The 57,671-nt window shown below is 57.2% G+C and carries 46 protein-coding genes and 1 riboswitch (1 of these 47 running past the window's edge); of the genes, 12 read left to right on the forward strand and 34 right to left on the reverse strand.

Annotated elements, in window-relative coordinates; all coding sequences use genetic code 11:
- Positions 1-1,424: 1,424 nt before the first annotated feature.
- Both ELR57_RS12440 and melA read right to left on the reverse strand, forming a co-directional pair.
- Positions 1,425-2,171 (reverse strand): HTH domain-containing protein, encoded by a 747-nt coding sequence (locus ELR57_RS12440; protein ID WP_126959409.1) that lies wholly within the window; start codon positions 2,169-2,171, stop codon positions 1,425-1,427.
- A 218-nt stretch (positions 2,172-2,389) separates the two neighbouring features.
- Complete coding sequence (gene melA, locus ELR57_RS12445; protein ID WP_126959410.1) at positions 2,390-3,691, reverse strand: alpha-glucosidase/alpha-galactosidase; 1,302 nt, start codon at positions 3,689-3,691, stop codon at positions 2,390-2,392.
- A gap of 135 nt (positions 3,692-3,826) precedes the next feature.
- On the opposite strand from melA, the gene ELR57_RS12450 reads away from it, so the two are divergent.
- On the forward strand, positions 3,827-4,666 hold the full coding sequence (locus tag ELR57_RS12450; protein ID WP_126959411.1) for an AraC family transcriptional regulator: 840 nt from the start codon (positions 3,827-3,829) through the stop codon (positions 4,664-4,666).
- A gap of 52 nt (positions 4,667-4,718) precedes the next feature.
- Positions 4,719-5,303 (forward strand): hypothetical protein, encoded by a 585-nt coding sequence (locus ELR57_RS12455; RefSeq protein ID WP_126959412.1) that lies wholly within the window; start codon positions 4,719-4,721, stop codon positions 5,301-5,303.
- A 52-nt stretch (positions 5,304-5,355) separates the two neighbouring features.
- On the opposite strand, the gene ELR57_RS12460 is transcribed toward ELR57_RS12455, so the two are convergent.
- Positions 5,356-6,657, reverse strand: a complete 1,302-nt coding sequence (locus tag ELR57_RS12460) for a DUF3048 domain-containing protein (RefSeq protein WP_370452260.1) — start codon at positions 6,655-6,657, stop codon at positions 5,356-5,358.
- A 359-nt stretch (positions 6,658-7,016) separates the two neighbouring features.
- Here ELR57_RS12460 and ELR57_RS12465 point away from each other — a divergent pair, with 359 nt between their 5' ends.
- Positions 7,017-8,759, forward strand: a complete 1,743-nt coding sequence (locus ELR57_RS12465; RefSeq protein ID WP_126959413.1) for an alpha-glycosidase — start codon at positions 7,017-7,019, stop codon at positions 8,757-8,759.
- 228 nt (positions 8,760-8,987) lie between these two features.
- Here the strand turns inward: ELR57_RS12465 and ELR57_RS12470 are convergent, their stop codons facing one another.
- Entirely contained in the window at positions 8,988-10,274 is a 1,287-nt protein-coding gene (locus ELR57_RS12470) for an MFS transporter (protein ID WP_238162508.1), read from the reverse strand.
- Between the two features lie 185 nt (positions 10,275-10,459).
- Between ELR57_RS12470 and ELR57_RS12475 the strand changes: the two genes are divergently transcribed.
- Positions 10,460-11,377 (forward strand): LacI family DNA-binding transcriptional regulator, encoded by a 918-nt coding sequence (locus ELR57_RS12475; protein ID WP_126959414.1) that lies wholly within the window; start codon positions 10,460-10,462, stop codon positions 11,375-11,377.
- Positions 11,378-11,432: 55 nt separating this feature from the next.
- Here ELR57_RS12475 and ELR57_RS12480 read toward each other — a convergent pair whose 3' ends face one another.
- Positions 11,433-12,227, reverse strand: a complete 795-nt coding sequence (locus ELR57_RS12480; RefSeq protein ID WP_126959415.1) for a Cof-type HAD-IIB family hydrolase — start codon at positions 12,225-12,227, stop codon at positions 11,433-11,435.
- Between the two features lie 145 nt (positions 12,228-12,372).
- On the opposite strand from ELR57_RS12480, the gene ELR57_RS12485 reads away from it, so the two are divergent.
- From ELR57_RS12485 to ELR57_RS12495, 3 genes are read left to right on the forward strand one after another with little or no spacing between them, the layout of a single operon-like run.
- Positions 12,373-13,383: an ABC transporter ATP-binding protein gene (locus ELR57_RS12485; protein WP_238162509.1), complete on the forward strand. Its 1,011-nt coding sequence runs from the start codon at positions 12,373-12,375 to the stop codon at positions 13,381-13,383.
- Positions 13,384-13,394: 11 nt separating this feature from the next.
- Entirely contained in the window at positions 13,395-14,183 is a 789-nt protein-coding gene (locus ELR57_RS12490) for an ABC transporter permease (RefSeq protein WP_158630012.1), read from the forward strand.
- A gap of 18 nt (positions 14,184-14,201) precedes the next feature.
- A complete protein-coding gene (locus ELR57_RS12495) occupies positions 14,202-14,996 on the forward strand; it encodes an ABC transporter permease (RefSeq protein ID WP_158630013.1) in 795 nt (264 codons plus the stop codon).
- 82 nt (positions 14,997-15,078) lie between these two features.
- On the opposite strand, the gene ELR57_RS12500 is transcribed toward ELR57_RS12495, so the two are convergent.
- Complete coding sequence (locus ELR57_RS12500; protein WP_126959419.1) at positions 15,079-15,876, reverse strand: alpha/beta fold hydrolase; 798 nt, start codon at positions 15,874-15,876, stop codon at positions 15,079-15,081.
- 1 nt (position 15,877) lies between these two features.
- Positions 15,878-16,402 (reverse strand): PadR family transcriptional regulator, encoded by a 525-nt coding sequence (locus ELR57_RS12505; RefSeq protein ID WP_158630014.1) that lies wholly within the window; start codon positions 16,400-16,402, stop codon positions 15,878-15,880.
- Between the two features lie 231 nt (positions 16,403-16,633).
- Here ELR57_RS12505 and ELR57_RS12510 point away from each other — a divergent pair, with 231 nt between their 5' ends.
- Together ELR57_RS12510 and ELR57_RS12515 are read left to right on the forward strand one after the other, a co-directional pair.
- Positions 16,634-17,191 carry an RNA polymerase sigma factor gene (locus tag ELR57_RS12510; RefSeq protein ID WP_126959421.1) on the forward strand — a complete coding sequence of 186 codons (558 nt, stop codon included), beginning with the start codon at positions 16,634-16,636 and terminating at the stop codon, positions 17,189-17,191.
- On the forward strand, positions 17,188-18,564 hold the full coding sequence (locus ELR57_RS12515; protein ID WP_126959422.1) for a serpin family protein: 1,377 nt from the start codon (positions 17,188-17,190) through the stop codon (positions 18,562-18,564). The genes ELR57_RS12510 and ELR57_RS12515 overlap by 4 nt, the downstream gene beginning before the upstream one ends.
- A gap of 367 nt (positions 18,565-18,931) precedes the next feature.
- On the opposite strand, the gene ELR57_RS12520 is transcribed toward ELR57_RS12515, so the two are convergent.
- The 6 genes from ELR57_RS12520 to ELR57_RS12545 form a co-directional block, all read right to left on the reverse strand.
- Complete coding sequence (locus ELR57_RS12520) at positions 18,932-19,264, reverse strand: antibiotic biosynthesis monooxygenase (protein WP_126959423.1); 333 nt, start codon at positions 19,262-19,264, stop codon at positions 18,932-18,934.
- Between the two features lie 22 nt (positions 19,265-19,286).
- A complete protein-coding gene (locus tag ELR57_RS12525; RefSeq protein ID WP_126959424.1) occupies positions 19,287-20,312 on the reverse strand; it encodes a siderophore ABC transporter substrate-binding protein in 1,026 nt (341 codons plus the stop codon).
- A 96-nt stretch (positions 20,313-20,408) separates the two neighbouring features.
- The gene (locus tag ELR57_RS12530) at positions 20,409-21,167 is read right to left on the reverse strand and encodes an iron ABC transporter ATP-binding protein (protein WP_126959425.1); all 759 of its coding nucleotides are present in this window, start codon (positions 21,165-21,167) and stop codon (positions 20,409-20,411) included.
- Complete coding sequence (locus tag ELR57_RS12535) at positions 21,164-22,114, reverse strand: iron chelate uptake ABC transporter family permease subunit (protein WP_126959426.1); 951 nt, start codon at positions 22,112-22,114, stop codon at positions 21,164-21,166. Before ELR57_RS12535 ends, ELR57_RS12530 begins: the two co-directional genes overlap by 4 nt.
- Complete coding sequence (locus ELR57_RS12540; RefSeq protein WP_126959427.1) at positions 22,107-23,060, reverse strand: ABC transporter permease; 954 nt, start codon at positions 23,058-23,060, stop codon at positions 22,107-22,109. Before ELR57_RS12540 ends, ELR57_RS12535 begins: the two co-directional genes overlap by 8 nt.
- A 108-nt stretch (positions 23,061-23,168) precedes the next feature.
- Positions 23,169-24,707 carry a helix-turn-helix domain-containing protein gene (locus ELR57_RS12545; protein ID WP_158630015.1) on the reverse strand — a complete coding sequence of 513 codons (1,539 nt, stop codon included), beginning with the start codon at positions 24,705-24,707 and terminating at the stop codon, positions 23,169-23,171.
- Between the two features lie 174 nt (positions 24,708-24,881).
- Between ELR57_RS12545 and ELR57_RS12550 the strand changes: the two genes are divergently transcribed.
- Complete coding sequence (locus ELR57_RS12550; protein WP_158630016.1) at positions 24,882-26,999, forward strand: LTA synthase family protein; 2,118 nt, start codon at positions 24,882-24,884, stop codon at positions 26,997-26,999.
- Positions 27,000-27,122: 123 nt separating this feature from the next.
- Here the strand turns inward: ELR57_RS12550 and ELR57_RS12555 are convergent, their stop codons facing one another.
- The 6 genes from ELR57_RS12555 to ELR57_RS12580 all read right to left on the reverse strand — a co-directional run bounded on the left by ELR57_RS12555 (position 27,123) and on the right by ELR57_RS12580 (position 36,145).
- Positions 27,123-28,553, reverse strand: coding sequence for a multicopper oxidase family protein (locus ELR57_RS12555; RefSeq protein ID WP_126959430.1), 1,431 nt, complete (start codon positions 28,551-28,553; stop codon positions 27,123-27,125).
- Positions 28,554-28,603: 50 nt separating this feature from the next.
- Positions 28,604-30,754 carry an alkaline phosphatase PhoX gene (locus ELR57_RS12560; protein WP_126959431.1) on the reverse strand — a complete coding sequence of 717 codons (2,151 nt, stop codon included), beginning with the start codon at positions 30,752-30,754 and terminating at the stop codon, positions 28,604-28,606.
- Positions 30,755-30,925: 171 nt separating this feature from the next.
- Entirely contained in the window at positions 30,926-32,515 is a 1,590-nt protein-coding gene (locus ELR57_RS12565; protein WP_238162510.1) for an alpha-amylase family glycosyl hydrolase, read from the reverse strand.
- A complete protein-coding gene (locus ELR57_RS12570) occupies positions 32,512-33,345 on the reverse strand; it encodes a sugar ABC transporter permease (RefSeq protein WP_126959432.1) in 834 nt (277 codons plus the stop codon). Before ELR57_RS12570 ends, ELR57_RS12565 begins: the two co-directional genes overlap by 4 nt.
- On the reverse strand, positions 33,342-34,655 hold the full coding sequence (locus tag ELR57_RS12575) for a carbohydrate ABC transporter permease (RefSeq protein ID WP_126959433.1): 1,314 nt from the start codon (positions 34,653-34,655) through the stop codon (positions 33,342-33,344). The genes ELR57_RS12570 and ELR57_RS12575 overlap by 4 nt, the downstream gene beginning before the upstream one ends.
- A gap of 164 nt (positions 34,656-34,819) precedes the next feature.
- Positions 34,820-36,145, reverse strand: a complete 1,326-nt coding sequence (locus ELR57_RS12580) for a sugar ABC transporter substrate-binding protein (RefSeq protein ID WP_126959434.1) — start codon at positions 36,143-36,145, stop codon at positions 34,820-34,822.
- A 451-nt stretch (positions 36,146-36,596) separates the two neighbouring features.
- On the opposite strand from ELR57_RS12580, the gene ELR57_RS12585 reads away from it, so the two are divergent.
- Both ELR57_RS12585 and ELR57_RS12590 read left to right on the forward strand, forming a co-directional pair.
- Positions 36,597-37,628 carry a LacI family DNA-binding transcriptional regulator gene (locus tag ELR57_RS12585; RefSeq protein WP_126959435.1) on the forward strand — a complete coding sequence of 344 codons (1,032 nt, stop codon included), beginning with the start codon at positions 36,597-36,599 and terminating at the stop codon, positions 37,626-37,628.
- Positions 37,629-37,633: 5 nt separating this feature from the next.
- On the forward strand, positions 37,634-39,631 hold the full coding sequence (locus tag ELR57_RS12590; protein WP_126959436.1) for a glycoside hydrolase family 15 protein: 1,998 nt from the start codon (positions 37,634-37,636) through the stop codon (positions 39,629-39,631).
- Between the two features lie 395 nt (positions 39,632-40,026).
- Here ELR57_RS12590 and ELR57_RS12595 read toward each other — a convergent pair whose 3' ends face one another.
- The 15 genes from ELR57_RS12595 to ELR57_RS12665 all read right to left on the reverse strand — a co-directional run.
- A complete protein-coding gene (locus ELR57_RS12595; protein ID WP_126959437.1) occupies positions 40,027-40,851 on the reverse strand; it encodes an alpha/beta hydrolase family protein in 825 nt (274 codons plus the stop codon).
- A 368-nt stretch (positions 40,852-41,219) separates the two neighbouring features.
- Entirely contained in the window at positions 41,220-42,485 is a 1,266-nt protein-coding gene (gene purD / locus ELR57_RS12600) for a phosphoribosylamine--glycine ligase (protein ID WP_126959438.1), read from the reverse strand.
- Positions 42,486-42,525: 40 nt separating this feature from the next.
- Positions 42,526-44,073 (reverse strand): bifunctional phosphoribosylaminoimidazolecarboxamide formyltransferase/IMP cyclohydrolase, encoded by a 1,548-nt coding sequence (gene purH, locus ELR57_RS12605; protein ID WP_126959439.1) that lies wholly within the window; start codon positions 44,071-44,073, stop codon positions 42,526-42,528.
- A gap of 74 nt (positions 44,074-44,147) precedes the next feature.
- The gene (gene purN / locus ELR57_RS12610) at positions 44,148-44,780 is read right to left on the reverse strand and encodes a phosphoribosylglycinamide formyltransferase (protein ID WP_126959440.1); all 633 of its coding nucleotides are present in this window, start codon (positions 44,778-44,780) and stop codon (positions 44,148-44,150) included.
- On the reverse strand, positions 44,777-45,823 hold the full coding sequence (gene purM / locus ELR57_RS12615) for a phosphoribosylformylglycinamidine cyclo-ligase (RefSeq protein ID WP_126959441.1): 1,047 nt from the start codon (positions 45,821-45,823) through the stop codon (positions 44,777-44,779). The genes purN and purM overlap by 4 nt, the downstream gene beginning before the upstream one ends.
- Before the next feature lie 58 nt (positions 45,824-45,881).
- Entirely contained in the window at positions 45,882-47,435 is a 1,554-nt protein-coding gene (purF, locus tag ELR57_RS12620) for an amidophosphoribosyltransferase (RefSeq protein WP_126959442.1), read from the reverse strand.
- The gene (gene purL, locus ELR57_RS12625) at positions 47,420-49,663 is read right to left on the reverse strand and encodes a phosphoribosylformylglycinamidine synthase subunit PurL (protein ID WP_126959443.1); all 2,244 of its coding nucleotides are present in this window, start codon (positions 49,661-49,663) and stop codon (positions 47,420-47,422) included. Before purL ends, purF begins: the two co-directional genes overlap by 16 nt.
- Positions 49,641-50,333: a phosphoribosylformylglycinamidine synthase subunit PurQ gene (purQ, locus tag ELR57_RS12630; RefSeq protein WP_126959444.1), complete on the reverse strand. Its 693-nt coding sequence runs from the start codon at positions 50,331-50,333 to the stop codon at positions 49,641-49,643. The genes purL and purQ overlap by 23 nt, the downstream gene beginning before the upstream one ends.
- A gap of 6 nt (positions 50,334-50,339) precedes the next feature.
- Positions 50,340-50,585 (reverse strand): phosphoribosylformylglycinamidine synthase subunit PurS, encoded by a 246-nt coding sequence (gene purS / locus ELR57_RS12635; RefSeq protein ID WP_238162523.1) that lies wholly within the window; start codon positions 50,583-50,585, stop codon positions 50,340-50,342.
- Between the two features lie 71 nt (positions 50,586-50,656).
- Complete coding sequence (locus tag ELR57_RS12640) at positions 50,657-51,553, reverse strand: phosphoribosylaminoimidazolesuccinocarboxamide synthase (protein WP_126959446.1); 897 nt, start codon at positions 51,551-51,553, stop codon at positions 50,657-50,659.
- A gap of 160 nt (positions 51,554-51,713) precedes the next feature.
- A complete protein-coding gene (purB, locus tag ELR57_RS12645; RefSeq protein ID WP_126959447.1) occupies positions 51,714-53,012 on the reverse strand; it encodes an adenylosuccinate lyase in 1,299 nt (432 codons plus the stop codon).
- A gap of 7 nt (positions 53,013-53,019) precedes the next feature.
- A complete protein-coding gene (purK, locus tag ELR57_RS12650) occupies positions 53,020-54,285 on the reverse strand; it encodes a 5-(carboxyamino)imidazole ribonucleotide synthase (protein WP_238162511.1) in 1,266 nt (421 codons plus the stop codon).
- Positions 54,282-54,767, reverse strand: a complete 486-nt coding sequence (purE, locus tag ELR57_RS12655) for a 5-(carboxyamino)imidazole ribonucleotide mutase (protein ID WP_126959448.1) — start codon at positions 54,765-54,767, stop codon at positions 54,282-54,284. Before purE ends, purK begins: the two co-directional genes overlap by 4 nt.
- Positions 54,768-54,962: 195 nt before the next feature.
- Positions 54,963-55,064, reverse strand: a riboswitch (purine riboswitch).
- A gap of 419 nt (positions 55,065-55,483) precedes the next feature.
- On the reverse strand, positions 55,484-56,833 hold the full coding sequence (locus ELR57_RS12660) for a GH1 family beta-glucosidase (protein WP_126959449.1): 1,350 nt from the start codon (positions 56,831-56,833) through the stop codon (positions 55,484-55,486).
- Between the two features lie 102 nt (positions 56,834-56,935).
- Positions 56,936-57,671: the end of an ABC transporter substrate-binding protein gene (locus tag ELR57_RS12665; protein WP_126959450.1), read on the reverse strand. The gene runs 995 nt beyond the window's last position; the window shows 736 of its 1,731 coding nt (coding positions 996-1,731); its start codon lies beyond the right edge, outside the window; it ends in the stop codon at positions 56,936-56,938.

Genomic DNA, 57,671 nt, shown 5'->3' on the forward strand with positions numbered 1-57,671 from the left:
CTTGCTCCTATGGTCGCTCTATTTGACTCGTATTTACTCACCTGCACCAACTATGTGTCTGTGCACGCACCCTCCTGTGTATTTTCTACTCGTCTAAGTTCCTCCTCGCGCCATTGTCGCTCTAGTTGAGTCGTTGTTACTCACCTGCACTCACCATGCGTCCTCGCACGCACCCCCCTGAGTAATTTCTACTCGCGTAAGTTCCTCCTCGCGCCCATGGTCGCTCYAGTTGGGTCGTGGTTACTCACCTGCACCCACCATGCGTCCTCGCACGCACCCACCTGATTAATTTCTACTCGCGTAAGTTCCTCCTCGCGCCCATGGTCGCTCTAGTTGGGTCGTGGTTACTCACCTGCACCCACCATGCGTCCTCGCACGCACCCACCTGAGTAATTTCTACTCGCGTAAGTTCCTCCTTGCGCCTATGGTCGCTCTAGTTGAGTCGTAGTTACTCACCTGCACCCACCATGCGTCCTCGCACGCACCCACCTGAGTAATTTCTACTCGCGTAAGTTCCTCCTTGCGCCTATGGTCGCTCTAGTTGAGTCGTAGTTACTCACCTGCACCCACCATGTGTCTGTGCACGCACCCACCTGAGTAATTTCTACTCGTCTAAGTTCCTCCTCGCGCCATGGTCGCTCTAGTTGAGTCGTGGTTACTCACCTGCACTCACCATGCGTCCTCGCACGCACCCACCTGAGTAATTTCTACTCGCGTAAGTTCCTCCTCGCGCCCATGGTCGCTCTAGTTGAGTCGTGGTTACTCACCTGCACCCACCATGCGTCCTCGCACGCACCCACCTGAGTAAATTCTACTCGCGTAAGTTCCTCCTCGCGCCTATGGTCGCTCTAGTTGAGTCGTGGTTACTCACCTGCACCCACCATGCGTCCTCGCACGCACCCACCTGAGTAATTTCTACTCGCGTAAGTTCCTCCTCGCGCCTATGGTCGCTCTAGTTGAGTCGTGGTTACTCACCTGCACCCACCATGCGTCCGCGCACGCACCCACCTGAGTAAATTCTACTCACCTAAGTTCCTCCTCGCGCCTATGGTCGCTCTAGTTGGGTCTGGTTACTCAYCTGCACCCACCATGCGTCCTCGCACGCACCCACCTGAGTAAATTCTACTCACCTAAGTTCCTCCTCGCGCCTATGGTCGCTCTAGTTGGGTCGTGGTTACTCACCTGCACCCACCATGCGTCCTCGCACGCACCCACCTGAGTAATTTCTACTCGCGTAAGTTCCTCCTTGCGCCAATGGTCGCTCCAGTTGGGTCGTGGTTACTCACCTGCACCCACCATGCGTCCTCGCACGCACCCACCTGAGTAATTTCTACTCGCGTAAGTTCCTCCTCGCGCCCATGGTCGCTCTAGTTGGGTCGTGGTTACTCAACAGTCTTCACCAAACGCAGAATTACGCAATTGTTTCAACAATAGGTACTCGTTCTGCGCTCCTTGTATCCGGTTCGTAAACCCTTCTTGGAAATTATCGCGGTTAATAAGCTCTTTTCTACTAAGGAGTTAAGATGAGGGGCAATCGTCTTTCGTGTGACATCAAGAGCTCTAGCAATTTGACTGGTTGTGAATTTCTCTCCTCCTATGGAGCGGCTATAATGCATGACCGCCCGCTCATAAACATTTAGCTTAACCTGCTCCCCGTCGATTGGCCGTCCCCACCTCGCAAGCGCCATCAGAATCGTCTGTTTGCAGCGGGCCGTCTTCTCGTTTAATCCGTCATACGAGAAGCGAAGCAGCTTCCACTCGTCAATGAGCAGCAGATTCTGGCGTTCGTCGTTGTCGTCGAAGCGCCAGCGGCTGATATCGCGCCAATGCGGACCGAAGCCATCGACTTCCAGAACCAGGCGAAAGCCAGGCGAAGGAAGAAACGCATAGTCGGGATACCGGGGAGTCCCTCGCAAATCCACAATCTCGAACTCGGGATGCAGGTTCTTCAGATTGCCGACGGCCTGCCACCAGATATAAGCAAGAAGCTTCTCGGCGTGAGAATGCTCTTCCTGAAGCCGGCGCTTCCTCTCCCCGCGGCTTCTCTTGATCGCATCGGCCATCATCTGAGCATATTCCCGCTGGAACGCCGCATCAAACTTGATCTGCGTGCTATCTACCCGCTGCTCCACAACCCGCTTCTCCTGTCCCCTTCGCGTTTCCGTTCCCATACGATTAATCCTCCTGTTCGGAATTCACCCCAAACCCAAACAAAAAGCCGCTCACCACGGAGTTCCCTCCGGAATGAGCGGCCTGTGCTTCAGGTCCGTTTATGAGAATACCTTATCGGATTATAGGAGGCTTGGCAATAGCTCCTCACCTTTTACTCCGTTTATTAGAATGAATACCTTGGTGAATTATCTTTAGCTTGGCATTAGCCCTCTTACTTTCACTTATACCTCGGAAGCCAGTCCCCGTGAGCCTCGATCAAGTCGTCGCACAGGGAGACGATGTCGTCGAGCGACAGCTCCGCGGACGTGTGCGGGTCGAGCATCGCGGCGTGGTAGATGTGCTCCTTCTTGCCGGTGATCGCCGCTTCGATCGTGAGCAGCTGCGTGTTGATGTTGGTCCGGTTCAACGCGGCCAGCTGCGGCGGCAGGTCGCCCACGTACGTCGGGGTCACGCCGGACGAGTCCACGAGGCACGGCACCTCGACGCAAGCCTCGCGCGGCAAATTAGCAATAAGCCCGCCCGTGTTCATGACGTTGCCGCCGATCTTGAACGGCGTGTTCGTCTCCATCGCGTCGAAAATATACGATGCATACTCATGAGAACGCTCGTGACTGAGCTCCACGTCGCTCAGCATGTCGTCCCGCATCTTCGCCCAGCCCGCGATCTGGTTCACGCAGCGGCGCGGATACTCATCCAGCGGGATGTTGAAGCGCTCGATCAGCTCCGGATACTGCCGCTTGATGAAGTACGGGTGGTACTCCGCGTTGTGCTCGGACGACTCGGTTACATAGTAGCCGAATCGGTTCATGAGCTCGTAACGGACCATATCCCCGTGCTTCTCCTTCTGCCTCTCCGCCGCGCGGCGTTTGATCTCCGGATACAGATCCACGCCGTCCTTCGTCACCTCGAGCAGCCACGCCATATGGTTGATGCCCGCGATTTTCGATTGAACCCCGGTGTCATCGATCCCCAGGTCCTTAAACAGATGAGAGACGCACACCTGCACGCTGTGGCACAGACCGACCGTCTTCACTCCGCCGTAGGTGTTCATCACGTTCGTCAGCACCGCCATCGGATTCGTGTAGTTGAGGAACCACGCGTCCGGGCACACCTCGCGAATGTCGCGGGCGAAGTCGAGCATAACCGGGATCGTGCGCAGATTGCGGAAAATCCCCCCGATGCCGATCGTATCCGCGATCGTCTGGCGAAGGCCGTACTTCTTAGGCACTTCGAAGTCGATGACCGTGGAAGGCTCGTAGCCTCCGACCTGGATGGCGTTCACGACATACTTGGCCCCGCGCAGCGCTTCCTTGCGGTCCGAATAGGCAACGACGCGGCACTTGCTGCCGGCCGTTCGGCGAATGTTGTTCAGGATCGCTTCGGACTCCTTCAACCGCGCCGGATCGATATCGAACAGCGCCAGCTCGAACTCCTGAAGCGACGGCGTCAGCATGACGTCTCCTAGTACATTTTTGGCGAAAATCGTGCTTCCCGCTCCGAGAAACGTTATTTTGGACATGTGCAGCGACCTCCCGATCAGTAGGTAGAATAAAGACTCTCTGCGTTTTATAATAAAGATATAGCGCTTCCAACCATATGGACGAAAAAATGCTGTATATGTACTTTTGTCGTTTCTATTCGAGGAGGTTCCTTCATGCGCAGAAGGCCGGTCACGATCACCGCCGTCCATCCATCCCCCAAGCCGGGGCCGCTCACCATCCTGTTCGCCGGGCATTCGCAGACGCTGCCGGAGCACCGAATGGGTCCCCAACGGCTGGATTACATCTTGATCCACACGGTTATCGAAGGGACCGGCTGGTACCGCTGCCGCGACCGCCATTACGACTTGGGGGCGGGAGACAGCTTCGTCATTCTGCCGGAGGAGATGCATTCCTATCAGGCTTCCGCCGACAATCCGTGGCGCTACCGCTGGGTCGCCATCCGCGGAAGCGAAGCGGAACGCTGGCTCGCCGCGGCCGGGATCGACGCGGACAACCCGATCCTTCGCGGCGGCTCGGACACCGCGCTGAAGGCGATGCACGAGATCGAGCGGACGTTCCGCAAGAAGGAATGGACCGCCGATTGGGAAGCGGAGGCCCATCTTAAACTCGCCTTCTCCGCTTGGGCGAAGGCCAACCGCCCAGCCGGTCCTCCCGTTACCGCCAGCAAGAAAAGCATCGCCGCCGCGGAGGCCGACCGGGCCGCCCGCTGGCTCCAAGCCGAAGCGTCTTCTCCCGTCTCGATCGCCCGGATGGCACAGGAGCTCGGCTATCACCGAACCTATCTGACGAAGCTGTTCCACCAGGAGATCGGCGTGTCGCCGGTGCGCTACCTGCAGCAGCTTCGCATGGATCGGGCCAAGCTGCTCCTGTTGGAGCCGCTCTCCGTCGAGGAAGTCGCTCGATCGGTCGGCTATGAGGATCCTCTCTACTTTTCCAAGTCGTTCAAGAAGTGGTTCGGCATGACGCCAACCGATTATCGGAAGCGAACGTAGCTCTCCAATCATGGGCATGCTAATCCCGAATCCCTGCGGAGGAGATGCCCCATTGACCAAACTCCCGTACCTGTTCCCGTTCCTGTTCCTGCTCATCCTATCGCTTCCCGCGCCGGCAACGAACCCCGCGTTCGCTACCGGCGATCCGAACGAGCCTATCGTTCGCCAATACATAGAATCGATCAACGCGAAGGATTGGAACGGGATTCCCGCCTTATGGATTAAAAGCCAACGCGAAATGCTGGCTCCCTTCTTCAACGGCAAGCGGAATGCACAACGGAAAGCAGGGCTTTTCAACATTAAGCAAGCCGCTCTCGTCTCGTCCAGGCCGATTCCGTATGAGTACGGAAGCCAATTCTTACCCAGCTTTATCGATTCCTTGCCCGACCCGCAAATCTCGTATGTTGCCGTGTATTATCAGGTGCATCGAGAGGACAAATACCATCTCAATGGCGTGAACTATTTCTTCATCGTCACAGCCAACGAGAACGGAAACCGCCGAATCGCCCTGACGCCGCATGTCCCGACCGACCAGCTGATTAGCGACGGCTACGGGTTCGGAACGCCGGACGAGAAAAGCTACAGAGAGCGCAGAATCAAATACGTGCGGAACCGCGACTCCAAACGCCAGCCATAACGCCGAAGAACGCCCCCAACACAAGTTAGGGGCGTTCTTCGCCATCAAGCGCTTATCGATACGTCAAATGCTTCTCCATCGAGTCCGAGTTCGGAACGATGTGGTAATACGTCACTCCAGGTACGAACGGGAGCTCCTTCCCGTCCTTCGTCAGCCGGATGATGTCGCCTTTCGTTCTCTCCCAGCTGCAGTCGATCACGTACCCTTGCTGGAACAGGACGGCCTTGCCCCCGCTGTTCAGGTCGATGTCCAATCGGCCGTAGTCGTCATACGCCCGATGCTTGGTCGACAGCACGACCAGGTTGGCGGCCGTCAGCTGCTGGCCGTTGTTCAGGTCGACGTGCGGCTGCCCGTTGATCGAACGGGCGTACAGTCCCGTGCCGGGATCGAACTGATAGGACACCTTGTAATCCGAGAGCTGGAACTTCACTTCGATCTGCGATGCCGGAGCGGCGGCGGCGACGTCCGGCTGGGTGCTGAACGTCAGCTGCGGCACGTCGACCGTCTCTTTGTACTTGTGCTTGGCGGCTCCTTCGCGAAGCTTCTCCAGCGTCGAATAGAGATTGTGCGGCGCTTTGCGGGACTTTTCCCGGTAGAAATAAGCGCCCGCGTTGTTGATCTCGTCGAGATCGGCTTTGCCGGAATGCTGAAGGATGGCAAGCGCGTCGTTGCTGGCCCCCGCGTGCACGAGGACGCCGCCGTAGCTCTCTCCGATATCGATCAGATAAGGACGGATGCTGCGAATCGGGCCGATCGGGTCCGTGAATTCCTTGCTCTGGAACACGGCCACGAGCCGGGTAATCCCGCCCTCCGCGAGAACCTCCCACACCGTATCCGCTTGAGAGAGCCCCGATTGCGGACGCGCCGCCGCGAAGTTATTGATCATCACGGTCAAAGGGCGCTTCGTCACGGTCTGCTCCGAGGGCAAGCCGGTTAGCGGAGCCAGGAAAGCGGCCGTCGGGTTCTCGGACGCGCTTGCGCTGGCCGAAGCGGATTCGCTGCTCTCCGCGGACGGGGTCGCTTCCGCGGCCTTGTTGCCGCCGCCGCAGGCAGGCAGAATGAGCAAGCTGGCAGCCAAGGCCAGCAAGATAGAAATGCGCACGGGCTTGTTGCCCGCCGCGTATTTCGCCACGTTGTTCGTTTTGTTCTTCGTCACGTCGTTCGTTACGCTCATCGTCACGCTTTTCGTCCTGTTGTTTGTCTCGCTATTCGTCACGTTGTTCGTCATGCTCATCGTCACGTTCTTCGTCGCATGATTCATCGCATTCTTAGTCCCATTTTCCGCCGCATCCATCGTTGCATTCCCTGTCTTATCGTTCATCGCCTTGTTCGTCGCCTTGTTCGTCGCGCCCATCGTCTCGAATCCTCCGTCGTCTGCGTATTGGTCCCGTTCGGGATTGATTCAAGCCTTCTTCCTTATTAAACCATATCGGCTTTCGACTTGTCTTGGCTAATCGTCGCCGATTCGCGCGAACCATGGCAAAAAAGCGGATAAAAATCCGATAATGCCGTACTTGGCGCCTCCTGCGGGATCGCTTATAATGGGTTATGCAATCGTTGACAATTCAAAGGCAATGCTACCGACAAGGTACAACCTCGGCGCGCAAGATGAAGGCGGGAGGATTGTGCCTTTTTTTGCTTTGCTTCCGCTTTGATTCTTGTTCGCCGCCAGCCCTAGTCCTATATTCGAATTCAAGCAGAGGAGCGAAGAACATGTTAAAAGAAGCGATCTACCACCGTCCGAAGCAGAACTGGTCCTACGCCTACGACGGTCGCACCGTCCACTTAAGAATCCGCACGAAGCGAGACGACGTCGAATCGGTCAACGCCATCGTCGGCGACAAGTATGCCTGGAAGGAGACCAAAGCCAGCGTTCCCATGAGCCGTTTCGCATCGGACGAGAGCTTCGACTATTGGGAAGCCGCCGTCCAGCCTCCGTACCGCCGCTTGCGCTATGCTTTCCATTTCCGCCAGGGCAGCGAGGATCTCTACCTGACGGAGAAGGAGTTCCGTTCCAAAGCCCCGGTCGACTCCGAGAACATGTTCGAGTTCCCTTTTATCAACCCGATCGACGTGTTCGCTCCTCCGGCTTGGGTCAAGGACGCGGTATTCTATCAGATTTTCCCCGAGCGGTTCGCGAACGGAGATCCTTCGATCAGCCCGGAGAACGCGGAGCCTTGGGGCGGCGAGCCGACCCCGAAGAACTTCTTCGGCGGCGACCTGCAGGGAGTGCTCGACCATCTCGACTATATCGAGCGGCTCGGCGTGAACGCGATCTACTTTACTCCGCTGTTCGAAGCGACGACCAACCATAAGTACGACACCCAAGACTACCTGAAGGTGGACCCTCACTTCGGCACGAACGAGAAGCTGAAGGAATTGGTGGACGCCTGCCATCGGCGCGGCATCCGGGTGCTGCTGGACGCGGTGTTCAACCATGCCGGACGCACCTTCCCTCCGTTCGTGGACGTTCTCGAGAAGGGGGCGGAGTCTCCGTACGCGAGCTGGTTCCATGTGCGGGACTTCCCGCTGCGGATCGAGGACGGCATTCCGACATACGAGACGTTCGCGTTCGAGCCGATCATGCCCAAGCTGAATACCGAGAATCCGGATGCCAGAAAATATCTTCTCGACGTGGCGCGTTATTGGGTGGAGGAGATCGGCATCGACGGCTGGCGGCTGGACGTGGCGAACGAGGTCGATCATGAATTCTGGCGGGAATTCCGCAAGACGGTCAAGGCCGTCAACCCGGACGCCTACATTCTCGGCGAGATCTGGCATGATTCCATGCCGTGGCTGCAGGGCGATCAGTTCGACGCCGTCATGAACTATCCGTTCACGAACGCCGTGCTCGACTTCTTCGCCAAGGGCAAGATCGATGCCGCCGGCTTCGCCAACCGCATCGGCAAGCAACTCGCTTCTTATCCGCAGCAGGTGAACGAAACGGCGTTCAATCTGCTCGGCAGCCACGACACGCCTCGCCTGCTCACGCTTTGCAAGGAAGACGAGCAGCGGATGAGACTGGCCGCCTTGTTCCAGCTCACCTATCCGGGCGTTCCTTGCGTCTACTACGGCGACGAGATCGGCATGACGGGCGAGGGCGACCCCGGCTGCCGCAAGTGCATGGAATGGGACGAGGACAAGCAGAACGCCGAGATGCTGGACTTCTACCGGAGCACGCTCGCGCTTCGCTCCCGGCACGCCTCCCTGCGCGGCGTCGATCTCCGTTTCCTGCAGGCGGAGGAAGGCGGCAAGCTTCTCGTCTACGAGCGCCGCTCGGCTGATGGGGATCGCCTGATCGTCGCGATGAACGCGGGCAAGCGTCAGGCGAAGCTCAAGGTGGAAGCGGACGGCTCGTGGGTGAATGCGTATTCCGGCAAGCCGGTTCCTTCGGCCAAGGGAGCCTTGAAGTTCGCCTTGCCGGGTTACGGGTTCCTGGTACTGAAGCAAGCCTAACAAACAGCGGCGAAGGGAATGTTCCCTTCGCCGCTGTTTTTGTCTCAAGGGTGCATGCTGCCGTCACTGGGTGCCTCGTCCCGCCGATGTGCGTAGTGTAACTACCTTCCTGCTTCATTCGCCGCCGGCTCTCGCTCATGTGCGTAGTCTGGTTACCTTCTTCCGCCGCTGTGTGCCTCGACCCGCCGATGTGCGCAGTCTAACTGCCTTCTTCGCTCATTCGCCGGATCAACGATAATTCCGTATCGGCTTTAGGACGATCGCCGCCGCAATGGCCAAGACCAGCAGCCCCATGCTCATCGCCGCAAGGACGGTCGCCGCTCCCCATCGGTCCGCCAGCATCGACGCGGCCGCGAGGCCGAGCGAAGGAGCGACGCTCGAGATCGCCCCCATCGTTCCGTAGACTCTCCCTTGCCATTCATCCTTCACCTCGAGCTTGAGGATGACCTGGGTAATCATCGAGCAGAAGGAGAAGAGCAGCCCTCCCAGCAGGACGAAAGGAATCGCTAGACGTGGCGAACCGAGTCCGGAGATCAACCAGTAGATCGGCCCGAGAAGGAGGAGGCCGAAGAAGACGAGATGCCCCCGCCTGCCGAAACGATGTCCGAAGGTAATAATCAGGCTCGCCCCTGTCATATAGCCGAGCGGAATGCACATCTCGATCAATCCGAACTCGACCGGTCCCGCCTTCCACTCGCCCACGGCAATGACCTGAACCAGCATGATCGCGGTCAGGAAGAACACTGTCAACAGAGGGCTAAGCAGCACGATGGACCGAATCAGAGAATGGCCGCGAATGTGCGAGATCCCGCTCCGCCAATCCTGAAGGAAGGATCGCTTCTCCTTCCCCGCCGTAGAGAGCATCGGCGACGGAAACCTTCCGGCCGACAGCGTACAGACGGAGGAGAGCAAATAGGCAGCGGACGTTACTAGAATCGCCGCCAATCCCCCGAAAGCCGAGACAACGACTCCCGCCAGAGCCAGCCCCGAGATCCTCGCCGCGTTGTCGAACAGATAGATCGTGCTGGATGCTTGCTGGATTCGGCCGGGACCGACGATCTGCGTCGTAGCCGCTTGGAAGGACGGTCCCTGAACGAGTCCCGCGAACGTCGAAAGCGACACCAGGACGAGCATCACGGGAAAAGGCGCATCCATGACGAACAAGCTCAACCCTAACAGAATCGCGATAACGCAACGGGCCCAATCCGACAGCAGCATCAGCTTCCTCCGGTCCATGCGGTCCGCCAGCGTACCGGCGAACGAAGCGAACAGGAAGGCGACCGCCATCGTGCAGATCTGCACCGATGCCATGCGTTGGGCGCTCCCCGTCGTCTGCAGCACCCACAAGCTGAGGGCGATGCCGTTGAAGCTGTCTCCGAAGATCGATGACGTAAACCCGGACAACAGCCACAAGAATGGCCTATTGCGCCAGACCGGACGATCCTCGGCCGAATCCGCCTTCCCGCCGCGAGCCCGTACTGACTCCATTTGCTCCCCATGAAGCGGTGCTTCCATCCCTCCAGCTCCTCTCCAAGCGCTTAGAAGTGAACCTTTTCCACTTAACTTAATCGTTTAAGTGATTTCAGTATAGGAAGCTTCTTCTTTCTTGTCAATCCTGATTCGGCAAGCCATGGATTCCCGCCGGAGGCTCGATTGTGTTAGCATACAGGTAACGGAATGACTCGGAAGGAGGCCCCCCCTTGAGGAAAACAACGCTGAAGGATGTTGCCGCGGAAGCCGGCGTCTCCATCGCGACTGCCAGCTACGTGCTAAATAAGGTAACGAACCAGACGATCCCCGACGAGACCAAGCAGCGCGTGTTCGAGGCGGCGGCCAAGCTGAACTACGTTCAGAATCTGGCGGCGCGCTCCCTATCCTCGGGACGTTCGAACCTGCTCGGCGTCCTGCTTGTCGGGGAGGAAGCCGACCTCATCTCCAAATACATGAGCTACGGCAGGTTCATCGACGAACTGGAGCAAGCCTGCCGCTCTTCCAGCTATCATCTGATGGTGTCGCGCATCGACCCGAATCGGCCCGACTTCGCCATTATCGCCGAGCGGAAGCTGGACGGCGTCTTCCTGATCGATGCTCACGAGAGCTCCTTCTACCAAGTGTCCGAGAAGTTCCCGTACGGCTCCCCGCTCCTTCTGGTCGACGGATCGATCGAAGACACTCTTTTCCGCAAGCTGACTCCCGACTACGATCAACTGTTCCGAACCGTTCGGGAACGCATCGGCGGGACAAGCCCTTACGCGGTTATCCACGAGAGCTATCACAATCAAGCGACGGTGCGGATGATCGGCATGGCAAGCGGACTGGACTCGGAGAGAATCAAGTTGGCCGATGGGGACGAAGAGCTTCTGCAAGCATTCGCGGAGCGGCATAAAGACTCGCCGATCGTCGTCTTTAACGAATTTCTCGCTTTGCGGCTGCTGGCGCGGAATCCGTCGCTCGACCTGCTCGTGGTCTGCACCTCCGGCTGCCCCGAATATTTGCCGGAACGGGTTGGCCGCCTACTGCCGAAGGTCCCGAAAGCGCAGTTGGCCGCGGCCATGATGCGGAAGCTGCTGGAGAACGCCGAAGAGAGTCTCCCGGATGGACTTATCGAGTTCGAGTAGGATTGGGAGGGGGTTGTGAGGCGGTTCTCCGCGTTTTAATACAGATGACAAATGATTACACCACAAATCTCTCAATTGCAACAGCAACACCATCGTTATCATTTGAATCGGTTACGTGGGCTGCGCAATTTTTTAGTTCAATTATCGCGTTCCCCATTGCGATCGGAAATCCGCACGTATGAAATAGTCCTAAATCGTTAAAGTCATCCCCGAACACCATCACATTTTCTGGCTTCACCCCGATATCGTCAAGCACCCATTGTACAGCTTCTTCTTTGGAAGCTGATTTTTGCATGATTTGAACCAATACTCCTCCATCCGTTGCGATTACGTTCACATGATCGCCGAATTGCTCGATAACATCCATCCATGTGCTGTAACCATGAACCAATATTTTGGTTGGGGATAGCGAACTAATAAAATCCTTATCAACAACCAGGGGTTTAGGATCATTTGAACGGATGCCGAAATGACTAAGTTGCAAGTCAGGAATTGGCGTACACGTATAACATGAGTCATTGACCTCGTAGTTAATTATCGATTGAGGTGCATGAACCTCGATAAAATTGTTAATCTGCCGGCTAATCTCATTTGGAATACTAATGTGCCGCTTAATTTGCTTAGACTTGCAGGTCAATAGAGCACCATTGTAATAAACAAAGTAGTCCACAAAAGGAAAATTCTCTACGAATTGATTAGCCGCTCTAGGCGGTCGCGCCGTTGCAACAATAATATGAATTCCAGAATCGTAACATCTTTTTACAGTCTCATAATTTCTAGGTGAAATAGATTTGTCACTTCCGAGCAATGTTCCGTCCAAGTCCAATACAATTGCCTGTATGTCCAACATCTTCCTCTCCCCTCACAAGTAATTCATCCAAATATAACCTAAGTTTAGGCCTTTAGTGAAATAACGTCATTCTTCTTTCTAACGTGGACAGTTAATTGCATTAATGCTAAATTATTCAATGTATATTCCAGGGTGGGGTGGTCGTGTGGACATCATTTCTGTGAACGGTATCACGAAGACTTATCGCCAGTATCGCAGGTTTCCGGGGCTTATCGGTTCGGTTAGGAGCTTGCTCACTCGTCAGTATACGGAAGAGACCGCCGTACGCGACATATCCTTCTCCATTCGGGAAGGCGAAGCAGTAGGTTACCTCGGCCCTAATGGCGCAGGGAAATCGACCATGATTAAGATGATGACCGGCATTCTCGTCCCCACCGCTGGAGAAATGCATATTCTTGGCTCAGTACCCCATGAGGCGCGGAAAATGAATGCTCAGCACATAGGAGTAGTCTTCGGGCAACGGAGTCAATTGTGGTGGGACCTGCCGGTTATGGACTCTTTCGAGCTGCACAAGTACATATACAAAATCTCCGCGCCAACCTATCAAAATAATCTTAAGTTTTGTATGGAGCTGCTCTCCCTTCGAGATTTCATCCATAAACCCGTAAGACAGCTGAGCTTGGGTCAAAGAATGCGGGTCGAGATTGCAATGGCGCTGCTGCATGACCCCAAGCTGTTGTTCCTTGATGAGCCTACGATCGGACTGGATGTTATGGCCAAAGACCAAATTCGTCAATTTTTGCGGACCGTAAACCGGGACAAAAAAGTCACCATCCTATTAACCACGCACGACATGAAGGATTTGGAGGAAATTTGCCCCAGAATGATCGTCGTGAATAAAGGAACCCTCGTTTACGATGGTTCTGTGCTGAAGCTCCGCGACAGGCTCGGGGACGAGCGCCGCGTTGTCATTGATTTCCGCGAGGAGCCTGGAACGATTGAGTTCCCGGGCCTAACGCTGCTCCAAGAAGAGGGCTTAAGGAAAACGTACCTATTCGCACGCGGCGAATCCACCGTTTTTGAACTTGTAAGTAGAATAGCGTCGCAGTATCCCGTTGAAGATGCTTCGATTGAAAGCGAGGATATCGAATCCCTAATCCGGCGATATTATCAACAATTAGCCCTGGATGACATGCGTAACCGCGATATCGGATGAGGTGCTCAGTTGTGATAACCTACTTCATGTTCTCAGTTAAAGCTTTTACGAATCAATTAGCTTATCGTGCCGAGGTTTGGCTTCGTTTGCTGGGCAATTTCGTTACGATTCTCATCCAGGTGGAAATATGGAAAGCCGTCATCGGCAGCGGAAACGTAGATGGCGTCACGGTTGAGCAAATGATAACCTACAGCGTTATCAACACGCTGCTCTCCGCCCTTCTGCTAAATGGGGTGAGCAGTAAAGTCGACGATAGCCTAAAATCGGGAGGCATTGCTTCCGAGCTTGTTAGACCGCTCTCTTATCCCTTATATTTGCTCTTCGACGGGCTCGGGAATTCTATCTATCAATTGACATTTACGGTCGCTCCGTCCTTTCTGATTGCCTGGCTATTTTTCGGCATTCTTCCCCCATCATCTGCTGCTAATTTTATCGCCTTTTTAGGGGCGCTGATCATCGCGCTCATCGTTTCCTTTCTTCTAGGTTATTTCATTTCGTTACTGGCATTTTGGTTTATGAATCATTTTGCTCTCAGTTGGACGCTGAACGGACTTATTACCGTATTCTCCGGATCATTTCTGCCGATCTGGTTTTTCCCGCACTATTGGGCGTCCTTGGCCAAAGCGCTTCCGTTCCAATACATGGGCTATGTGCCGGCGACAATCTATCTCGGCAAAATGACGGGAACTCAAATGTGGCAAACGCTGGCATTAGGCATGGGATGGATCGCAGCCTTGTTGGTTCTTGTTCAATGGCTATGGGCGAGAGCTGTTCGCCGATTGGTCATACAAGGCGGTTAATCCGAAAGGCGGATGTTCATGACGATACAGTTATTCGGCAAGCTCGTTCGTTTGTTGATGAAAGAAAGAATGGCGTATCGGGCCGACTTCATTCTGTCAGCCTTTGCGCAAATCATCTCCTATGCCGGAGATTATATTGTCATCTGGCTATTTATCGAACAATTCCATAACCTCGCTGGATGGACATGGCCCGAAATAGCCTTTCTATACAGTATCGGGCTATTTTCTTATGCGATTGGCGCATCCTTTTCTTTTGTACAGATGAGGGAACTGGAAGGTCAAGTCAAACAGGGAACATTCGAAACCATCCTGATCAAACCTGTAAATCCCTATTTTTATTTCGTCAGCAGAGGATTCAATCTGGCGTACATCGCCCATATTGCTATTTCGGGGTCGGTCCTGATATGGGCTATGATCAAGTTGGGTCTGCAATGGACCTGGCTCGACTACGTTTATTTGATATTAGCGTTAATCGGCGGCGCCTTGATTCAGGCAGGCTTACTTACGGCGATCGGAGCGATGTCCTTTATTTGGGTGAGGACGGGTTTCTTGTTTTCGTTGTTTTTCCGTCTAAAGGACTTTATCTCCTACCCGCTGCCCATATTTGGCTCGTTCGTTCAACTGCTCTTGACTGTCGGCGTTCCGCTGGCCTTTATTAATTTCTATCCGGCTGCGTTCCTGCTGTCCAAAGAGGCTCTGCTAATCCCCCAGTGGGCGATGTGGGCGGTTCCAGCGGTCGGTCCCGTGTGTTATTGGATCAGCTACCGATTCTGGATGTACAGTGCCAACAAATATCAAGGCGCTGGCGGTTAACCGGACGGATGTTCTATCGCCTCGCCGCATGGCGGCACAAACGGCGCTGATACGGTTCTCCGTATCATAGATAGGGCGAAGATCAGGGCTCTCTATTCAAGTATTCTAACAATATCGAAGTAAACTCGGATGGATGTTCCAAGTGAGGGTAATGCCCCGAATTGTTCATCACGATTTTCTCGGAGTCTTTCACTCTGCTATGGATGATCTCGCATACTTTCTTGTTGAACGGATGGTCATTCTCCGGCTCGATAATGAGCAGCGGTTTACGAATTTCCTCGAGTCTATGAATGGCGTGAGGCGTCAACGGCCTCTGCCACGATTGTTTGCTGTTATAAAATACGGCGTTAGACGTATAGATCTCCTTAAAGCGACGTTTGCGCTCCTCCTCTTGCGGAACCATATAGCTCCAAAAATTTTTTTGAAGGAAAACATCGGCTGCTTTCTCCATTCCGGCTCGATTAACCCTTAAGTAATCCAATATCCCTTCCCACTTCATTCGAAAAGGATAGTTTACTCCGTTGATTGACGGCCCGACGAGAATCAGCTTGTTCACATACTCAGGATATCTCAAGGTGAAATCAATCGCCGCGCTTCCCCCGAATGAAGATGCGACAATATGCGTATTGTTAACCTGGTAATAATCGAGAATACTCTTTATGTCCTCATAATAAGAGAACGGGCCGGAAGGCCCCGAGCTTTGCCCATAACCCCTCTGATCATAACGAATCGCTTTGAATTGACTCGCAATCTCATCTACATGTTCATCCCACACCGACATATTGGAATACCCCCCGTGAACCAGGAGTACGCTATCGCCCTGTCCCTTAATAGAAGCATGGAGCTTTGCTCCGTTCGCCTCGCAGAAGTTAGCTGGCATCTCAAACCTCTCCCTTTCCCCTAAGATCGTGTATCGCTTCCTCGCACCAACGCAGTCGTGCCTCCATGGAATGGATTCCGTACCTCAGCGTAAGCATCCATGTCGGAGGAACGCGATTATGGTATTGCTGGAGCGCTTGCGATTCTTGCTCTTTTAGAACGGCAACGTTCTTCTCCAGCTCTTCTCGTTCACTCGCTAACAGCGCTAGAATAGCCTTGGCGTCTTGCGGACCCGCAACGAATATTTTTAACAGCAGCTCGTCTCTGTAGTTAATCGGGTTGACCGGTTCGGAAAGCCATTGCCGAAATACGGTTTGCCCTTCCGGCGTGATTCGATACAGCTTCTTTCTGCGCGAATCATTGGATTCCACAGGTTCGGCATACCCTTCCCGCTCGATTTGCTTTAACATCGGATAAATCTGGCCATAGCTTTCGCTCCAGAAAAAGCGAAGCGAAGCATTGAATTGTTTCCTGATGTCGTATCCCGACCGCGGTCCGTGAGCAATGATGCCCAATATCGCGTACAACGTGTTGTTACTCCTTGCCATTCGTTCACCTCAAATATATCTAATAGATATATCAAGCATATAAAGAAAAATAACCAATGTCAATTACTGGTTAAATTGCTATTGCAATCTAAATGCTGAATCTCTAGCATTATACAGACAGCTTTTTTAAATAATTTTTAGCGAATATTCCATGGGAAATCCTGTCTTTATAATTAACTAGCTTTTAGTAACGAGCGAAGGAGGGCATGCGTGGAAGATACTCGAATTATCGACATGTATTGGAGTAGAAACGAAGCCGCCATAAGGGAGAGCAGTACGAAATACGGCCGAATGCTTAAACGGATCTCGTTCAACATTTTATCCAATGACGGGGATAGCGAGGAATGCGTGAATGATACATACGGCAAAGCATGGGACTCCATGCCGCCGCAGAAACCGAATAGTCTTGCCGCCTATTTGGGACGAATCGCGCGTAATCTTTCCATTAACCGCTGGCATGCGAACCATGCAAGAAAACGCGGCTGCGGCGCGGATGCGTTGATCTCAGAGCTGTCCGACTGTATACCCTCTCCCCTGAGTACGGAAGAGGAGACGGAAGCAAGGGCATTGTCGGAGACGATTAGCAGGTGGCTGAATTCCCTGCCTCAAGACGACCGGGTTCTGTTCCTGCGACGCTATTGGTTCGGCGACAGCTTGAACAGCCTGGCCGCGGAATGCGCTACTACGCCGAACAAACTGGCCGGACGTATTTATCGGCTGCGCCATAAGCTCAGATCAGCCCTTGAAAAGGAGGGAGTTACGCTATGAAAGAAAAAAAGCTATTTGATGCCTTAACCAACATCCCCGACGAGCTTGTTGAGGAAGCGAGAAAAACAAAGCTGAAACCAACCGTTCGGCCCTGGAAAAAGTGGACTGCGCTTGCCGCTTGTGTCGCTTTGGCGATCGTAATGGTTTCTATCCTACCTCGCGGCGGAAGCCCCTCCGAGGGGGCTCTCTTAGATGTGGTTTTACCAAAGGCATACGCGTATGACGACTTTGGCGCTAAACAGGCAGCGATCGACGTCAATCCCGTAGACGATGCCTTTCTCAAGGCATTGGATGAATTTTCTTATAAAACGGCATCGCAAATTGTTGCAGGCCAAAGCGGCAATACAAACTACTCGCCGCTGTCCCTCTATTACGCATTGGCAATGGCTGCTTCCGGCGCCGAAGGAGAAACGGCAGATGAGCTGCTTTCGCTGTTGGGCGTATCCGATCCTTCCACGCTTTCTAAGCAAAGCGGGAACCTTTATCGTCAGCTATATACGGATAACGCTATCGCAAAATTAAAAATAGCAAACTCCTTGTGGATGAATAAAAAGGTAAGCTGGAAAAATAAATTCATAAAAAATGCTGCCGCAAATTTCTATACTTCCTCGTTCAGCATGGATTTCTCAGACAAGAAGACAGGGGAAGAGATGGCAAAATGGGTATCGGAGCATACAGACGGGATACTCAAGCCTGAGATTGAGATCACGCAGGATCAGATTCTCAGCATCCTCAATACCGTTTATTTCTACGATGAGTGGGTGAATAAATTTAAGGAGGCCGAGACAACCGAAGATGCCTTCTATTTGTCGGACGGCTCTACCGAACATTCTAATTTTATGAATGCTAAATACGCCTCCGCAGACTTTGCCAAAGGCGAGGGTTTTACCCGTTCCGCACTTAGCTTAAAAAATGACAGTCGTATGGTGTTTATTCTTCCCGATGAGGGGGTTTCTCCCCAGGAGCTATTGTCATCACCGGAGAAAGCGAAGGCTGCTTTTGAAGGAGGCCAAGACGGCCATGGCGAAGTGGTATGGCAGATTCCGAAGTTCCGTTTTGGAACGAAGCTTGATCTCAAGGACGCGCTGATCCGTTTAGGCCTAACCTCTGCCTTTGAACAGAATGCCGACTTCTCGGGCATTACCGATAAAAGGGCATCTTTAACCGGAGTTCGTCAAGAAACTCATATCGGCATCGATGAGAACGGCGTGGAGGCCTCGGCCTTCACCGAGATTTTATATGCAGGGGGGGCAGCACCTTTGTCGAAAGACAGAGCGGAGATGGTATTGAATCGTCCGTTTATCTACGGAATTACTGCACCTAATGGCGCGTTGCTGTTTATCGGCATATGCGAGAATCCTCTAGAGAAATAAGGGTGTTCCGCGTTCCGTGGGCAGCACATTTGGGTTCCCAGTACCCAAATACTGCGGCAACTTGCGGAGGGCGGGACCATTTGGGTTCCTAGTACCCAAATACTGCGGCAACTTGCGGAGGGCGGGACCATTTGGGTTCCCAGTACCCAAATACTGCGGCAACTTGCGGATGAGCGGGACCATTTGGGTTCCTAGTACCCAAATACTGCGGCAACTTGCGGAGGGCGGGACCATTTGGGTTCCTAGTACCCAAATACTGCGGCAACTTGCGGAGGGCGGGACCATTAGGGGAGTCTCTGACCGTCCTTAAGTCAAGGGGCCGTCCCTAAGTCAAATTGACTTTTGGGACAGCCCCTTGTGCTAAGCATTAATTCCTTGCTTGCTCTTGCCCTTTCTTGACCGCCTTCACGTCGTACAGGTTCACCGTCGTGCCGATGACGTATTCCGGAGGAGTCTTGCCCTTGCTGTCGCGATGACCCTGGATATGCTCGGGGCTCTTCTCCCAAGCCTTCCACGCTTCTTCGGACTCCCAGCGGATCAGGACGACGACCTCGTCATGCTCCTTCGCGCGCTTGTTGACCATGACGCTGACATCGACGAGTCCCTCTCTTCCATCCATCTTTCCCGGCCCGCTGAAGCGCTCGACGACCTTGTCGGCGTTGCCCTTCTCGACCGTTATGGTTCTCATCATAACGAACATAGATCCGAATCCCCTCTATTGTTTATTGAACGGCTTGGGCCGCTTCCTTCGTCATCTCGAGCTCGGCCGTCAGACCGCCGTTCGCCAGGTACCAGTATTGCGGATCCAGGTAAACGATCTTACCGTTCTTGTAGGCGTTCGTCTTCTTCACGAGATCGTTCTCGATCACTTCCTTGGCCGACTTGCCGCCTTCGCCTCCCGCAACGAGATCGCGATCGACGACGAACAGGATGTCCGGGTTCGTCTCGGCGATATATTCGCTTGTCACGCTCTGTCCGTGCGTGGACACCTCGATCTTGTCGTCTGCCGGCAAGAAGCCAAAGCTTTCATGGATAACCCCGAAGCGCGAGCCGGGACCGTATGCGCTGATCTTGCCGCCGGTCGTCAGAACGACCAGCGCCTTGCCCGCGTTCGCGGCCTTCGCCTTCAGATCGGCTTGCGCCGCCGCGATCTCGGAGAGCGACGCGTCAAGCGCCGATTGCTTCGCGAAGATCTGCGCATACCATTCCTCGTTCGCCTTAAAGGAATCGGCGTATTTCGCATAATCAAGCGACACTTGAATGGTAGGAGCGATCTTGCTCAGCTCCTCGTAGGCCTCCGCCGTGCGTCCTCCGATGAAGATCACGTCCGGCTTCAGAGCGGCCAGCTTCTCGAAATCAGGCTCGAACAGGGTTCCGGCATCCTGGTATTTATCGTCTTTGTATTTCGACAAGTATTCCGGAACGGAAGCCTTCGGCAGCGCCGTGACTTCGACGCCGAGCTTGTCGAGCGAATCCAGGGCGCCGAAGTCGAAGACGACAACCTTCTCCGGATTCGTCTTCACCGTAGCGGTGCCAAGGGCATGCGTGATCGTTACTTCGGCGGGAGCCGCCGCTGCCGATGAAGCCGGAGATGCCGACGGGGACGCTGCCGCAGAGGCAGACGGAGACGACGAAGCGGATGGACTTGCCGCTCCCTCCTTGTTATTGTTGCCGCACGCCGACAACACCGTCAGCGATAACGCCGCCACTGCGGCGAAAGTACCGATTTTACCGAAATTCTTGAACATGATAGACCACTCCTCTGATTTTTATAGATTGCATAGGGGCTTTGCTTTTATGTCGAACCGGCGGCAGAACCGCCGGTTGATCAATGACGTCGATACCTATCGGAAGTACACGCATACCTTGCGGCCGTCCACGACATGAACCGGAATGTCGATGTCGTAGATTCCCCTCAGCACGTCGGGAACGATGATTTCGTCCGCGGAGCCATGATGGACGACCCGCCCGTCCTTGAGCGCGACGATCGAGTCGGAATACGCGGCGGCGAAGTTGATGTCGTGCAGAACGAGAACGATCGTCTTGCCGAGCTCGTCCGTCAGCCGCCGGAGCACCTTCATCATCTGCACCGAATGCTTCAGGTCGAGATTGTTGAGCGGCTCGTCGAGCAGAATGTACTCGGTATCCTGGGCGAGCACCATCGCGATAAAGGCCCGCTGTCTCTGCCCGCCGCTCAGGTTGTCGAGGTATTTCCCGCGCAGATCTTCCAGCCCCATGTACCGAATCGCTTCGTCCACGCGAGCCCGGTCGTCCGCGTTCAGCCTCCCCGCCGAGTGGGGGAAACGTCCGAATTCGACGAGCTCCCCGACGGTTAGCTTCACGTTAAGCTCGTTCGACTGCTTCAGAATCGAGACGGCCTTCGCCAGTTCGCGGCTGTCGGATCGGCTGACATCCAGGCCTCCGATATGCACGGACCCTTGATCCATCGGCAGCAGCCTGCTGATCACGGACAGAAGCGTGCTTTTCCCGGCTCCATTCGGCCCGATGAACGAGGTGATCGCTCCTTGTTCGAGCTTGAGCGAGACGTCGTGAATGCCGTGGTTCCCGATGTAACGCTTGGATAGTTGACGCACTTCGATCACGATCGATTCTCCTTTAGCAGCAAGTATAGGAAGAGGATTCCTCCAAGGAAGTTCAGGATGACGCTGAGCGACGTCGAGAACGTGAACGCCCGCTCGACGAGCAGTTGCCCGCCGATCAAGGCCGCGAAGCTGAGGAGGGACGCTGCCGGCAGCACGACGGAATGCTTGAACGTGCCCATCAGCCGATAAGCCACGTTCGCGACGAGGAAGCCGAGGAACGTAATCGGCCCGACGAGCGCCGTCGAGACGGACACCATCAGCGCCACGAACACGAGCAGCCTCTTCGATACCCGGTCATAGGACACGCCCAGGTTAACCGCATGCTCCCTGCCGAGCGCCAGTACGTCGAGGAGCTTCAGATCGCGATAGAAGAAAGCGATCGACGCCAAGACCAGCAAAGCGGCAAGGATAAGAATATCAACGTTCACGTTGTTGAAACTGGCGAACATCTTATCCTGCACGACGAGGAACTCGTTCGGGTCGAGCAGCATCTGCATGAACTGCGAGATGCTGGAGAAGAACGAGCCGGAGATGATCCCGACGAGCAGCAGGAAATAGATCGTCCCGTTGCCTTTTCTCCGAAACAGCAGCTTGTACAGAATCCCGGAGAATCCCACCATGACGACGGTCGAGATGCCGAATTGAACGTTCTTGTTCATCGCGGTCAGCGCGGTCGATCCGAAGAAGAACACGATCGCCGTATGCAGCAGCAAGTAGAGAGAGTCCAGCCCGATCAGGCTCGGCGTCAGGATCTTGTTGTTCGTCAGCGTCTGGAAGACGACTGTCGAGACGGAGATGGCGGCGCCCGTAAGAACGATCGCCGCGATCTTCTTCGCCCTTCTCGGGAGAACGTAATCCCAGATTCCGCTCGCCTCGATGGACATGAACACGGCGATAAGGACAATCGTCGCGACCCCCAGAACAATCAGCTTGCGCTTGTCAGTCATGCGCGGCTCGCCTCCTTAACAGCAGGAAGAGGAATATGCCGCTTCCCAGCACGCCGACCACAAGCCCGATCGGAATCTCGAACGGATAGATCGCGACTCTTCCCAGGATGTCGCAGGCGAGCACGAAGATCGCTCCGAGCGCCGCGGTGTGAGGCAGACTGCTGCGCAGATTGTCTCCTTTGTACAAGGACACCAGGTTCGGAATGATGAGTCCCAGAAAAGGCAGCGAGCCGACGGTCAGCAGAATGACGGAGGACACGAGAGCGACGATGACGATTCCGATCCTCATGACCTGCCGATAGCGGAGGCCCAGATTGACCGCGAACGATTCTCCCATCCCCGCGATCGTGAAGCGTCTGGCGAACAGGTAAGCCAGAACAATCATCGGAACGCTCACGTACAGCATCTCGTACCGTCCCTTCAGGATGGTGGAGAAGCTTCCGCTCATCCAGCTGGATACGCTCTGGATAAGGTTGTATTTGAGAGCCAGGAACGTCGTTGCCGACCCGACGATGCTGCCGAACATCAGTCCGACGAGCGCGACGAGCACCGGGTCCCGATAGCGCAGCTTCTCCATGATTCGCATCATCAGCAGCGTGCCGGCCATCGCAAAAACGAACGCAACGACAATCTTGACGATAGGAGCCGCACCGGGAATAACGATCATGGCCGCGAGCACGCCCAGGCTGGCCGAATCCGTCGTTCCCGCCGTCGTCGGCGAGACGAACTTGTTCCTCGTCAGCTGCTGCATGATGAGGCCGATGACGCTCATTCCGGCTCCAGCGATCAGGATGCTGGCGAGCCGGGGGATCCGGCTGATCCGCATGATATCCGCTTGATCTTGCGTAAGCGAGAACAAGTCCCACGGGCGAATGTCCGATACTCCCACGAACAGGGAGATGAACGACAGGACGACAAGCAGCGTTACTAAGTACCTTAATTTCATGCCATCATCTTTCCTGTGATAATGATTATCATTCACAAAAGTTCTTTCTCATTCTAGCGGCAAAAAAAAGAAACCGGAATGGATTTTCCGGTCCCCTCATGGACTTTTCTATACGGGTTCGCGAATCGCGTGAAGGCGGTACACGATCTGGTCGACCAACGCTTCGTGCATGGCCGCGTTATAGTTGAACGGCTCGTCCAAGCGGATGAAGAGGCAAATCTTCGGCTTGCCGTCCGCCTTGAGCCTTCTCCATTCCTCCTCGATCTGGCGGCAGTACCGCTCGGACGCCGGGTATTCGACGAGGAAGAGAACATGCTCGTTGTCCAGCGAGGCGGCCTCCCGAAGGGACGCGGCATCCATGAAGCCGATATCGGCGGCGATCGGCGGCGCCTGCAGCCCGAGCTCGTCATAGAGCAGATCCGCCAGCTTCCGAACCTGGGAGCCGTAGATCCGGAAGTTGCCCTCTCTCACGCCGACGATCAGCAATGGAACATCGTTGAAGTTCATCCGGATAAGACGGCGGGCGTTCGCGCTCTTGCTCTCGAAGTCGGCCAGCCATCTCTCCGCGATACCCGGGAGACCGAGCAGCTCGCCGAACTGGGCAAACCGTTTTTTCCAGGAATATTGATGCCAGTTATACGTATGGACGGGAGCGATCGACGACAATTCGGCCTCGAGCGATTCCGAGAGGGGGCCCGCGAGAATGTAGTCCGGGTTCGCGAGGCGTATCTCTCTCAGGTAGCTCTCTCTTCTCTTGGCGTCCAGGTCCCACCCTCTCTTCAGCGAGATGCAAGGCGTCATTCCCAAGGCTTCGAGATCCCCGGAGAAAACGCCGCAGAGTGCCGCTACCCGAGCGCGAGCTTTGACCGCGTACTCCGTAGGAGCCATCCCCGACCTCTTCTTAAACAACCGGCTGAAGTAGAATTCATCGGAGTACCCGACGGAATGAGCCGCCTCGGTTACCGTAACGCCGGGATCGGCAAGCAGCTTCAGCGAAGCCCTCAGCCTCGTCGCCGTCAGGAATTGGTGCGGGCTCAGTCCCGTGTGCTCGCGGAACACGCGATAGAATCGGCTTGAACCGGAGCTCTTCGCCAAGGCTTCGATCTCTAGCGAGAGATCGAACTGCTCTTGCATCCGACGGCGGGCATGAAGGACGAACTCCGCGAGACCGAGCTCCTGCTTGCTCTCGGGCTTCGACGCACGAAGGCAGGTCGAGACGATCGCATACAGGTGAGCCTGCGCCCGGTAATAATCCGCCGCCTCGCTCCCCTCGTCTATGCAGAGGAGCTCCGCCAGCCAGTGACGGATCTGAGGCATGCGGAATACGATCGGACGAGCCGACGCCGGCAGCGGCAGCTCTCCGTCTCCGTTCGCGCGGAACGAGAGCAGCGCCGTCTTCGGCTCCATCCCTCCGGACAGCTTCATGACGAAGGACTCGCCGGCCGGAATATAGACAAGCTCCCCCGCATTCGCCGTTGTATCCGAAGCTCGATCTCGCTCGAAGCGGATGCGCATGCTCTGCTGCGGGCTCATGACGAAGCGATGCAGCGGCTCTGCCGGTTCCCGATGCTCTTCGTCAGGCGGGAGCGCAAGCTCTCTCGTATGAACGTATTGCAGGGCTAGCCCGCTCCCCGTCGCAATCTCCATTGCCGTTCCTCCTGTCGATAGGTCATGGCGATAGTTTAATTGATAATAATTCTCAATGTCAAATTCGATCCTCCTTTCCTTGGCGCGAATTCCCGTTTTTCCGTAGAGTCTCCCGTGATATAATGTCAGCATATTTTTGAATATTTTCTAAATGTATACATGGGGGGCCCCACAGTGAAAAATGTCCTTCGCAAAGAAGTTCCCTATCTCCAAGGGAGATATATGCTGCTGGTGCTGGGTGCTTGGATCGTATTCCTAATGGAATTCCTTAGCCGCTCCTCTATCGAGAGCACGATGACCTGGACGTATACCCACATCCCCGCCTTCCTCTTGAACACCGCGCTCATCACAGCCCTGCTGCTGATCATGACCGCAGCGACGGGACGTACTCGATGGGCCTACTGGATCATCTTCGTTCTCATCTTCGCCCTCTCCTTCGGAAGCGGGGTCAAGATGAGGATTCTGGGCATGCCTCTTCTCCCTTGGGACTTGGCGCTGACAGGCGAAGGCGGAGACATGGTGCAGTACCTGCACAATATCGTGAACCTGAAGTCCATCATCGGCATTCTCGTCTTCCTGGGCGCAAGCGTCGGGCTTCTGTATAAAGTCCCTCACCTAGCCTCCCGCATTCGGGGCCGGGAGCGCGCCATTCTCGCGGCGGTCGCGGCCGCCGGAATCGCCGTTGTCTTCTTCCTGCCATCCGCCGTCATGAAAGATGCATTCGGCGTTGAGGATGAGCCTGACAACCAAATGAAGAACGTCCTGGACAACGGCTTACTGCTGACGACCGTCATGAACCTGGAACATATGGACGTCAACAAGGTACAAGGCTATGATTCCGGCAAAATCAAAACGATCGTCACCCAAATAAACACCCCGCCTTCGATAGCCGGAGGCGTCGCTCCCCCGGCCGATAATCGGAGGCCGCCGAACCTGATCGTCATTCTAAGCGAATCGTTCTGGGATCCGACCCTTGTGCCGAATCTGAAGTTCAGCCGGGATCCGCTGGCCAACTTCCATCGGCTTGCACAGGAATACCCAAGCGGCTGGTTCCTCTCGCCGCAGTTCGGAGGCGGCACCGCGAACGTCGAATTCGAGGTGCTGACCGGCAACAGCATGCGCTTCCTGCCCCAAGGTTCCGTGGCGTACAACCAATACATTGACAGGCAGGTGGACTCCCTGGCGTCCATCGCGGCGCGGCAGGGTTACACCTCCACTGCCATCAGTCCGTATTATAGCTGGTTCTTCAACGCCGACAAAGTATATAAAGACTTCGGCTTCTCCAAGTTCATCCCGATCGAATACTTCAACCAACGGTTCGTAGGCCCGTATATCTCAGACGATGAAACGGCGAACACCATCATCTCGGAGACGGAGAAGACGCCGGGACCGGATATGATCTTCGCCAATACGATGGAGAACCACTTCCACTACTGGCCGGGCAAGTTCAAGGAGAATACCATCAAGGTGACCGGCGTAGAAGGCCAAGCCAAAGGGCTGTTCGAAACCTATGCGCAAGGGACGCAAGACGCCGATAAGATGCTGCAGAAGCTGGTCGACGCTTATTCCAAGAAGCAGGAACCGACCCTGATTCTCTTCTTCGGCGACCACTTGCCGGCCTTGGGCGACGACTATTCGGCCTACAAAGACTCGAAGTACATCACGGGAACGAACGATCCGGATTTTCTGCAGAAGATGCACCGCACCCCGTTCCTCATCTGGAACAACTACCTTCCGAAGGATCAATCGAAGCTGTATATGAGCCCGTCCTTTATGAGCCCCTATCTGCTGGATAAGGCGGGCCTAAAGGGCACCTACTACACCGAATTCCTGAAGCAACAGTACGCGAAGACGCCGGTCATCCCGCCCAAGGATCACGATGAGGAGATGCGCATTAACGAAGCGGATCTGAAGGATTACGAGACGCTGCAGTATGACATTTTGTTCGGCGATCAGCATGCTTATAACGACGCGGGTATCAAGGATAAGATCATCAATCCGAACTTCCTGGTAGGCCTCGGCCCGATGACGGTATCCTCCGTGGACACCGGCGCGAACGCCGGCAAAGGTACGGACGATACGATCGGCATCAAGGGCGCCAACTTCCCGGAAACGGCAGTCGTGCTCTTGAATGGCCGTAAGCTGGCCACCACGTATATCAGCCATGAGGAGTTGAAGGCGACCGTGCCGGGAGGAAGCAATCTAAGCGGCGCCTGGAATCTGGCGGTGGACGTCTACGACAAAAACGATAAGGTGATCGGGGGAGCTTCCTCTAGCGTTAATATTCCATAATAATAGGCTTAACGAACAAGACTGTTCCGCCCTCATGAAGCATCCGCTTCCCGGGCAGAACAGTCTTGTTGTTCGATGCGCGGCGACCGCGGGCTTATCGCGGCTTGTTCGCCTGCACCGTCCTTATTCCGTCACCTTAACCAGCGTCATCAGGCCGCCCATCTCGGCGCCCATAGTCGCGTGATCGCCGCCGTTCATCGTATGGTCGAGGATGTGGCAGTGCAGCATCCAATCCCCGGGCGAGTCCGCCCGGAACGCGATGTCGACCGTCTCTCCGGGGCCGAGCATCACGGTGTTCATCGTCTCCGGATACGGCACGGCGTGGCCGTTGCGGGCGATGACCTGAAAATCGATGCCGTGCAGGTGCATCGTATGAACTTCGGCCGTGTCGATATTGATAAGCCGAACACGGGCTGTTTCCCCGACCTTCATCCGGATCGGGGGCGTATCCGGGTAACTTCTTCCGTTGATCGTGAAGTAGTCCGGCTCATCCTCCACGGCGTTGTTTATACGGAAGCCGGCAAGCAGCATCGTATAGTCGTGATCGAACGTCATGTTATCGCTCAACTCGCCCGCCTGCGGCGCTTTCGGAGGCGCGGTCTTCGGATCGATAATAAAGGCTCCGTACATGCCGCCACCGATTTGCTTCATATCATCGTAATGAGGATGGTACATGAACGTCCCCGGATGGCTTGCCGTGAATTCATAGACGAACGATTGCCCGGGCTGGACCGCTTTCTGAGTGACGTCCGGGATGCCGTCCATCGCATTAGGCAGGTGAAGGCCGTGCCAGTGGATCGTCGAAGGCTCATTCAGATTGTTTACGAACGTGATGCGAACCTTATCTCCCTCCGTTACCCGAATGGTCGGGCCGGGAGCCTGCCCATTGAACGTCCACGCGGTCGTGAGCACGCCGTTAACCGGAGCCCAATCGTGCAGCTCGGCGGTCAACGTAAATTCCTTGGTGCCGTCGGCAGCGATATGCGGTTCCATTCCTTTGCTCTCCAGCACGTCCCGCACGGCCGCTTCTTCGCTCTCGAACTGTTCCTTGGCTGCCGAAGTCAGCAGGGAGATCCTGTGATTGCCCGCGTCGTATTGATACGTCATGCCGAGTTCCTTCGCAAGCTCGTCGGCGACGGCCATCACGTTGGAGCCGATCAGCGTCTCGGTGCCGGAGACGGGCATCCCATTGGGGTCGATCAAAAGAGGATCGACTGCCGTCGGCAATGGTTTGCCGTCCAGCATGATGACGGCCGCGCCGGCTCTCGGCTTCTTGACGCCGGCCAGGCTGCCGGACGTCGGATTGCCGAGCCACAGCACCCGGTTGTCGGCATCCCAGCGAGAGGGAAGCGCGAGCGCATCCGCCACGTCCATGACGGCAATGCGCATCTCCGAGAAATCGCTGCTAAGAAGCCCTGAACGAGGGAGCATCACGCCGTTCAGCATGACCATCGTCGAACCGCCTTCAGCCGCTTCTCCCTTCGCATCTCCTCCCTCGCCAAAAGCGAAGCCGTTGTGCAGAGTACCCGCGAATAAGTACAAGCTGATCGTCATTAATAGGGCAAAGGTCCACGTTCTCCATCTTTTAAGCAAATTAATCACGCTCAGTTCGTCAGGAAGTCATTCAGTACGCCGAACGGAACCGTGACCTTTCCGCCCTCGATAGCGGGAGCGGTCGGCAAGGAAACCGATTTGCCGTTGAGAATGGCCGATTTCTGTCCGATGCGGAACACAAGCTTATGCTCTCCTCGAGCAATGGTAATTTCATGGCGCGCAGCGTTCCATGTCACTTTAGCCCCTGCTTCTTCGGAAGTCGTACGAGCGGGAATCAGCTTGCCCTCGTCCTTTTTATCCGCCAGCATTTGCTCTTTCGTCGGTAAGCCCGAGATATAGCCAACGACACCGGATTTCTTGTTGTCGAAGTTCTGGTTGATATAAGCTTCGACCTCCGGCTTCAAATTTTCCGCTACGATCATTTCGTCCCCTGGATGCTGGATATTGCTCATGATATAGCTGAACCCGTTCAGGTTATCCACCGCCATCAATCCGGTTGCTTCGGCGCCGGCCGGCGTGGACAGAATGCGGGACAGCTTGTGCGTGTCGATATTGTAGGCCCACACGTAATTGTTTACGTGCATGCCGCTGTCTTCGCCGATGAACAGCGTGCGCAGCTCTTCCGAGTAAGACAGGTTGTCCGGGTTGGCTACCATGTCGTCCGCCGCTTTATTGCCCTTGGCATCCGCCTCCGCCAGATCCTGGCCCCATACGAGGCCTTTCATCGAAGTCGGAACGTAGCCGCTGGCGATCGCGCTGCCGCTGCGATCCTTTTGACCGCCGCCGAGGGCAAGCTCATACGTAACGCCCGATCTTATTTTTTTCACTTGGATATCGTCTGCCGGTTCCGAGCCCGTCGAATCCTTCTCCATGGATTTCTCGACATACGACATCGCGATATAGGCTTTGTTGTCCTTCGAGTTGACGGCAACGCCTTCCATCTTGTTGAATTCGGCCGTCGCGCCGAGGATGGCGCCGTAGCGGCGCGATTCCAGGAAAGCTGCCGCCTTCTCCATGCCGGGCTTTACTTTCAAGTATTCGACTTTGCCGGATGGGTAAGACTTAATGGCGGTGAAGCCGTCTGCCGCCTTGTCCGACGTCTCGAACAGGTCGCTGAACTTCACCCCTTTGTCTACGTAAGAGCCGATCTCCGCATCGGTCGCATGGCCCAGCTTGATCCATTGCAGGTCGGCGGAGCCGCCGTTCTCGGCGCTCTTCTGAATCCACTTGCCCGCATACAGCGTTCCCGCGGACAGATCTTTCGCCTTGTCGGCAACGTAAAGGAACATCATCGTGTTGCCCCCGTCGTCGCCGAAGAACACGGTCTTCATATCCGGCGCTACGCGGCCAAGCTCATGAGAGAATCGTCCCATGCTGTAATGCTTGACGACCGAAGTCGAGTTGTCGGCCTTCACCGTGACTTCCGGAAGATAGCCGTAAGCGTAAGGGTTGGCGGTTCTCGACGTGTCGTTATAGTACGCTTGCACGAACGGACCGGCATACGTCTGCTTCGGATCGGCTTCGAAGGCGCGTGCGTCCGCCTCGTATTCCTCGCTTCCAAGATGGGTGCCCCATGGAGTCAGCGAGCCGTTGCACGGAATCCACAAGCCGTCTACGCCGGAGAAATCGATCTTGCTAAGGGCGACTGGCGTCAGTTCGCCTGTTACTTTGTTCTGATCGATCGAGGTCAGGCTCATGCTCGCGGGAACGAGCCCGTACGCGGATTTGCCCGCAGCGTTCAACGTAACGTATTCGTAATGCGTGATGAGCGAAAGCGGGTTGCTGTCCTTGCCGGTCGCCTTGGCGCCTGCGACGGAGAACAGGCTGTTGGAGTCCGGAGAGTCGGAGACGTAAGGCACGGGGCTGCCTGCAACGCTCGTATCGATAACCGGTTTTCCTTTCGCATCGACGACAACCCCGGCGATCGTACCGCCTACCGACTCCGTCGATTTGAATAGCTTCTTGTATGACAGAGGGAACAGCTTCACGGAACCGTCCGAGTATGTAACTTTGAGTCCGGCGGTCGTGTACAATTGCGCCATTTCCTTCGTTGTCGAAGGGGCCGGCATGCCGATGAATTCCGTGGACGTTACTTTAACGCCTCCGGCTGCAGCAGTTACGGACGCAGGAATCAACGTTGTAAAGACGGCGAGTCCCAATGCAGGCAGAGTCAGTTTCTTGGACCATTGTTTCGGGTTCATAGACGCGAAACTCCCTTTCCACTATTAAAGTATCAGACTACCAATTAGGATAAAACGGTTGTATTACCATAGTGTAAGAGGAATATTCGCGGTTTGTTAAAACAAAAGAACGCCGAATCCGATTCGAAACCGGCTTCAGCGTTCTTGCGTTTATGTTTAAACTTCCCGATCTTAAGGTTTCAGGATGACGGTCGTATAAGGCGGCAGCTCGAGCTTGCCATTCTTCAAGTTCGCGGCAGCGTCGGTACTTCTTGCAATCGCCTTAAATTCGGTCGGTTCCGCCTTCGTCGCGGCGAGCGTCACCGTCACCGGCTGTCCCGACAGGTTGTGCAGCACAAGCCGCCGCTCCTCGCCGGCTGTCCGGGTATACGCCATGACCGAATCGACGCCGCTTGCATAGGAACCGATCGTTCCTTCGCGCAGGGCAACGTCCTTTCGGCGCCAATCGATCAGCATTCGATAGCGGTTCAGCAGCGAATCGTCCGCCTTGTCTTCCGCCTCCGCCGACACCGATCCGTCGCCGCGGTACTTGGACGTCTCCCACGAGGTCTCGCCTTCCGCTCCAGCCTCCCGCTTCCACGGGAACGGCTCGCGGATGTTCTCGTCCGGCTTCATGCCGCTCATGCCCAGCTCCTCGCCGTAATAGACGAAGGCGTTGCCCGGCATCGTCAGCAGCATGGCCGCCGCCGTCTTGGCGTGATCGTCGTTGCCTTCGAGCGCCGACATGACGCGGGTCTGGTCATGGTTGGAGAGGAACGGCGCGTCGACGAAGTCTCCTTCCGCGGACTTGGCGTAGAACTCGTACACCCGCGACAGCGTGAAGCCGATGTCCGAGGCTTTCTCGTTCTGCGCCGCGCTAAGGATTCGGCTCGCCAGATCGAAGTTGAACGCGGAATCGAACGCCTTGTTCAGGAACGGACCGATCACGGCCGTGGAATCCCATACCTCGCCGACCAGATAAGCGTTCGGGTTGACCTCGTTCAGGCCGGCCCGGAATTCCTGCCACCATTCCTGATTCTTCTTTTTGACCTCCGGCGTGCTGGCCGTGGAGGTGAAGTCGCCGAAGATGTGCTTCGCCGCATCGAGACGGAAGCCGTCCAGCCCTTGCTTCAGCCAATACTGGCCGATCTTGATCATCTCCTGCCGCACGGCCGGATTGTCGAAGTTCAGATCCGGCATGCCGTCCCAGAAGATGCCGAGGTAATCGTCGCCGCCCAAGGCGTGCCAAGGCGGCGAACCCGCCGCGCCGTCGGCGGGGGAACGCCCTCCCCGCTCGCTGGACCAGACATACCAGTCCCGATGCTCGCTGGCCTTGCCGGACGACGCGTCTTGGAACCAAGGGTGCTGCGAGCTGGTATGGTTGACGACCAGGTCCATGATGACCCGGATTCCCCTCTTGTGGGCCTCCGCCAGCAGCTTCTTCAGATCGTCCAGCGTACCGTAATCCGAATTCACGGAATAATAATCCGTCACGTCATACCCGTGGTAGCTGGGAGAGGGGTTGATCGGCATCAGCCAGATGCCGTCGGCGCCAAGCGACTTCACGTAATCGAGCTTCTCCGTTACGCCGTTCAGGTCGCCGATCCCGTCCCCGTTCGAATCCGCGAACGAACGGACGAAGATCTCGTAGAATACGTTCGAAGGCTTCTCCTTGTCCTTGCCTCCCGATGATGAGCAGGACGCCAGGACAAGAACGGATGCCAATAGCAGAGCTGCCCTTGCCGCTCGCCCCAGGGAGAAACCGTACCGCATGAACCTCATCCCTTGTTCGCTCCAGCTGTAAGTCCTTCGACGATGTAGCGCTGCAGAATGATGAATACCAGCGTGATCGGAAGCGCGACGAGCACGCAGCCGGCCGCGAACATCGTGAAGTTCGCCGTCTTGAAGTTCGTCGCAAGTTCCCAGAGGCCGACGGCGACCGTCCAGTTCTCGCGAGCCCGCAGCACCAGCCGGGCCAGAATGAAGTCGATCCAGGAGCCGACGAACAGGCCGATCGCGGAGTTGACGAGAATCGGCTTGCTTAGCGGCAGCATGATTCGCATGAACACCGTCCAATGGCTGGCGCCGTCGATGCGGGCCGACTCTTCCAGGCTAAGCGGCAGCGTGTCGAAGTATCCTTTTACCGCGAACATGCCCAGCACCGGAGCCCCGCACGAGTAAATGATGATCAGAGCCAAATGCGTGTCGAGCAGATCGAATTGGTTGAGCAGCAGGAACACGGACGTAAGCGCCATCAGGTTCGGGAACATGTTCAGAATGAGCAGCAGCGTCATCACCTTGCGGCGTCCCTTGAAGCGGAAGCGCGACAAGGAATAGGCGACCAGCGTGACGAGCAGCGTTCCGAAGATCGTGCTGAAAATCGCGATCTTGAGCGTGTTCATGTACCAGCGGCCGAACATGAAGCTCTTGTCCGTGAACAGCTCGGTGAAGTGATCCGACGTCCAATGGCTCGGCAGGAACGTTGGACTGTAGATCGCTCCCCCCGGGCGGAAGGCGGAGACCACGATCCATACCGCCGGGTACAGGCTGACAATGGATAGAATGATGAGCAGAAGATAGCTGATCGATAGACCGATACGGGATTTTCTCATTGGACGAGATCCTCCTCTTTGAACGATTTCGTCTGACGGAAGCTGAGGATAGAGATCGTCGCGATCATCAAGAAGACGATAATCCCGATGGCGGAAGCGACGTTGAACTTGCTATCGGCGTAGGTGAGCCCGAACAGCCACGTCACCAGGAGGTCGGTATGGCCGGCGAATTGGTATTCCCCGGTCTTCGGGCCTCCGCCCGTCATCAGGTAGATGGCGTTGAAGTTATTGATATTGCCGGCAAATTGCGTGATCAGCACCGGTGCGGTTACGAACAGGATGCGCGGCAGCGTGATTTTCCAGAACTTCTGGTAAGCCGTGGCCCCGTCGACGTCGGCCGCTTCGTACAGATCCTTCGGAATGGTGGTGAGGACGCCCAGCATGAGAAGCATCGTTACCGGAATGCCTGCCCATGCGTTGACGAGAACGACAGTGAACTTCGCCCAGCTAGGATCGGAGAGCCAGCCGATCTTCGGAATGCCGAAGATGCCGAGGTATTGGTTGATCGGGCCGAACTCCCCGTTGAACAGATTGTTCATGATCAGCGCGGAGCACAGGAACGGAATGGCGAAGGGCAGCAGCAGAATCGTCCGCCAGAATTTCTTGAAGCGTATGCCCTTCTGCTGAATCAGCAGAGCGACGAGCAGTCCGCCGAAGTAGCACGTCACCGTGGAGAGAATCGCCCATTCGATCGTCCAGAGCAGGACGTTCCAGAACGTATGGCTCCAGGTTTTGAGCGTAAGCAGATCGACGAACGTCTTGAATCCAACCCAGTCGACCAGCTCCTTCGGAGGAAGGTGCGAGGGGCCGGAATAATTCGTGAACGCTATCAGAACGCCGAACAAGATCGGCAGAACAGTCAAGAACAGGATTCCGACGAAGGGAATCGTCAGCATCGTGATCGGGAAGTTCTTCTCGAACACGGCACGAACCGATTCGGAGAAACGGGCAACCTTGCCCCCGCTTTCCCGGACCAAACCGGTCTTATAGGCGTCTCGAACCATTAGCACATACAACCAGATGAAAATAAAGAGAATGATGAGAATGATCAAGCCTTGCACCAGCAGTTGAATCGAGTGATCCCCATGAACGGCTTTGTACACTTTGCCGACCTTAACCATCGATTGTTTCTTCTCGCCCAGCGTGACGATTCCCCATATCGCTCGATAAAGGTGTCCGGCGAAATACCAGATTCCCAGCGCGTCGATGGCCAGGAAGATGACTCCCTTTAGGTATTGTCTATTGTAGATCTGCCCAAGCCCCGGGGCGATGAGCGACAGTATGGCCGCTTGAATGCTCTTGCGCTGCATATCGGAACCTCCCCATCCCTGCCAAACGAGTCAAAATGATAGTGCCGCTCAAGCAAAAACGCCTTCGGCGTCCTTGGAAGCCGATGAGCTTCGCTCATAAACGGACGAGGGGCACCCGACCTTGCGGATAAGCGCCCCTCTTCCTTATGATCCTTAATGGTTGATTACTTAGTCGCCGCGTTAGCGTCTTGGATCTGCTTCACGGCGTTGTCCAGGGCCGCCTTCGGATCCTTGTTGTTATCCCAGATATCGGCCATTGCCGATTGGCCCGGAGTCCAGACGTTGCCCATCTGCGGAACCGCCGGCATCGGAGTGGAGTTCGAGAATTGCTCCAGGATGCCGATCAGCAGCGGGTCGGCCGTTACTGCCGGATCTGCTGCGGCCTCCTTGTTGGAAGGCAGCGTTCCGAGCTCTTGGAAGTCCTTAAGCTGCTCTTCCTTCGTCGTCGCGAAGCGGGTGAACAGCTTGGCTGCGTTCGGATACTTCGAGAAGGAGCTGACCGAGAAGCCCTTGACGCCGGAGAAGCTGACGTTCGGCTTGCCGTCGATCGTCGGAAGCGGAGCGATGCCGAAGTTGACGCCGGACTTCTTGTAATCGGCGATCGCCCAAGGACCGTTGATGTCGTAAGCGAGCTTGCCGCTCGTGAAGAGGCCCTTCTTCACGTCGAAGGTCGCGTCGGCGGTCTTCATCGGAATGATCTCATGAAGCTTCTGGTACAGCTTCGCGCCGGCGATGGCCGCGTCGTTGTTCAGGCCGATATCGTTGGTGTCGATTCCGCCGTTGCCGTAGACGTAGCCGCCCGGGGTTGCCAGGAACGAATATTGATAATAGAAGTTCTGTTCGAAGAGCAGCGCGTATTTGTTGTTCTTCGGATCGTTGAAGGTCTTGGCGAATTCGATGATTTCGTCGTAAGACTTGGCCGGGGTCTGAACGAGGTCCTTGTTGTAGAACATCGCGTACGTCTCGACCGAGCGGGGATAGCCGTACAGAACGCCGTCGAACGTGAACGCCTTGATCGAAGCTTCGCTGTTCTCTGCCTTCGTCTCTTCCTCGAAGTAATCGTTAGGAAGAATAAGGCCGGCCGCGACCGCTTTGCCGAGGTTATCGTGCGGGTAGATAACGATGTCCGGACCGACGCCGGCGGGACCGTCGTTGATCAGCTTGTTGATCTGATCCGCTTCGCTTACTTCTTCGACCTTGACCGGAATGTTGTACTTCGCGGTGAATTCCTTGCCGATCTCCTCCATGCGGGCCATCATTTCCTTCGTCTCCCATACGACGAGGGTAGCGCCGTCTTCCGGGGCAAGCTCGTCGGATGCTTCTTCGGAAGCGGGAGCCGATGCGGATGGAGACGCGGATTCCGTTGCGGCAGGCTCGCTTCCTTCCGGAGATGCGTTGCTGCCCGAATTGCTGTTGCTGCCGCAAGCGGCGAGAGCGCCGGCCATCAGCGTTAATGTCGCGATCATGGATAAAGACTTGTTGATTTTCACCTTTTGTTTCCCCTCTCTTTTCGTTTGAATCATCGATTACGTGCAAACGTTTGTACAAACGTGTTGAAAATGGCCGAAATCGGAGCTTCGCGAGCCCTATTTTCCGGTTCATTTCAGGCATTTTTCGCTCCATTTGGTATGTAAGCGCTTCATGCCGCTTCTTCACTATACATCATTTCATCCGATTGCAAAAACGTTTGCACAAACTCTTTTTACCAATTAACTAACCCCTTCTCTTTTAATTTCTCTTATTTTCTTCGTTTTTCTTAACGAATCAACTATTGGTAATCTTCTTTCCTTCTATTATTAAAACCATTCTTCTGCATGCGTTGCACACTCCTCTCCTAGTCCGTTCCGCGCAAAGGCACCGTTTACAATCCCCAAACGTTCATGTAACATGGAAATAACAACAGCCATTGTTCAAACGATTGCACTATGCTGGAGGTAGCTTATGTCCGTCACCATCAAAGACGTTGCCAAGAAGGCCGGAGTCTCTCCCTCCACCGTCTCCCGGGTGCTGTCCAATCATCCGCGGATCAGCCGGGAGACGACGAAGAAGGTCAAGGAGATCATGGAGGAGCTCGGCTACCATTCCAACATCATGGCCAGAAGCCTTGTCTCTAATAAAACGTACACGCTCGGAATGATTCTTCCCCGTCCGGCGGAGGAGCTTTTCCAGAACCAATTCTTCGCGGAGAGCATCCGGGGCATCACGACCCAGGCTTCCCGCAACGGCTACGACCTGCTGATGACCGCGGGCCACTCCGAACAAGGAGAGCTGGAGGCCGTCACCCGACTGGTGAAGGGACGCCGGGTCGATGGGGTTATCCTGCTGCAATCGCGCAAGAACGACCCGATCATCCAATTCCTGAAGAAGGAAGCGTTCCCGTTCATTCTGATCGGCCACGACCGGGAGCACGAGGACATTCTGTGCGTGGACAACGACAACGTGCAGGCCGCTTTCGACGCGACCCAGCATCTGATCTCGCAAGGCCATGCACGGATCGGCTTCGTCAGCGGACCTCCGAATCTGACCGTTTCGCAGGATCGGCTTGAAGGCTTCCGCCAAGCGATGGATGCGAGCGGGCTGCGAGTCCAGCCGGAGTGGATCGTCGAAGGCGAGTTCCTGCAAGAGAGCGGTTATCGCGCGATGTCCTTCTTTATGAACCTGCCGGAGAGGCCGACGGCGCTCGTGGTCGTGGACGATCTGGTTACGTTCGGGGTGCTGCGCGGCTTGAACGAGCTGGGCTTCAAGGTTCCCGACGACCTCAGCCTCGTCAGCTTCAACAACATCGCGCTCGCCGAGTTGTCCTCGCCGCCTCTCAGCAGCGTCGACATCGGGATCTACCAGCTCGGTTATATGGCTTCCCAGCAATTGATTCGATTCATTCAAGAGGATAAGCCTCAGCAGATGAGCGTCATCGTGCCTCATCGGCTGATCGTTCGCGAATCCTCCCTTCATCCCACAAACAAACGGAGCTGAACGCAATGACTGAATACCTCGACAACAAGCCTTACCTGATTGACGCCGTTATCGGCAACTCCCGTTTCCTCGGTTCGGTTCTCCGAACCGGGCGTCTCGTTCGGTTCTGGTGGCCGCACGTCGACATGCCCCAGCACGCGGACGCGATCCGCGGGGGCATTCGAATGGCGGGCGCGGATCGCACGTCCTGGTTCGACGGCACGGAGGACGGCTGGCGCCATGAAGCCGCTTATGTGCCTCGGACGAATATTTACAGCGTTCAAGCCTCCTCGCCGAGCTCGCCGATCGGCGTTCGTTCCGAGCTGTATGCCGTTCCCGACGAGGATGTCCTCGTGTTCGACTATCGCTTTACCAACAACGGCAGCGGCCCCAGCTCGTTCTCGTTCTATTTCTTCGCATCGATTCTCGCAAGCGAGAACCCTTACTACCATACGACTCAGTTCCACCCGCATGCGGATGCCCTGGTTCATTTCCGTCACGACTATTCTTTTGCGGTCTCGGGTGCAAACGTGTGCACTAAATATCAGGCCGGTTACGCTTGGAAGGCGGCCGATTCGGGCAGCTTGAACGGGGATTCCATCCAGATGTCGCCGGAAGGAACGATGGAATGGGCGTTCAACGAGGTCGCCCCCGGCGAGACGGTCGGCATGACCGTCTATCTCGCCGCCGGCCGCCGGCAAGAAGCGGCGCTTGCGGCGTTGGCAGAAGCCAAGTCCGCTGGCATATCGTCCCTTCGCGCCCGGACGTTCAGCTACTGGCAGAACTTCCTCGACTCCGTTCCGCCTTGCCCGGTCGACCGCCCCGATCTCAACGAGCTCTATGAGCGTTCCTTGCTCGCGATGCGGCTGATGACCGACGAACAGACGGGCAGCATCATCGCGGCTCCCGAATTCGACGAGCGATTCTCCCGATGCGGAGGCTATGCTTATTGTTGGGGCCGAGACGCCGCCTTTATCACCACCGCTCTCGACAAGGCGGGACTGCTGGAGATGTCCACCCGCTTCTACGAATGGACGCTCACCGCTCAGGATTCGGACGGCGCGTGGCAGCAGCGCCATTATCATGACGGCTCGCTCGCCCCTTCCTGGGGGCTTCAGATCGACGAGGGCTCTTCGATTCTATGGGGGATGTATCAGCACTATCTGGCTCTTCCGGAGCAAGAACGTTCGGCGTTCCTTGATTCGGTATGGGAGGCCGTACGCAAAGGCGCCGAGTTCCTCGTCCGCTCGATTGACGGCTCGAACAACCTGCCGATGGCAAGCCATGACCTGTGGGAGGAGCGCAACGGCCAGCACACCTATTCTTCCGCGGCGGTCTATGCGGGCCTGAAGGCGGCTGCCTCCTTGGCGGAACGGAAAGGCGAAGCAGCGAGTCTCTTCGGCGGTTGGAACGGTACCGCCGACCGAATCGCGGAGAAGATCACCACTCTCTGCTGGAACGAAGAGAACGGCGCGTTCTACCGCGGAGTCAACCTTGCGATCGAAGCTTGGAAGGTCGAGCAAGCGGAGCAAGCCGGCATGCCGGTCTCGCGGATCGTCGACGAGAAAGGCTATACCCGCTATCGCCAAGCCTTCGATCCGATCGTCGACGTCAGCCTGCTCGGCATCTCCGTCCCGTTCGCCGTCGTCGCGCCGGATCATCCGCAAGCCGTTCGCACCGCCGATGCCGTCGAGCGTGCCTTGACCGTCCCCGTCGTTGGCGGCATCAAGCGCTACGAGGACGATAACTACATCGGCGGCAACCCTTGGATTCTGACCACCCTGTGGCTAGCTCAGTACCGGGCAAGCAACGGACAGCTCGACGAGGCGCAGAAGCTCCTCGACTGGGCGGTCCGGCACCGGACGATCTCCGGGCTGCTTCCGGAGCAAGTCGACCGCAGCACCGGCGACACCGCCTGGGTCGTCCCGCTGACCTGGTCTCACGCCATGTTCATCCTGACGGTTCATCTAATTGCGGAAGCTCGAACGAAGAGCGAGTTGTCGGCTGAGTCGGCGAATAGGTAAGTGCGCGGAGCCTGTTCGGAATTCGCATAGGACAGTCAGCCCATTTAAGTAACCATTACTCATTTAGCGTGGCTTCATACGGTCGGCGCCCTCAAATGAGTATCCATTACTCATTTAGCATGGCTTCGTGCAGTCGGCGCGCTCAAATGAGTAACCATTACTCATTTAGCATGGCTTCGTGCAGTCGGCGCGCTCAAATGAGTAACCATTACTCATTTAGTATGGCTTCATACGGTCGGCGCCCTCATATGAGTAACCATTACTCATTTAGCGTGGCTTCATACGGTCGGCGCCCTCATATGAGTAACTAGGACTCCATTCTAGTTTCTTCGTAAATAACCCAAAAGCCCATGAATACCTCCGATAGCTTCGGACGGTCTTCATGGGCTTTCACGTTAAATGCTCCAATGCTGCCAATCGCTTTGGCGCTGCTCATAGCTTGCGAGCCAATCCTTCGTCGCCTTGAACAGCTCCTTCTTGTATTCTCCGCGCGTGAACGTGTGGTCCGCCTGGAAAACAATCACCTTCTCGCAGCGACCCTCGCCGCGCAGCCAGAACGTCTTCTCCAGCAGGAAGGTGTAGTCCACCGGAATGACCTCGTCGCCCGTTCCGTGCACGAGCAGCACGTCGCCATGGAACTTCTGCGTCTCCTGGAACGGCTGGTGCTTCAGGAGAGCGTCGAAGAACGACGGCCTCAGCTCGTAGCCCAGATAGTCGGCCGAGCCCTTCGTGACCGCGTCGTCGTAAATCTTGCGTCCGACGATGCGCAGAATATCGTTGAACGGATAACCGACCGGCGCCCATAGGATCAGCGATTTAACCCTGCGATCCCGCACCGCCGTCAGCAAGGAGACGGCTCCGCCCAGGCTGTGGCCCAGCAGGGTCACTCGGCAAGGATCGACGATATCGAGCGCCAACGCGTAATCCAGCACCGATCTCGTCTGCTCGATCATCGAATCGATTCCGTGGTCGCCGTACACCCCGTCGCTCTCCCCGCAGCCCGCGAAGTCGAAGCGAATGACGAGATTCCCCTGATCGGCCAGCTCCGCGGCCGCCAGGACGAACAGGCGGTCAACCCCCACTCGGCTGCCTACGAAACCGTGATTGACGATAATGACCGGCCACTTTTTCTCGCCGCTATGGTTATGAATATCGCTGGGATAATGAATGGTTGCCGCCAGATTCAGCCCTTCGTGTCGGATCGTCAATGCTCGTTGCATGGAAGCCGCCTCCTTATTCCTTTAATTCCGATTAACTTAGTATGTATTAAATTTACACGCTAACCTTCCGTCTGTCAAGGGATCGTAAACAGCCTTCTGCTAATCCGCATCAAAATTGGACATTCTTAGAACAGAGTTACTCTACATCCATCCGAGGTGATCGCTAATGGACCACATCGTGAACTGGCTCACGCACCACGTGCTGACGACCATCCTTATTCTCGGCAGCGTGTTCGCCGTCTCCTACGTGTTCGCGAACCGCAAAGCGCTGTTCTGGAAGGAATAAAGAAAACCGCCAGAGCGATTCTCCCCTAAGGAGACCGCCTGGCGGTTCTTCTTGCGGTATGACATCCGCTTCTCAAAGCCGATTAAGCTTGCACCAATGCCTTGGCCGCGATGTCCGTCCGGTTCTGCTTGCCTTCGAATTGAATGCGATTCGCGGCCTCGTACGCCTTGGCTCTAGCTTCCGCAATGCCCGTGCCCCGTCCGACAACTCCGAGCACGCGGCCGCCGCTGGTCACGATCTCGCCGTCCTTCTCGGCCGTTCCCGCATGGAACACCAAGACGTCGCCGACATCGTCCAAGCCCTTGATCGGGAAGCCTTTGCCGTAAGAACCCGGGTAGCCGCCGGAAGCGAGAATGACGCAGACCGCCGCTTCGTCGCTCCAGGAGATCTCGATCTCGCCCAGACGGCCGTTAATGGACGCGAGGAAAATATCGACGAGCTCCGTCTGAAGCCGAGGCAGCACGACTTGAGTCTCCGGATCGCCGAACCGAGCGTTGAATTCGATCGTCTTCGGGCCGTCCTTCGTGATCATCAGGCCAGCGAACAGCACGCCGCGGAACGGGCGGCCTTCCGCAACCATCGCCTTCGCGGTCGGCTTGATGATCGTCTCGATCGATTCCTCGATGATCGATTGCGGAATATGAGGAAGCGGCGAGTACGTACCCATGCCGCCCGTGTTCGGTCCCTTGTCGCCGTCGAACACCGGCTTGTGGTCCTGCGCCGCCGACATCGGGCGAACCGTCTCTCCGTCTACGAAGGCGAGAATCGACATCTCCTGGCCTTCGAGGAACTCCTCGATGACGACCTTGTCGCCGGCCGCGCCGAACGACTTGGACACCATCGTCTCGCGAAGCGCATCTTCCGCTTGCTCGCGAGTGAAGCAGACCGTCACGCCTTTGCCCGCCGCCAAGCCGTCCGCCTTGATGACGATCGGCACCGGCTGCTCGCGAAGATAAGCCAGGGCCGCCTCGTAATCGGTGAACGTCTCGTACTTCGCCGTCGGAATGCTGTACTTCTTAAGCAGGTTCTTCATGAAGATTTTGCTGCCTTCGATCTCGGCCGCGTTCTTCCGGGGCCCGTACACCGGCACCTTCGCCGCTTCGAAGACGTCGACGATGCCCGCCGCGAGCGGATCGTCCGGCCCGACGACCACGAGATCGATGGCATTGTCGAGCGAGAATTGGACGAGCTTGTCGAACTCGAACTCGCCAATGTCCACGTTCTCGGCGATCTGCGCCGTTCCCGCGTTGCCGGGCGCGCAATACAGCTTCTTCACTTTGTCGCTCCGCTTGAGCGACCAGAGGATCGCATGCTCGCGTCCGCCCCGCCCGATCACCAGAATTTTCATAGCCGAATCCCCCTTAGTAAATAACCGACCTCAGCCGATCTCAGTGCTTGAAGTGGCGAACGCCCGTCATGACCATCGCGATTCCGTGCGCGTTGGCAACGGCGATCGATTCCGCATCCTTGATCGAGCCGCCCGGCTGAATGACCGCCGTAATGCCCGCCTTCGCCGCCAGCTCCAAAGTGTCGCCCATCGGGAAGAAAGCATCGGATGCCAGCACGGAGCCCTTGGCCTTCCCGGCTGCTTGCTCGATCGCGATCTTCGCCGCTCCGACGCGGTTCATCTGGCCGGCGCCGACGCCGACCGTCATGCTGTCGTTCGCAAGGACGATAGCGTTCGACTTCACGTGCTTGACGACCTTCCAGCCGAACAGCAGCTGCTTCAGCTCTTCCGCGGACGGTGCGCGGTCGGTCACGACCGTCAGGTCCGCTTCCGTCAAGGAGTGAACGTCGCTCTCCTGTACGAGCATGCCGCCTTCCACGCTCGTTACGAGCCATTCGGATTCGCGCTTCTTGCCCGCAGCCAACTCGCCGATTCTCATCAAGCGAATGTTCTTTTTCTTCTGCAGGATCTCAAGAGCTTCCGGGGTGAAGTCTGGAGCAATGACGATCTCGAGGAAAATCTCGCTCAGCTTCGTCGCCGTCGCAACGTCGATCGTGCGGTTCGCCGCGACGATGCCTCCGAAGATGGAGGTCGGATCGGCTTCATAGGCTTTGCGGTACGCTTCGTCGATATCGGAACCGATGCCGACTCCGCAAGGATTCATGTGCTTGACCGCAACGACGGCCGGCTCGTCGAATTCCTTCAGGATGGCGAGCGCCGCGTTCGCGTCGTTGATGTTGTTGTAGCTGAGCTCCTTGCCGTGCAGCTGCTCCGCGCTCGTGATGCTGCCGCCCGAGGAGATCGGCTTCTTGTAGAAGGCGGCCTTCTGGTGCGGGTTCTCGCCGTAGCGGAGCTCTTGCACCTTCTCGTAAGTGACGGACAGACGCTCCGGAAGCGGCTCGTCCAGCACCTTCGCGAAGTAATCGGAGATGAGGGAATCATAAGCGGCCGTATGGCGGAATACCTTGGCTGCCAAGCGCTTGCGGGTCTCGAGCGTCGTATCGCCCTCCGCTTTGACTTCTTCCAGAATCTTGGCATAATCGCCGGCATCGACGACGACGGTCACGAAAGCGTGGTTCTTCGCGGCGGAGCGAAGCATCGTCGGGCCGCCGATGTCGATGTTCTCGATCGCGTCCTCATAGGACACATTCGGCTTCTCGATCGTTTGTTGGAACGGGTACAGGTTGACGATGACGATGTCGATGTAATCGAGTCCGAGCTTCTTCATCGTCTCGATGTGCTCTTCGTTGTCGCGGATCGCCAGCAGCCCGCTGTGGACCGCCGGATGCAGCGTCTTCACGCGTCCGTCCAGAACTTCCGGGAAGCCCGTCACGTCGGAGATGCCGATGACCGGTACGTTCTCCTTCTCGAGCAGCGTCTTGGTTCCTCCCGTCGAGATGATCTCTACTCCCAGATTCGCCAGCTCGCGGCAGAACTCGACGATCCCCGTTTTGTCGGAGACGCTGACAAGCGCTCTTCTGATTGCCATGATTCTCACTCACTCCTATCCCATAAATGACGGCTCGTCCCATCGGCCGGAGCTTGCGGAACGAGCCCTTATAACTAAATAGAATGCCGGATGCGAACCTGTCTTCCATCAAGGGATACCCGGCCTTCGGCGATCCGGCGGACCGCCTCCGGAAGCAGCTCATGCTCGATCGCATGCACGCGCTCGGTCAAGGCCTCCTCCGTCTCGCCTTCCGATATCTCGATCGCTCTCTGGGCGATGATCGGCCCGGAATCCATGCCTCCGTCGACGAAGTGCACCGTGACTCCCGTCAGCTTCACGCCGTAGTCCAAAGCTTGCCGAATCGCGTGTACGCCGGGAAAAGCAGGCAGAAGAGCCGGATGGACGTTAATCATCCGTCCGTAGAACGGCTTCACCAGCACGTCCGTAATGAGCCTCATATAACCCGCGAGCACGATCAGTTCGACCCCTTCGGCCGCCAGCCGTTCCACGATCTCGGCCTCGTAGGCTTCCCTGGAGGGATATTCCTTCGGGCGGAACAGGAACGTCTCGATCCCTAGCTTTTCCGCTCTCTCGACGACCTTGGCAGAAGGCTTGTCGCAGACGAGCAGCCGGATCTCGGCCGGGATGCCCGTCTCGCGAATCGCTTCGGCGAGAGCTTGAAAGTTGCTTCCGCTGCCGGACGCGAATACCGCGATCCGAAGCGGAGCCGCCTTCGCCGTTGTCATTGCAGCTCGACTCCTCCGAACGTGACGATCCGGCTGCCTTCCGTAACTTGGCCGATCACGTAAGCTTGCTCGCCGTTCTCCTTCGCCAGGGCAACCGCTTGCTCCGCTTGCTCGGCAGGCACGACGAGCACCATGCCGACGCCCATGTTGAACGTGGTGAACATGTCGCGGTCGCTGATCTTGCCGTCCCGCTGCATCAGCTTGAAGATCGGCTGGATCGGCCACGAGCCGAGGTTGATGTCGACGTTGACGTTCTCCGGCAGCACGCGCGGGATGTTCTCGATGAAGCCGCCGCCCGTAATATGCGCCATCCCCTTGATCTTCACGCTCTCGAGCAGCTTAAGGATCGACTTAACGTAGATGCGGGTAGGCTCGATCAGCACGTCGCCGAGCGCTTTGCCTTCCAGCTCCGGAAGCACGTCGACGTAGGAGTAGCCCATCTTCTCGATCAGCAGGTTGCGCACGAGCGAGTAGCCGTTGGAATGAACGCCGCTGGAGCCGAGTCCGATCACGACGTCGCCGGCGGCGATCGTCGATCCGTCGATCGCCTTCGGACGATCGACGATGCCGACCGTGAAGCCGGCGATATCGTACTCGCCGTCCTGGTACATGCCGGGCATCTCCGCCGTCTCGCCGCCGATAAGAGCGCAGCCCGCTTGCTGGCAGCCCTCGGCTACGCCTTTGACGATCGCTTCGATTTTCTCAGGAACGAGCTTGCCGCATGCCAGATAATCGAGGAAGAACAGCGGCTCGGCGCCCGTTACCACGACATCGTTCACGCACATCGCGACCGCGTCGATCCCGATGGTGTCATGCTTGTCGAGCGAGAACGCCAGCTTCAGCTTCGTGCCGACTCCGTCCGTTCCCGAGACGAGCACCGGCTCCTCGTACTTGTCTTTGTTCAGCCCGAACAGGCCGCCGAATCCGCCCAGCCCCGTGAGCACCTCCGGACGGAACGTTTTCTTCACGTGCTTCTTCATCCGTTCGACGGCTTCGTTGCCCGCGGCAATATCGACGCCAGCCTGTTTGTACGCTTCGGACACAGTAGGTCCCCCTCTTATATCGTTCTTATCGGACGGCGCCGAGCGCCGCCATTCGCATTCAGTCGCAGCTGCAGGAGGTTGCCTTGGCAAGCTCGAACTGCACCTTGGTCGGGTAGTCGTGGTCGAAGCAGCTCAGGCACAGGCCGCGATTCTTCTCGCCCTCGTGCCCGCCTACCGCTTCCATCAGCCCGTTCTTGCTCAGGAAGTAGAGCGAATCGGCGTTGATCGCCTTGCGAATCTCTTCGACCGACTTCGTATTGGCGATCAGGTCGTTCGGATTCGGCGTGTCGATTCCGTAATAGCAAGGGTTCATAAAAGGAGGAGAAGAGATTCGCACATGAACCTCCGTCGCTCCCGCTTCCCGGAGCATGTTGACGATGCGAAGCGACGTCGTGCCGCGAACGATCGAATCGTCGATCATCACGACGCGCTTGCCTTCGACGACCTTGCGCACGGCGGACAGCTTCATCTTGACGCCCTTCTCGCGCAGCTCCTGGGAAGGCTGGATGAACGTCCGTCCGGTATATTTGTTCTTGATGAGGCCAAGCTCATAAGGGATGCCCGTCTGCTCCGCATAGCCGATCGCGGCGGAGATGCTCGAATCCGGAACGCCGGTCACGATGTCGGCGTCGACGAACGCTTCGAGCGCGAGCTGCTGCCCCATCCGCTTGCGCGCGGAGTGCAGGTTCACTTGATAGATATCGCTGTCCGGACGGGCGAAGTAGATATACTCCATCGCGCAGACGGCGCGGCGTTCCATCGGAGCGAAGCGCTCCTCGCGGAGGCCGTCCTTGTCGAGGACAAGGATCTCGCCCGGCTCGACGTCGCGGACGTATTCCGCGCCGATCGTCTCGAACGCGCACGTCTCGGAAGCGAAGATATAGGCATCGCCAAGGCGGCCCAAGACGAGAGGACGGAACCCGTTCGGGTCGCATGCCGCGATCAGGCGGTCCTTCGTCATGATCAGGAAGGCATAGCCGCCGATAAGGCGCGAGAACGCGTCCTTGACCGCTTCGACGAGGTCCTTCGGCGAGCGGGCGATCAGGTGGGCGATGACTTCCGTGTCGCTGGACGTCTGGAAGATCGAGCCCTGCTCTTCCAGCTCGCGGCGGATGACCGGCTCGTTCACGATGTTGCCGTTCGTGCAGACCGCCAGGTCGCCGTCGCGGTACTTGAAGACGAGCGGCTGCGCGTTGGCCAGCAGGCTGGAGCCGGAAGTCGAGTAACGGACGTGGCCGATCGCGCGGTCTCCGGTAAGAGCGCCCAGTCGCTCGCGGTCGAACACTTCCTTCACGAGGCCCATCCCGCGATGGAAATGGAATTCCCCGTTCTCGGAGGTGCAGATGCCGCAGCTTTCTTCGCCGCGGTGCTGGAGAGCGTGAAGGCCGTAATAGCTAAGGCCCGCCGCGTCGGAATGCCCGAATACTCCGAACACTCCGCATTCTTCCTTCGCCTTGTCGAAGATATCTTCCTGGAAGTTACCTTGGTTGTAGTGGTCGCCGGTCCAGAAACGGGCCTCGGAGGGAGCCGCCGCTCCTCCAAGGCTTGCGTTCGAGCCGGTCAGCGGGTAGGCCGACCGGATCGAACTTCCGGACTTCACTTCATCCGGCATGGGATCGCTTCCTTCCATTCCTTGCGGAATTCGCTTAGTGGCGCCGCAATGGCGGTATGTCCGTTGATCTTGATCGTCAGGCTCTCTCCGCCAACCGTTCCGAGACGCTGTGCCGGCACGCCAGCCGCTTCCAGGGAAGAGGCGACTTTGTCCGCTTGCTCCGGCTTAACCGACAGCAGGATGCGGGATTGCGATTCGCTGAACAGCGCGATGTCCGGGCGCAGGTTCGATTGGAAGTCGACCGTCGCGCCGAGGCCGCGTCCGAAGCCGGATTCCGCGAGCGCCGCCGCGAGGCCGCCCTCGGAGAGGTCGTGCGCAGAAGCGACCAGCCCTTGCTGGATCAGGCCGAGAACCGCCTTGTGCAGGCGTTGTTCCGTCGCCAGATCAAGCTCCGGAGGGCGTCCTTCCGTCACGCCGTGAACGGCGTATTGGAATTCGCTGCCGCCGAGCTCCGCCTTGGTCTCGCCCAGCAGGAAGATGACGTCGCCTTCGGCTTTGAACTCTTGAGTCGTGATGTGATCCGTATCGTGAACGAGGCCGACCATGCCGACGACCGGCGTCGGGTAGATAGCGCCCTTCGCGTTCTCGTTGTATAGGGAGACGTTGCCGCCGATAACCGGCGTTTCGAGGAAGCGGCAAGCTTCCGCCATGCCGTCGACCGCTTTCTCCATCTGCCAGAACACTTCCGGCTTCTCCGGGGAACCGAAGTTCAGGTTGTCCGTGATCGCCAGCGGCTCGCCGCCGGAGCAGACGATGTTGCGGGCAGCTTCCGCTACCGCGATGCGTCCGCCGACTTCCGGATCCAGATAGACGTAACGGCCGTTGCAGTCCGTCGTCATCGCCAGCGCCTTGCGGGTGCCGCGAATGGTGACGACAGCGGCATCCGAGCCCGGAACGACCGCGGTCGAAGTGCGAACCTGGTAATCGTACTGGCTGTATACCCACTCTTTGCTCGCGAGCGACGGGGAACCGAGCACTTTTTTGAGCGCGTCGGTCAGGTCGGTCGCTTGCTCGTAGCGGTTCGTATCGACGGAACCGTTCTGCAGGTAATAGTCCGGCACCTTCGAAGGCTTGTTGTAGACCGGGCAGTCGTCGACGAGCGCCTTGACCGGCATGTCGGCGACTTCTTCGCCCTTGTGGAACAGGCGCAGGCGGCCGTCGTCGGTTACCTTGCCCACCTTCGCGCAGTGGAGGCCCCAACGCTCGAAGATCGCCTTCGCTTGCGCTTCATGCTGAGGCTCGGTGACGAACAGCATGCGCTCTTGGGACTCGGACAGCATCATCTCGTAAGCGGTCATGCCTTCTTCGCGCTGCGGAACCTCGTCGAGGTACAGCTCCATGCCGTTGCCGGCCTTGGAAGCCATCTCCGCGCTGGAGCAGGTGAGGCCTGCGGCGCCCATATCCTGAATGCCGAGCACGATGCCGGAGGCGATCAGCTCAAGCGTCGCTTCCATAACGAGCTTCTCCATGAACGGGTCGCCGACTTGGACGGCCGAACGCTTCGCTTCGGATTCCGCGGTAAGGTCCTCGGAAGCGAACGTCGCGCCGTGGATGCCGTCGCGTCCCGTCGCCGGTCCGACGTAGAACACCGGGTTGCCGACGCCCTTGGCGACGCCGCGCTGGATCTGGTCGTGATCGATCAGGCCGACGCACATCGCGTTGACGAGCGGGTTGCCTTCGTACGACTCGTCGAACATGACTTCGCCCGCGACGGTCGGGATGCCGATGCAGTTGCCGTAGCCGGCGATGCCGCTGACGACATGCTCGAACAGGTAGCGCACGCGGTCGTTCTCCAACTTGCCGAAGCGCAGCGAGTTAAGCAGCGCGATCGGACGGGAGCCCATCGAGAAAATATCGCGGATGATGCCGCCGACGCCGGTTGCCGCGCCTTGGTAAGGCTCGACCGCGGACGGGTGGTTGTGCGACTCGATCTTGAACACGACGGCTTGGTTGTCGCCGATGTCGACGATGCCCGCGCCTTCGCCCGGTCCCATGAGGACGCGAGGTCCCGTCGTCGGGAAGCGGCGCAGCAGCGGCTTCGAGTTCTTGTACGCGCAGTGCTCGGACCACATCACGCTGAAAACGCCGATCTCGGTGTAGTTCGGCTTGCGGCCCATGAATTCGCAGATGAGGGCGTATTCGGAATCGGACACGCCGAATTGCTTGTATATTTTCTGCTCGGCGATCTGCTCGATCGTCGGTTCTTTAGCGGATACTTGCTGCGCCATTGCGTTCCCTCCAAGCGTTGAGTACTGACGTGAACATCCGGGCGCCGTCCTTGGAGCCGAGCAGCTCGCTGACCGCGCGTTCCGGGTGCGGCATCATGCCGACGACGTTGCCCTTCTCGTTGCAGATTCCCGCGATGTTGTCGACGGAGCCGTTCGGGTTGTCTCCCGCGTAACGGAACACGATCTGGTTATTCTTTTTCAAATTAGCCAGGGTCTCGTCGTCGCAGTAGAAGTTGCCTTCTCCGTGCGCGATCGGGATGCGGACGACCTCGCCTTGCTCGTAGTCGTTCGTGAAGCCGGTGCCTGCGTTCTCGACGCGGAGATCGACCGGATGGCAGCGGAACTTCAAGGAGTTGTTGCGGATGAGGGCTCCCGGGAGGAGACCCGCTTCCGTCAGAATCTGGAACCCGTTGCAGACGCCGAGAACGAACTTGCCTTCTTCGGCCGCCTTGCGGACTTCTTGCATGACCGGAGCGAGCTGGGCCATCGCGCCGCAGCGCAGGTAGTCGCCGTAGGAGAAGCCCCCCGGAACGAGAATCGCATCATATTGGGACAGGTCGGTGGACGTATACCACACGTAATCGACGGGCTGCTGCAGAACGTCCTCGACCGCCTTGAGCATGTCGATGTCGCAGTTGGAGCCCGGGAACACGAGAACCGCGAATTTCATGAGGTCTCAGCCCTCCAATTCGAAGCGGTAGTCTTCGACGACGGTGTTGGCCAGAAGCTTCTCGCACATCGCCTTGACTTGCTTCTCCGCTTCGGCGCGATCCGTGGTGTCGAGCTGCAGCTCGAGATACTTGCCGATGCGCACCTTGGAGACTTCATTGAAGCCGAGGGTTTGAAGGGAGCCTTGAACGGCGTTGCCCTGAGGGTCGAGTACGTTCTCTTTGATCGTTACGTAAACCGTTGCTTTCATGATTAAATTCTCCTCCTATAGGGGAAAAAGGATTGGCGTAACTGAACTTGCGCGTGCTGCTGCGAGGAAAAGGGTTAGTTGCTCGTCTCCGTCAAGCGGCGGTAAATCTCCTGGTAACGGGCGGAAGTCGCCGCCACCACCTCGTCGGGCAATCTCGGCGGAGGGCTGTTCTTGTCCCAGTCCGAGCCTGCGAGGTAAGCGCGAACGGGTTCCTTGTCCATGCTGTCGATCTCGACGTCTAGCTTGTAATTCTCTTCGGCCCAGAAACGCGAGGAGTCGGGGGTGAACAGTTCGTCGATCAGAATGATGTCGCCATCGATAAGTCCGAATTCGAATTTGCAATCCGCGAGGATGATTCCCTTCGTCGCGCAGAAATCGCGGCCGAAGGAGTAGAGCCGGAGACTAAGATCGCGAAGGTCCTCCGCCAGCTGCCCGCCGACGCGGCGGGCCATCTCCCCGAACGGGATGTCCTCGTCGTGGCCGACGTCGTTCTTGCCGGCCGGCGTGAAGATCGGCTGCTCGAGCTTCGAGTTCTTGCGCAGCCCTTCCGGCAGCTTGATGCCGTTCACTTCGCCGGTCGTCTGGTATTGGCGCCAGCCGCCGCCGGTGATGTAGCCGCGAACGACGCATTCGATGTCGATGCGCTTCGCCTTCTTCGAGACCATGACGCGGCCCGCGAGCTTCGGCTTGTCGCTGTCGGCGACGAGGTCGCCGAGCTGGTTCACGTCGGTGTGGACGACGTGATTCGGAAGCAGGTCCGCCGTCTTCTCGAACCAGAACGAGCTCAGCCCGTTCAGCACCTGTCCCTTGTTCGGCACGGGAGGATCCAGGATATAATCGAAAGCGGAGATGCGGTCGGTGACGACGATCAGAAGCTTGTCGCCCAAGTCGTAAAGCTCGCGAACCTTGCCTTTATGGATAAGCGGGGCCTTGATTAGCCCTTCGGCGGTGGACAGCGTTTCGGTGGACATGACAGCCTCCTTGTGAAGCGGTGGTTACTTGGATTGCGGTTTGTGGCGCTGCAACCCGATTCTATCGGGTTAGAGCTGCTTCGCGGCGCCATTTCGGCTCTGCAACCCGATGTCGTCGGGTTAGAGCGGCCTGACGCCGAATTCATCCTTGCCGTCTCTTCTATTCGTTCAGCCCAAGGCGGGCGAAGATCGTGTCGACATGCTTCAGGTGCCAGCTAGGGTCGAAGCAATCGGCAATCTCCTCGGCGGAGAGAACGTTCGCGATCTCCGGCGTGGAGGCGACGATGTCGCGGAAGTCGCGCTGCTCTTCCCAAGCTTGCATCGCGCGCGGCTGCACGGTGTCGTACGCCTGCTCGCGGCTGAAGCCCTTGTCGATCAGCTTCGTCATCACGCGGCCCGAGAACGGAACGTTGTACGTGCTGCGCATGTTGCGCTTCATGTTCTCCGGGAACACCGTCAGGTTCTTCACGATGTTGCCGAAGCGGTTCAGCATGTAGTTGAGCAGCATCGTCGCGTCCGGCAAGATGATGCGCTCGACCGAGGAGTGCGAGATATCGCGCTCATGCCACAGCGTTACGTCTTCGTACGCGGTAACCATATGGCCGCGGATGACGCGGGAGAGGCCGCTGATGTTCTCGCAGCCGATCGGGTTGCGCTTGTGCGGCATCGCGGACGAGCCCTTCTGGCCCTTCGCGAACGCCTCTTCGACTTCGCGGAATTCGCTCTTCTGCAGCGCGCGGATCTCCGTCGCGAACTTGTCGAGCGAGGTCGCGATCAGGGCGAGCGTCGCCATGTATTCGGCGTGGCGGTCGCGCTGCAGCGTCTGCGTCGAGATCGGAGCCGCTTTGATGCCGAGCTTGTCGCAGACGAACTGCTCGACGAACGGATCGAGGTTCGCGTACGTTCCGACCGCGCCGGACATTTTGCCGAATTGAACGTTGTCGGCCGCGCGGCGGAATCTCTCGAGGTTCCGCTTCATTTCTTCGTGCCACAGCGCCATCTTCAGGCCGAAGGTCGTCGGCTCGGCGTGCACGCCATGGGTGCGTCCCATCATCGGGGTATTCTTATATTTAATGGCTTGGCCGCGAACGATCTCGATGAAGTTCACCAGGTCGCGTTCGAGGATCTCGTTCGCCTGCTTGAGCAGGTAGCCGAGCGCCGTGTCGACGACGTCCGTCGAGGTCATGCCGTAGTGGACCCACTTGCGTTCCGGCCCAAGGCTCTCGGAGACGGCGCGGGTGAAGGCGATGACGTCGTGGCGAGTCTCCTGCTCGATCTCGTAGATGCGATCGATATCGAACTTCGCGTTCTTGCGCAGCTCTACCGTGTCTTCCTTCGGAATATGGCCGAGCTCGGCCCATGCTTCGCAGGCGCAAAGCTCGACTTCCAGCCAAGCCTTGAATTTGTTCTCTTCAGTCCAGATGGCCCGCATCTCCGGGCGGCTGTAGCGATCGATCATTGTAGAATCAAACCCTCCATATATTCGATTGGGCAATCCACGCGAGCGCGGCTTCCGTATCGTCAGCCAACACGTTCACGTGACCCATCTTGCGCTTGTTCTTCGCTTCCGCCTTGCCGTACAAGTGCACCTTCGGCTCGACGCCGAGGCGTTCCGCTTCCGGATCCCGCGACTTCATCCACTCCAGCAGCGGAGGAACGTGCTCGCCGAGAACGTTCGCCATGACGACCGGCGTCAGCAGCGAGGTGTCTCCGAGCGGCAGATCGCAGATCGCGCGGATGTGCTGCTCGAACTGCGAGGTGCGGCTGGCTTCCATCGTATAATGGCCGGAATTATGAGGACGCGGAGCCAGCTCGTTCACGTAAAGCGTCCCGTCCGTTCCGACGAACATCTCGACGGCGATCAGGCCGACCGCGCCAAGCGTCTCGGCGATTGAGACCGCCAGCCGTTCCGCTTCGGCTCGGACCTCGTCCCCGATCCGGGCGGGAACGATCGACAGGTGAAGAATGTTGTCCACATGAACGTTCTCGGCCGGAGGGAACGTTCGGATCTCGCCCGAAGGACGGCGCGCCGCGATGACCGAGATTTCCTTCTCGAAGGAGATGAACTTCTCGAGCACCAGCTCCGTCCCCGCCCGTTCCGCTTCCCGCCAAGCCGGCTCCAGCTCGTCCTCCGAACGGAGCACCCACTGGCCTTTGCCGTCGTAGCCCCCGGTCGCCGTCTTCAGCACGGCCGGCAAGCCGAGCGAAGCCGCCGCTTCCCGGAGCGAGTCCAAGCTAACGACTTCCGCATAAGGCGCAACCCGAGCTCCCGCTGCCTCGATCGCTCTCTTCTCGCGCAGGCGATGCTGCGTCGTATGGAGAAGCGCGCTGCCTTGCGGCACATAGGATTCCTGCTCCAGCATCGCGGCGACGTCCGAATCGACGTTCTCGAACTCGTACGTGATAACGTCCGATCGCTGAGCCAGCTCTCGCGCCGCTTCGCGGTCGCCGTAGCCCGCGACGATCTGCTGAGCCGTCTGTCCGCAAGGAGAGTCCGGAGTCGGGTCGAGCGTCACGAACTTATAACCCAAGCGGCTGCCCGAGTGCGCCAGCATCCGGCCGAGCTGGCCTCCTCCAAGGATGCCGATCGTAGCCCCCGGAAGGATCGCTTTCTGTTCAGGCAACGCGGTCTTGGCTGCCTCTCCCGCCGTCCCCGGCAGGACGCAGTAGCCATCCTCGCAGATCATGCCGTCCGCCGAACCGAGATCGACAAGCTTGAACTGATCGCTCATGCCAACTCTCCGTTCGCCAGCACTTCCGCCGTAATCCGATCCCGGCGAGCCGAGATCCTCTCCTGCACGGCGGGATCGAACGCGCCGATGATCTGCGCGGCCAGCAGCCCCGCGTTCGTCGCTCCCGCCGTTCCGATCGCCACCGTCGCGACCGGAATGCCTCCCGGCATCTGCACGATGGAGAGCAACGAATCAAGCCCGTTCAAGGCTTGCGACTTGACGGGCACTCCGACTACCGGAAGAACCGTCTTCGCCGCTACCATGCCGGGCAGATGGGCGGCTCCTCCGGCTCCCGCGATAATAACCTTGAGCCCTCGGGCTGCCGCATTTTCCGCATATTCAAACATTAGATCGGGTGTCCGGTGAGCCGAAACAACCTTCTTCTCATAGGAAATATTAAGTTCATCCAGAACGTCGCATGCGCGCTTCATGGTCTCCCAATCGGACGTGCTGCCCATGATGACGCCGACAACTGCCGACATACTCTCACCCTTCCCCCGTCAAAAATCATTCCTAAACACACAAAAAGGCCGATAGGGTATACTGTCAGTATTCCCCATCAACCCCATCTTCTCTCTTGCGGTTGCCTTATTTCCAACTTTCGCCCCGCTGGACGCCACTAAGGCGCAACATCGGATTCCGGCATTCCGCCGCCTTTCCCACCCGATATCCGCCTGCTATCCAATGCTAGGGCTCGTAGTCCGAAAATTTAAGGTTTCCGGGTAGAGACGATCGGGCCGTATCCCCGACTATATACGAGCAGGATTCGCTTTTTTACGGTTCTAAGTTTACCCCAACCTCACATGGATGTCAATCGAAAGGCGAACGCTTAATTGACGTGAAAATACGAATGTTCGGTTTTTGATATATTCGGAATATGCGGATTTACCGGGACGGACTCGCCTTTTCCCGATCGGCGAACAGAGAATTTTCGACAAGTCCTCCGATAACCCGCCCTCCTTCTTCCCGTTCTGCCGCTTGCGATTCCGCCTATTATTCTTTTTCCGGCCCCATTCCTTCTCCCGGCCTTCGCGCATAGGCAGACTTCAGTGGTACCGGATTCCCTAAGGGGAGGCCTTGAAGGTTGTCATTTCCGAACGACGACCCGAAGAGGAGAGTAACAAGGAGGAGCCGTCCCTCGCGCGCGGGAACGGCTCCTCCGTTAATTGCCTAAGCTAGCTTCTCCAGCCCAGCTCGCTTACTTCACTTCGAACCAATTGTTGCGGGCGACCTTCTCGTACCAATAATAGCTGTCCTTCTTCGTTCTCTTCAGCGTGCGGAAGTCGACGTGGACGAGGCCGAAGCGCATGTCGTAGCCTTCCGCCCACTCGAAGTTGTCGAGCAGCGACCAAGCCATGTAGCCGACTACGTTAACGCCGGCGTCGATCGCGCGGGACAAGCTGATCAGGTGCTGCTTGTAATAATCGATGCGCCGGTCGTCGCGCACCCGGCCGTCTGGATCCGGGCCGTCGTTGATGCAGGCGCCGTTCTCGGTGATGTAGATCGGAATGTTGCCGTATTTGTCCTTCACGTAGCGCAGCGAGTCGTAGAAGCCGACCGCGTCGTACGGCCAGCCGATGTCGGACTTCACGTAATGCGATTCGATCGGCTCGCTCTTGAGGAGGCCGGCATCCGGGTTGTAGCGGTTGATGCTCGCCGAATAATAGTTAAGGCCGAGGAAGTCGATCGGCTGCCGGATGGCCGCCATGTCGCCTTCGAGGATCGGAATCGTCACTCCGGCGCCTTCGATGCACTCCCGAAGCTCATCCGGGTACTTGCCGAAGAAGATCGGGTCCTTGAACCAATCGCCGGTCCACTGGATGTTGCGCAAGCAGGCCTTGCGGTCCTCTTCGCTGGGCCCGTAAGGAACGGCCCAAGTCATGTTCGGCGCGATGCCGATGACGCCTTCCCTTCCTTGCTCCCGGAACAGGCTTACCGTGCGGCCGTGAGCGACGAGAATATGATGGGCGATGTTGGTCGCAAGCTGCAGGTCCGTGTTGCCCGGCGCGTGAATGCCCAGATAGTTCGACAGGAACGAGCTGCACCAAGGCTCGTTGAACGTGATCCACTTCTTGATCTTGCCGCCGAACTCGTCGAACATCGTCTTCGCGAACTCGACGAACGCGTCGATCGTCGCGCGGTTGTTCCAGCCGCCTTCGTCTTCGAGCGCCTGCGGAAGATCCCAATGATAAAGCGTGCAGAACGGCTCGATTCCGTTCTCGAGCAGCGCGTCGACCAGGCGGTGGTAATAGTCCAAGCCGAGGCGGTTTACTTCTCCTCTGCCCTTCGGATAGATGCGGGGCCATGCGATCGAGAAGCGGTAGGTCGAGACGCCAAGCTCCTTCAGCAGCTTTACGTCCTCCCCGTAACGGTGATAGCTGTCGCAAGCGACGTTGCCGTTGTCCCCGTTCTTGACCTTGCCCGGGGTATGCGAGAAGGTATCCCAGATGGACAAGCCGCGGCCGTCTTCGTCATATGCGCCTTCAATCTGGTAGGATGCGGTCGCCGCTCCCCAGGAGAAGCCTTCTTTGAATCGATAGATCGTCACTTTTACCTACGCTCCTTTGATGTGTAGAAGGGCAGAATCCGCAAGCGGATTCTGCCCTTCATTATACCACTTGTAAAACGTTTTCCCTTCCCTTGCCTTACCTTATTCGTTCCACAGCTTCACGCGGTCCGCGACCGTTTGGGCGCGCAGCTCTTCCGCCTTGTGGACGCCGGCCTTCTCCAGCTGCTTGACGTAGTCGTCCCAGATGCCGTCGAACTCTTCCGGCTTGGCGAGGATCGCCTTCGGAATCATTTTCCAAGTGATGGTCTTCAGCTTCTCGTCGAGAACCGTGATTTCGCTGTCGCTCGGAATCGGAATGTTCCAAGCGGCGCCCCAAGGCTTGACCGGGAATTCGCTCTCGTTCGGGAACAGGTCCTTCCAAGTCGTCGCGTTATAGGCTTTGAGCGTCTCCTTCTCGACGTCGTTGAAGCCGGCGACGATCTGATCCGGGAACACCGTCGTGTAGTAGTTGCCGGACGGATCCTTCACGCCGTCGCCATAGTGAGGAGCGAGCAGCGGGTACAGGCCGCCGACGTTGCTCAGGCCGGTCTCCTTAACGAAGTTCGTCGTGTCGTTGTACTTCTTTTTCTGTACGTCCTCCGGAATGACGCGCTTGCCATCCACGACGTTGTAATGCTTGCCCTCGATGCCCCAGTTCACGAGAACCTGGCCTTCGTCGGAAGCGAGGTAGTCCAGGAATTTGATCGTGCGGATCGGGTCCGGGTTCGTCTTGGAGATCGCGACGCCGCTGCCGGCCATGAAGCCGGTCGATTGGAACGTGCGGTCCTTGATCGTATCGTTTAGCGTAACCGAGAAGTGAGCATAGCCTTGGTCGAAC

Origin of the sequence: Cohnella sp. AR92, assembly GCF_003990975.1 — a bacterium.
Taxonomy (GTDB): Bacteria; Bacillota; Bacilli; order Paenibacillales; family Paenibacillaceae; genus Cohnella.

Excerpts from the sequence above, each read along its gene's own strand:
- ELR57_RS12440 (WP_126959409.1), bottom strand. The coding sequence starts at position 2,171 with ATGGGAACGGAAACGCGAAGGGGACAGGAGAAGCGGGTTGTGGAGCAG.
- melA (WP_126959410.1), bottom strand. The coding sequence starts at position 3,691 with ATGTCCAAAATAACGTTTCTCGGAGCGGGAAGCACGATTTTCGCCAAA.
- ELR57_RS12450 (WP_126959411.1), top strand. The coding sequence starts at position 3,827 with ATGCGCAGAAGGCCGGTCACGATCACCGCCGTCCATCCATCCCCCAAG.
- ELR57_RS12460 (WP_370452260.1), bottom strand. The coding sequence starts at position 6,657 with ATGGGCGCGACGAACAAGGCGACGAACAAGGCGATGAACGATAAGACA.
- ELR57_RS12465 (WP_126959413.1), top strand. The coding sequence starts at position 7,017 with ATGTTAAAAGAAGCGATCTACCACCGTCCGAAGCAGAACTGGTCCTAC.
- ELR57_RS12470 (WP_238162508.1), bottom strand. The coding sequence starts at position 10,274 with ATGGAAGCACCGCTTCATGGGGAGCAAATGGAGTCAGTACGGGCTCGC.
- ELR57_RS12480 (WP_126959415.1), bottom strand. The coding sequence starts at position 12,227 with ATGTTGGACATACAGGCAATTGTATTGGACTTGGACGGAACATTGCTC.
- ELR57_RS12495 (WP_158630013.1), top strand. The coding sequence starts at position 14,202 with ATGACGATACAGTTATTCGGCAAGCTCGTTCGTTTGTTGATGAAAGAA.
- ELR57_RS12500 (WP_126959419.1), bottom strand. The coding sequence starts at position 15,876 with ATGCCAGCTAACTTCTGCGAGGCGAACGGAGCAAAGCTCCATGCTTCT.
- ELR57_RS12515 (WP_126959422.1), top strand. The coding sequence starts at position 17,188 with ATGAAAGAAAAAAAGCTATTTGATGCCTTAACCAACATCCCCGACGAG.
- ELR57_RS12520 (WP_126959423.1), bottom strand. The coding sequence starts at position 19,264 with ATGTTCGTTATGATGAGAACCATAACGGTCGAGAAGGGCAACGCCGAC.
- ELR57_RS12525 (WP_126959424.1), bottom strand. The coding sequence starts at position 20,312 with ATGTTCAAGAATTTCGGTAAAATCGGTACTTTCGCCGCAGTGGCGGCG.
- ELR57_RS12535 (WP_126959426.1), bottom strand. The coding sequence starts at position 22,114 with ATGACTGACAAGCGCAAGCTGATTGTTCTGGGGGTCGCGACGATTGTC.
- ELR57_RS12540 (WP_126959427.1), bottom strand. The coding sequence starts at position 23,060 with ATGAAATTAAGGTACTTAGTAACGCTGCTTGTCGTCCTGTCGTTCATC.
- ELR57_RS12545 (WP_158630015.1), bottom strand. The coding sequence starts at position 24,707 with ATGGAGATTGCGACGGGGAGCGGGCTAGCCCTGCAATACGTTCATACG.
- ELR57_RS12555 (WP_126959430.1), bottom strand. The coding sequence starts at position 28,553 with ATGACGATCAGCTTGTACTTATTCGCGGGTACTCTGCACAACGGCTTC.
- ELR57_RS12560 (WP_126959431.1), bottom strand. The coding sequence starts at position 30,754 with ATGAACCCGAAACAATGGTCCAAGAAACTGACTCTGCCTGCATTGGGA.
- ELR57_RS12565 (WP_238162510.1), bottom strand. The coding sequence starts at position 32,515 with ATGAGGTTCATGCGGTACGGTTTCTCCCTGGGGCGAGCGGCAAGGGCA.
- ELR57_RS12570 (WP_126959432.1), bottom strand. The coding sequence starts at position 33,345 with ATGAGAAAATCCCGTATCGGTCTATCGATCAGCTATCTTCTGCTCATC.
- ELR57_RS12575 (WP_126959433.1), bottom strand. The coding sequence starts at position 34,655 with ATGCAGCGCAAGAGCATTCAAGCGGCCATACTGTCGCTCATCGCCCCG.
- ELR57_RS12585 (WP_126959435.1), top strand. The coding sequence starts at position 36,597 with ATGTCCGTCACCATCAAAGACGTTGCCAAGAAGGCCGGAGTCTCTCCC.
- ELR57_RS12590 (WP_126959436.1), top strand. The coding sequence starts at position 37,634 with ATGACTGAATACCTCGACAACAAGCCTTACCTGATTGACGCCGTTATC.
- ELR57_RS12595 (WP_126959437.1), bottom strand. The coding sequence starts at position 40,851 with ATGCAACGAGCATTGACGATCCGACACGAAGGGCTGAATCTGGCGGCA.
- purD (WP_126959438.1), bottom strand. The coding sequence starts at position 42,485 with ATGAAAATTCTGGTGATCGGGCGGGGCGGACGCGAGCATGCGATCCTC.
- purH (WP_126959439.1), bottom strand. The coding sequence starts at position 44,073 with ATGGCAATCAGAAGAGCGCTTGTCAGCGTCTCCGACAAAACGGGGATC.
- purN (WP_126959440.1), bottom strand. The coding sequence starts at position 44,780 with ATGACAACGGCGAAGGCGGCTCCGCTTCGGATCGCGGTATTCGCGTCC.
- purF (WP_126959442.1), bottom strand. The coding sequence starts at position 47,435 with ATGCCGGATGAAGTGAAGTCCGGAAGTTCGATCCGGTCGGCCTACCCG.
- purL (WP_126959443.1), bottom strand. The coding sequence starts at position 49,663 with ATGGCGCAGCAAGTATCCGCTAAAGAACCGACGATCGAGCAGATCGCC.
- purQ (WP_126959444.1), bottom strand. The coding sequence starts at position 50,333 with ATGAAATTCGCGGTTCTCGTGTTCCCGGGCTCCAACTGCGACATCGAC.
- ELR57_RS12640 (WP_126959446.1), bottom strand. The coding sequence starts at position 51,553 with ATGTCCACCGAAACGCTGTCCACCGCCGAAGGGCTAATCAAGGCCCCG.
- purB (WP_126959447.1), bottom strand. The coding sequence starts at position 53,012 with ATGATCGATCGCTACAGCCGCCCGGAGATGCGGGCCATCTGGACTGAA.
- purK (WP_238162511.1), bottom strand. The coding sequence starts at position 54,285 with ATGAGCGATCAGTTCAAGCTTGTCGATCTCGGTTCGGCGGACGGCATG.
- purE (WP_126959448.1), bottom strand. The coding sequence starts at position 54,767 with ATGTCGGCAGTTGTCGGCGTCATCATGGGCAGCACGTCCGATTGGGAG.